General features: G+C 72.6%; 33 protein-coding genes and 2 tRNA genes. 8 read left to right on the forward strand and 27 right to left on the reverse strand.

Annotation, left to right across the window (positions count from 1 at the left end):
• Positions 1-32: 32 nt before the first annotated feature.
• From ACFWRV_RS29595 to ACFWRV_RS29610, 4 genes are all read right to left on the reverse strand, one after another.
• Positions 33-106 (reverse strand) — tRNA-Met (locus ACFWRV_RS29595).
• 86 nt (positions 107-192) lie between these two features.
• Positions 193-2,277, reverse strand: coding sequence for a tetratricopeptide repeat protein (locus ACFWRV_RS29600; RefSeq protein ID WP_384338838.1), 2,085 nt, complete (start codon positions 2,275-2,277; stop codon positions 193-195).
• Between the two features lie 227 nt (positions 2,278-2,504).
• Positions 2,505-2,578 (reverse strand) — tRNA-Met (locus tag ACFWRV_RS29605).
• Positions 2,579-2,620: 42 nt separating this feature from the next.
• Positions 2,621-5,656, reverse strand: coding sequence for a UPF0182 family protein (locus tag ACFWRV_RS29610; RefSeq protein ID WP_384338879.1), 3,036 nt, complete (start codon positions 5,654-5,656; stop codon positions 2,621-2,623).
• Between the two features lie 135 nt (positions 5,657-5,791).
• On the opposite strand from ACFWRV_RS29610, the gene ACFWRV_RS29615 reads away from it, so the two are divergent.
• On the forward strand, positions 5,792-6,352 hold the full coding sequence (locus ACFWRV_RS29615) for a PPA1309 family protein (RefSeq protein ID WP_384338840.1): 561 nt from the start codon (positions 5,792-5,794) through the stop codon (positions 6,350-6,352).
• Positions 6,353-6,399: 47 nt separating this feature from the next.
• Here ACFWRV_RS29615 and ACFWRV_RS29620 read toward each other — a convergent pair whose 3' ends face one another.
• From ACFWRV_RS29620 to ACFWRV_RS29635, 4 genes are all read right to left on the reverse strand, one after another.
• Positions 6,400-7,515 (reverse strand): PDZ domain-containing protein, encoded by a 1,116-nt coding sequence (locus ACFWRV_RS29620; RefSeq protein WP_384338841.1) that lies wholly within the window; start codon positions 7,513-7,515, stop codon positions 6,400-6,402.
• Between the two features lie 101 nt (positions 7,516-7,616).
• The gene (locus ACFWRV_RS29625; RefSeq protein WP_015611229.1) at positions 7,617-7,787 is read right to left on the reverse strand and encodes a hypothetical protein; all 171 of its coding nucleotides are present in this window, start codon (positions 7,785-7,787) and stop codon (positions 7,617-7,619) included.
• 126 nt (positions 7,788-7,913) lie between these two features.
• Positions 7,914-8,375 carry a molybdenum cofactor biosynthesis protein MoaE gene (locus tag ACFWRV_RS29630; protein WP_205086261.1) on the reverse strand — a complete coding sequence of 154 codons (462 nt, stop codon included), beginning with the start codon at positions 8,373-8,375 and terminating at the stop codon, positions 7,914-7,916.
• Between the two features lie 121 nt (positions 8,376-8,496).
• Positions 8,497-9,648, reverse strand: a complete 1,152-nt coding sequence (locus tag ACFWRV_RS29635) for an SDR family oxidoreductase (RefSeq protein ID WP_384338843.1) — start codon at positions 9,646-9,648, stop codon at positions 8,497-8,499.
• Between the two features lie 190 nt (positions 9,649-9,838).
• Between ACFWRV_RS29635 and ACFWRV_RS29640 the strand changes: the two genes are divergently transcribed.
• The gene (locus ACFWRV_RS29640; RefSeq protein WP_384338845.1) at positions 9,839-11,302 is read left to right on the forward strand and encodes a zinc-dependent metalloprotease; all 1,464 of its coding nucleotides are present in this window, start codon (positions 9,839-9,841) and stop codon (positions 11,300-11,302) included.
• Complete coding sequence (locus ACFWRV_RS29645) at positions 11,299-11,838, forward strand: NUDIX hydrolase (RefSeq protein ID WP_384338846.1); 540 nt, start codon at positions 11,299-11,301, stop codon at positions 11,836-11,838. The genes ACFWRV_RS29640 and ACFWRV_RS29645 overlap by 4 nt, the downstream gene beginning before the upstream one ends.
• An 87-nt stretch (positions 11,839-11,925) precedes the next feature.
• On the opposite strand, the gene ACFWRV_RS29650 is transcribed toward ACFWRV_RS29645, so the two are convergent.
• The 4 genes from ACFWRV_RS29650 to ACFWRV_RS29665 all read right to left on the reverse strand — a co-directional run bounded on the left by ACFWRV_RS29650 (position 11,926) and on the right by ACFWRV_RS29665 (position 15,736).
• Positions 11,926-12,681, reverse strand: coding sequence for an AIM24 family protein (locus ACFWRV_RS29650; RefSeq protein WP_384338847.1), 756 nt, complete (start codon positions 12,679-12,681; stop codon positions 11,926-11,928).
• Between the two features lie 19 nt (positions 12,682-12,700).
• Positions 12,701-13,381, reverse strand: a complete 681-nt coding sequence (locus ACFWRV_RS29655) for an AIM24 family protein (RefSeq protein WP_384338848.1) — start codon at positions 13,379-13,381, stop codon at positions 12,701-12,703.
• A gap of 11 nt (positions 13,382-13,392) precedes the next feature.
• Positions 13,393-15,000, reverse strand: coding sequence for a TerD family protein (locus ACFWRV_RS29660; protein ID WP_384338850.1), 1,608 nt, complete (start codon positions 14,998-15,000; stop codon positions 13,393-13,395).
• 121 nt (positions 15,001-15,121) lie between these two features.
• Positions 15,122-15,736: a M48 family metallopeptidase gene (locus ACFWRV_RS29665; RefSeq protein WP_384338852.1), complete on the reverse strand. Its 615-nt coding sequence runs from the start codon at positions 15,734-15,736 to the stop codon at positions 15,122-15,124.
• A 215-nt stretch (positions 15,737-15,951) separates the two neighbouring features.
• Here ACFWRV_RS29665 and ACFWRV_RS29670 point away from each other — a divergent pair, with 215 nt between their 5' ends.
• Both ACFWRV_RS29670 and ACFWRV_RS29675 read left to right on the forward strand, forming a co-directional pair.
• Positions 15,952-17,130: a ThiF family adenylyltransferase gene (locus ACFWRV_RS29670; protein WP_384338854.1), complete on the forward strand. Its 1,179-nt coding sequence runs from the start codon at positions 15,952-15,954 to the stop codon at positions 17,128-17,130.
• Between the two features lie 64 nt (positions 17,131-17,194).
• Complete coding sequence (locus ACFWRV_RS29675) at positions 17,195-18,586, forward strand: ABC1 kinase family protein (protein WP_384338855.1); 1,392 nt, start codon at positions 17,195-17,197, stop codon at positions 18,584-18,586.
• Positions 18,587-18,608: 22 nt separating this feature from the next.
• Here the strand turns inward: ACFWRV_RS29675 and ACFWRV_RS29680 are convergent, their stop codons facing one another.
• The 5 genes from ACFWRV_RS29680 to ACFWRV_RS29700 form a co-directional block, all read right to left on the reverse strand.
• On the reverse strand, positions 18,609-18,812 hold the full coding sequence (locus tag ACFWRV_RS29680; RefSeq protein WP_384338857.1) for a hypothetical protein: 204 nt from the start codon (positions 18,810-18,812) through the stop codon (positions 18,609-18,611).
• Positions 18,813-18,911: 99 nt separating this feature from the next.
• On the reverse strand, positions 18,912-19,271 hold the full coding sequence (locus tag ACFWRV_RS29685) for a hypothetical protein (RefSeq protein ID WP_384338858.1): 360 nt from the start codon (positions 19,269-19,271) through the stop codon (positions 18,912-18,914).
• The gene (locus tag ACFWRV_RS29690) at positions 19,268-19,636 is read right to left on the reverse strand and encodes a WhiB family transcriptional regulator (RefSeq protein ID WP_006127424.1); all 369 of its coding nucleotides are present in this window, start codon (positions 19,634-19,636) and stop codon (positions 19,268-19,270) included. Before ACFWRV_RS29690 ends, ACFWRV_RS29685 begins: the two co-directional genes overlap by 4 nt.
• A gap of 176 nt (positions 19,637-19,812) precedes the next feature.
• Positions 19,813-20,139, reverse strand: coding sequence for a hypothetical protein (locus ACFWRV_RS29695; protein WP_384338860.1), 327 nt, complete (start codon positions 20,137-20,139; stop codon positions 19,813-19,815).
• A 166-nt stretch (positions 20,140-20,305) separates the two neighbouring features.
• Positions 20,306-22,585 (reverse strand): ATP-dependent DNA helicase UvrD2, encoded by a 2,280-nt coding sequence (locus ACFWRV_RS29700; RefSeq protein ID WP_384338861.1) that lies wholly within the window; start codon positions 22,583-22,585, stop codon positions 20,306-20,308.
• 205 nt (positions 22,586-22,790) lie between these two features.
• Here ACFWRV_RS29700 and ACFWRV_RS29705 point away from each other — a divergent pair, with 205 nt between their 5' ends.
• Positions 22,791-23,045: a glutaredoxin domain-containing protein gene (locus ACFWRV_RS29705; protein ID WP_006127421.1), complete on the forward strand. Its 255-nt coding sequence runs from the start codon at positions 22,791-22,793 to the stop codon at positions 23,043-23,045.
• Between the two features lie 84 nt (positions 23,046-23,129).
• Here ACFWRV_RS29705 and nudC read toward each other — a convergent pair whose 3' ends face one another.
• The 5 genes from nudC to ACFWRV_RS29730 form a co-directional block, all read right to left on the reverse strand.
• Positions 23,130-24,086: an NAD(+) diphosphatase gene (nudC, locus tag ACFWRV_RS29710; protein ID WP_384338863.1), complete on the reverse strand. Its 957-nt coding sequence runs from the start codon at positions 24,084-24,086 to the stop codon at positions 23,130-23,132.
• 62 nt (positions 24,087-24,148) lie between these two features.
• Complete coding sequence (locus ACFWRV_RS29715) at positions 24,149-25,546, reverse strand: dipeptidase (RefSeq protein WP_384338865.1); 1,398 nt, start codon at positions 25,544-25,546, stop codon at positions 24,149-24,151.
• A gap of 19 nt (positions 25,547-25,565) precedes the next feature.
• Positions 25,566-29,063, reverse strand: coding sequence for a UvrD-helicase domain-containing protein (locus ACFWRV_RS29720; protein WP_384338866.1), 3,498 nt, complete (start codon positions 29,061-29,063; stop codon positions 25,566-25,568).
• Positions 29,064-29,117: 54 nt separating this feature from the next.
• Positions 29,118-32,480 (reverse strand): ATP-dependent helicase, encoded by a 3,363-nt coding sequence (locus ACFWRV_RS29725; RefSeq protein ID WP_384338868.1) that lies wholly within the window; start codon positions 32,478-32,480, stop codon positions 29,118-29,120.
• A gap of 210 nt (positions 32,481-32,690) precedes the next feature.
• Positions 32,691-33,275, reverse strand: coding sequence for an MGMT family protein (locus tag ACFWRV_RS29730; RefSeq protein WP_384338870.1), 585 nt, complete (start codon positions 33,273-33,275; stop codon positions 32,691-32,693).
• A gap of 221 nt (positions 33,276-33,496) precedes the next feature.
• Here ACFWRV_RS29730 and ACFWRV_RS29735 point away from each other — a divergent pair, with 221 nt between their 5' ends.
• Both ACFWRV_RS29735 and ACFWRV_RS29740 read left to right on the forward strand, forming a co-directional pair.
• The gene (locus ACFWRV_RS29735) at positions 33,497-36,331 is read left to right on the forward strand and encodes a YbhN family protein (protein WP_384338871.1); all 2,835 of its coding nucleotides are present in this window, start codon (positions 33,497-33,499) and stop codon (positions 36,329-36,331) included.
• A 112-nt stretch (positions 36,332-36,443) separates the two neighbouring features.
• Positions 36,444-38,036, forward strand: a complete 1,593-nt coding sequence (locus tag ACFWRV_RS29740; RefSeq protein ID WP_384338872.1) for an alpha/beta hydrolase — start codon at positions 36,444-36,446, stop codon at positions 38,034-38,036.
• Between the two features lie 147 nt (positions 38,037-38,183).
• Here ACFWRV_RS29740 and moeZ read toward each other — a convergent pair whose 3' ends face one another.
• The 5 genes from moeZ to ACFWRV_RS29765 form a co-directional block, all read right to left on the reverse strand.
• Positions 38,184-39,362 (reverse strand): adenylyltransferase/sulfurtransferase MoeZ, encoded by a 1,179-nt coding sequence (gene moeZ / locus ACFWRV_RS29745; RefSeq protein WP_010061592.1) that lies wholly within the window; start codon positions 39,360-39,362, stop codon positions 38,184-38,186.
• Positions 39,363-39,461: 99 nt separating this feature from the next.
• Complete coding sequence (locus ACFWRV_RS29750; protein WP_384338874.1) at positions 39,462-40,286, reverse strand: spherulation-specific family 4 protein; 825 nt, start codon at positions 40,284-40,286, stop codon at positions 39,462-39,464.
• Positions 40,274-41,239 (reverse strand): NAD-dependent epimerase/dehydratase family protein, encoded by a 966-nt coding sequence (locus ACFWRV_RS29755; protein WP_356723368.1) that lies wholly within the window; start codon positions 41,237-41,239, stop codon positions 40,274-40,276. Before ACFWRV_RS29755 ends, ACFWRV_RS29750 begins: the two co-directional genes overlap by 13 nt.
• A 221-nt stretch (positions 41,240-41,460) precedes the next feature.
• Positions 41,461-42,630 carry a hypothetical protein gene (locus tag ACFWRV_RS29760; RefSeq protein WP_384338876.1) on the reverse strand — a complete coding sequence of 390 codons (1,170 nt, stop codon included), beginning with the start codon at positions 42,628-42,630 and terminating at the stop codon, positions 41,461-41,463.
• A 139-nt stretch (positions 42,631-42,769) separates the two neighbouring features.
• Entirely contained in the window at positions 42,770-44,587 is a 1,818-nt protein-coding gene (locus ACFWRV_RS29765) for a DUF3492 domain-containing protein (protein WP_384338877.1), read from the reverse strand.
• Positions 44,588-44,744 lie beyond the last annotated feature (157 nt).

The following is a 44,744-nucleotide window of genomic DNA, read 5'->3' on the forward strand; positions in this document are numbered from 1 at the left end:
GATCTCGATGAGATCCGGGCCTTCGTCTTCAGTAGCGGGGACAGGATTTGAACCTGCGACCTCTGGGTTATGAGCCCAGCGAGCTACCGAGCTGCTCCACCCCGCGTCGGTGAATGCAACATTACGTCAGCGGGTCGGACGGCGCAAATTCATTCACACCGGCCCCGGGCACGCCCGCGCGGACGTGCGGCGTCACGCGGTCAGCTCCTGGTGCAGCGCCTCGCGCAGCCGCGCCGCCCGCTCGGCCACCTCGGCCGGGCCCAGCTCCACCGCCCGCGCACACCAGCGCTGCCCCTCGGTGAGCTCGCCCCGGCGCGCGGCGAGCAGCGCCAGGCGCAGCGCGGCACGGCCGTGTCCGGCGCCGGCCGCACGGGTCCACCACAGGGCGGCCTCCCGCTCGCTGCCTTCGCGGGCCAGCAGCAGCCCGAGGTTGAAGGCCCCGTTGCGGCTGCCCGCCTCGGCGGCCTCCCGGTACCAGTGGGCGGCGCTCTCCACGTCCCCGCGGGCGGCGGCGAGCATGCCGACCCGGACCTGGGCGCGGCGGTGGCCCTGCTGGGCGGCCCGCTCGTACCACTCCTCGCACTCGGTCTTCTCCGGCATCGGCTCGCCCAGCGCGGGCGGTCCCGGCGGCGGCTGGCGCGCGTCCAGCACCCCGGCCAGCCGGAACGCGGCCTCGGCGCTGCCGCCGCCCGCGGCGCAGCGCAGGTGCCGCTCGGCCTCCCGGTCGTCGCCGTCGCGCAGCAGGGCCATGGCGACCTGGAGCGCCGCGTCGGTGTGCCCGGCCGCGGCCGCGCGCTCGTACCAGCCGAGCGCCGTACGGTCCTCGTCGCGCCCGGCGTGCAGGATGCCCAGGTTGAAGGCCGCGTCGACGCTGCCCGCCTCCGCCGCCTTGGAGAACCAGGGCTCGGCCCCGGTGTGGTCGCCCGCCTGGAGGAGCAGCACCGCGAGCGCGTTGGCGGCCTCGCGGTGTCCGGCGTACGCGGCGCGGCGGTACCACTGCTCGGCCTGCGGGATGCGGTCCTGGGCGGCGCAGAGCAGCCCGAGGTTGTACGCCCCGTTGACGTCACCGGCGTCCATGGCGGCCCGGTACCAGCGCTCGGCGGTCTGCTGTTCACCGCGTGCGGCGTGCAGCGCGCCGAGCGCGTTGGCGGCGTTGCCGTCGCCGTCCTGGGCAGCCCGCAGCCACCACACGGCGGCGCTCTCCTCGTCGCCCGCGTCGCGCAGCAGGAAGCCGAGCGCGCAGGCGGCGCGCGGCTCGCCGTCCTTGGCGGAGGTCAGGTACCAGCGTCCGGCCTCCTTGAGCTCGCCGCGCTGCTCCAGGATCGCGCCGAGGTGCAGAGCGGCACGCCGGTGACCCCGGGCCGCGGCCTGGCGGTACCACTGCTCGGCCTCGCCGACCCGGCCGGCGGCGGGTCCCGCCACGGGGCTGTCGCCGTCGGCCGCGCCCTTGTCGGCCGCGCGCTTGTCGCCCGGGCCCGTCGCGCGGACGTCCTTCGTGGGCGCGGGGGTGGAGGCCGGGAGGCCGAGGCCCGTCCCGGTCCGGCCGGAAGCTTCGCCCCGGCCTAGGCCGAAGGCGTCGTGCGGGTCCTCGACGGCCTTCCGCTCCAGGGCGCGGGCCAGCCGGTAGGCGGCCTCGCGGTGCCCCTGTTCGGCGGCGGCGCGCAGCCAGCGCTCGGCGCCCACGTCACTGCGGTGCTCCAGAAGGTCGGCCAGCGCGTACGCGCCCAGCGCGTGGCCCTGCTCGGCGGACTGGCGCAGCCAGTACTCCGCGCCGGGCTCGTCGCCGCGCTCGCGGAAGTGCCGGCCCAGCGCGTGGGCGGCGGCGGCGGAGCCCGCCACGGCGGCGATGCGCCACCAGCCCGCGGCCTCGTCCGGGTAACCGCGCTGGTGCAGCAGGACGCCCAGGTTGTTCGCGGCGGCCCGGTCCCCGTCGGCGGTGGCGGCGCGCAGATACCGCTCGGCGCCGTCCAGCTCTCCCCGGCGCAGCAGCAGCGCGCCAAGGACGCTCATGGACGCGGTGTCGCCGGCGTCGGCGGCACGACGGTGGCGCGCCTCGCTCTCGGCACTGTCCGCGGCGTCGACCGCGTCCGTGGTGTCCTCGTCGGACGGGGCCGCGGCGGCGCTCGCGTCGATGGCGCCGGTCCGCTGGACCGGTGCGCCCGCCCCGGCGATGGCAGCGGCGAAAGCCGCGTCTACCGCGCTTTCCGCATCTTGGCCGCGCTGCTGCACAAACCGCCCTGTCTCCAACAGAGTTGCCCTGTCCCCCATAAATACCATCGTCGCACCACCTGTAACCCGCGTACACCTGGTATATCGCGGCCAGTGAGGTCACTACAGCGTTTTGTCGACATGCCCACAGGGAGACAAGTCAAACACGCCTGGAGGCAACTGCTGCCCAGCGAACCGCACTTCACGCCCCCAGCACGGGACCGACACGGCCTGTGGCACAACGGACACGACGAAGGCCCGGATCCCCAAGGGAATCCGGGCCTTCGTCTTTTCAGTAGCGGGGACAGGATTTGAACCTGCGACCTCTGGGTTATGAGCCCAGCGAGCTACCGAGCTGCTCCACCCCGCGTCGTTGTGTTCAAACCGTACCACGACGCGGGGTGGGGCTTTCTCAGCTGCCCTGGTCGGAGCCCTGCTCGGCTCCGTCGGCCGCATCGGGCTTCCTCGCCGGATCCGCCGTGTCCGCGTCCGCCGGCTTCTCGGCGCTCGCGGGCTCGGCCGAACTGTCCGGCTTGGCGTCGCCCTCCGGCTTCTCGGCGTTGTCGGCCTTGTCCCCCTCGGAGCCCGCCTTGGGCTCCGCGGCGGCGGCGCGCTCCAGGGCGTCCTGAAGAGCCTCCTGGGCCTTGCCGTAGGCAGGCCAGTCCTGCTCCTGCAGCGCCTTCTCGCCGTCGGAGTACGCCTTCTGGGCGTCCGCGATGGCCTTCTTGAGCGCGGCGCTCCCGGTGGCCGGAGGCTGGTCGGTCTCGTCCGGCGGATCATCGGCGTCGGGCGGTGTCGTGGTCCCGTCGTCCTCGACCCCGAAGACGGCGTTGAGCGCCTCCGCGAGACTGTTCTCGAAGACGATCTTCGAACCGTACGAGGCGGCCACCTTGCGCAGCAGCGGGTAGTTCTGGGTGCCACCGCGCGTGTAGACGGGCTCGATGTAGAGGAAGCCGCCTTCGAGCGGCACCGTCAGCAGGTTGCCGTACTCGATGTCGGAGTCCGAGCCTCTGAGGTCCCTCACGAACGTGGCGACGTCCTCGTTGCCGTTCAGCTCACTCTGTACCTGGCCCGGGCCCTTCACCGTGGAGGTGACCCGTAGCAGCCGCATGGTGCCGTAGTCCTTGCTGGCCGCGTCCGCGTTCACCGCCATGAAGGCCCCCAGGTTGGGGCGCCCTCTGGGAGTGAACGTGGTCGTCAGCGAGAACTGCTGCTCGTTCTGGCCCGGCATCTTCATGCTCAGGTAGTACGGCGGAACGGAGCCCGGCTCCTTGTTGGTCGGGTCGTCCGGCACCTGCCACGCGTCGGAGCCGCTGTAGAACTGCGCGGGGTCCTCGACGTGGTAGCGGGTGAGCAGCTCGCGCTGGACCTTGAAGAGGTCCTGCGGATAGCGCAGGTGGTCCATGAGCTCCTGCGGGATGTCACCGCGGGGCTCGACCGTACCCGGGAACGCCTTGCGCCAGGTCTTGAGGACCGGGTCCTCGGTGTCCCACTCGTAGAGCTTGACCTTGCCGTCGTACGCGTCGACGGTGGCCTTCACCGAGTTGCGGATGTAGTTGACCTGGTTCTGCTGGGCGACGACCGCGCGCTGGTTGGTGGTCAGCGAGTCGGCCGTGGTGTCGCCGAGCGTCGTCCGGGAGGCGTACGGGTAGCCGTTGGTCGTGGTGTACGCGTCGACGATCCACTTGATCCGGCCGTCGACGACCGCCGGGTAGGCGTCGCCGTCGATGGTCAGCCACGGGGCGACCGCCTCGACGCGCTCCTTGGGCGTGCGGTTGTACAGGATCCGCGAGCCCTCACCGATGGCTCCCGAGTACATGATCTGCGGCTCGCTGAACGAGACCGCGTACGCGGCACGGTTGAAGGTGTTGGAGAGACTGACCCCGCTGTCGCCCTCGTAGCTGGTGGTCCTCTCGCCGTCCTCCTCGTAGTCGAGCTCCTTCTGGGGCCCGCCGACGATGGAGTACTGCTCGGTCTTCTCGCCGTAGTAGATCCGCTGCTCGTACTTGCCGAACTCACCGGTGGAGGGCAGGCCCGACTCGGTGAAGTCCGGCGACCCCGCCGGGTTGGTGCCGGTGGTCGTGCCGCGGGCCGCGATGGCGCCGTAGCCGTGGGTGTACGTGAAGTGGTCGTTGATCCAGTTCCGCTTGGGCAGGCCCTGGATGTTCAGTTCACGCAGACCGATGACGGTGTCCTGCTCCTTGCCGTCCTCGTCCTTGTAGCGGTCGACGTCCAGCGTCCTCGGGAACTGGTAGTAGTTCCTCCGCTGCTGGAGCTGCTGGAAGGCCGGGGAGACGACGTTGGGGTCCATCACGCGGTAGCTGGCGGCGGTGTTGGCCGCGGCCCGCAGCTTGGCGTCGTCCTCCGTGGTCGCCTGACCGTCGTAGTCGTCCACCTTGGCGTCATCGATGTCGTACGCGTCGCGTGTGGCATTGATGTTCTTCTGGATGAACGGCGCTTCCTTGGCCTGCTCGTTCGGCTGGACCTGGAACTTCTGCACGATCGCCGGGTAGAGCCCGCCGATCAGGATCGCCGAGAGCACCATCAGGCCGAAGCCGATGACCGGGAGCTGCCAGGTGCGGCGCCACAGCGTCGCGAAGAACAGCGCCGCGCAGATCGCGGCGATGCAGAACAGGATGGTCTTCGCCGGGAGATAGGCGTTGGCGTCGACATACCGCAGGCCCGCCCAGTTGTCGGTGGCCTTGAAGTCACTGGACTTCACGGCCAGCCCGTACCGGTCGAGCCAGTACGCCACGGCCTTCAGGGAGACGAAGATGCCGAGCAGCACCGAGAGGTGGCCGGTGGCCGCCCCGGTGGCGCGGGCGCCGGGGCTGGTGATGCGCAGCCCGCCGTACAGATAGTGGGTCAGCGCCGCGGCGATCAGCGCGAGCACGGTCGCGGCGAAGCCGAAGCCCAGCATGAAGCGGTACCACGGCAGGTCGAAGGCGTAGAAGGACACGTCCAGCTGGAACTGGGGGTCCTTCTGCCCGAACGCCACGCCGTTGACGTACATCAGCCACGTGCGCCACTGGCCGGAGGCGGAAGCTCCGGCGATCAGCCCGACGAGCGCCGTGACGGCGAGCAGCACCCACTTCTTGTAGGGGGCGATGCTCATGCGGTAGCGGTCCAGGCTCTGCTGCTCCAGCGACATCGCGCTCAGCGGCGGCCGGAGCCGGTGCGCGAGCCAGACGTTCACGCCGATGGCCAGCGCCATCAGCAGTCCGAAGACGAGGAACAGCCCGATCTTGGTCCACAGGGTGGTGGTGAAGACGGATGAATACGCGACCGACCTGTACCAGAGCCAGTCCGTCCAGAACCCGGCGAACATGACGAAGGCCATGGCGAGAACCGCCAGGACGCCCAAAGTCATGAGCAGGGTACGGGCGCGCCGGGACGGGCGGCCGACTCTGATCCGTGGCCCGGTCGGGCCTCCGCCGCGGTCCGGCATCTGGAAAGCCAACGTGCGCACCTCGAAGTTCGCGGTCGTGTGAACAGGCCCAGCGATCCTAGAGCCCACCTATGCAACTTACTGAGGCTTTACCTAGTTCCCGTTCCCGGGGCGGAAGGAGGCAGGATATTGCCCATGTCCAACGTTTCCCCCGCAGGACCCCCGATGGCCGCGAGTCCGCTGACCGTCGCCGTCCTCGAAATCGACGCCTATGCCTCCAACCTCGGCTGGGACCAGCCCGCCCGGCTGTTCGCCCTGGTCGACACCGCCCGACTGCGGGTCCAGGAGCCCGGCCTCGCCGCTCAGCTGGGCCTGGAGGACCCCAGCTCCTCGGTCGCCGCGCTCACCCCGATCGAGCAGGACGAGCTGCCGCCGGGCACCGCGCTCGACGACTTCCTCGCCACGATCGCCTGGCCTGACGCCGTCGTCGGCTGCGCCATGACGGTGGAACGGCTGATGCTGCCGCCGTCCGCCGAGGCGTCGGTGCCGGAAGGTCTCAGCGACAAGCAGCTGACCCAGTGGGTGGCCAAGCACCCCGACCGGCAGGAGGTGCGGATGACCGTGGCCGTCTTGCGGGACGGGGCGCGCGAGTCCGCCGTGCGGCTGCGCGAGAAGGACTCCCCCACCGAGGTGCTGACCGGGGCCGGTCTGGTGCCTGGCCTCGCCGAGGCGCTCGCGGCGACGTTCGAGTCCTGATCCGACCGCTGCCCGGGGCCCTTGCACGGTCCCGGGCGGCGCGGCCGTCAGCCGGTCGAGCAGCTCGGCAGGCCGGCGGTCTTCCCCGCCCGGATCTGCTCCAGCGACTTCGTGGCGTCCTCGATGGTCTTGATCCGCACGAGGGTGAGCCCGTCCGGGGTGTCGGCGGCGGCCGAGGCGCAGTTGTCGTCGGGCGTGAGGAAGTAGCGGGCGCCGGCGTCGCGGGCGCCGACCAGCTTCATGTTGATGCCGCCGATCGGTCCGACGGTGCCCGCGTCGTCGATGGTGCCGGTGCCCGCGACGAACGTGCCGCCGGTCAGATCGCCCGGGGTGAGCTTGTCGATGATGCCGAGGGAGAACATCAGGCCGGCGCTCGGCCCGCCGACGTCCGCCAGCTTGATGTCGATCTCGAACGGGAACGTGTGGTCCGTGCCGGCCCTGATCCCGACGATCGCCCGGTCCTTGCCGCCCTCCTCGCCGTCGCCCTCGGCGGCGGGAGCCTTCGCGGTCCTGATGGTGATCTTCTCGCTGCCCTCGGGGGCGCGGCCGGCCTTCTCGGCCGCGGCGGCCTCCTTCGCCGGGACGATGGTGAAGGTGACGTCCTCGCCGGGCCGGTGCTCGGTGACGAGCTTCGCCACGTCGCCGGGTTCCTTGACCACCGTGCCGTCGACGGCCTTGATCACGTCGCCCGCGTGCAGCTTGTCCTCGGCAGGGCTGTCCTTGACCACCGTGGAGACCACGACCTGCGTGGAGACCGGGATCTTCAGCTCCTTCAGGGCCGCCACCTTGGCGCTCTCCTGGGACTGGCTGAACTCCTCGGCGTTCTCCTGGGTGGACTGCTCCTCGGTCTTGCCGTCCGGGTAGAGCGTGTCGTGCGGCACCACGACGCTGTCGTGGGCCAGCCAGCCGTAGACGGCCTCGACGATGTTCATCCGGTAGTCCGCTCCGGTGACGCGGACCGTCGTCATGTTGAGATGGCCCGACGCCGGGTACGTCTTGCGACCGGAGATCTGCAGAACGGGCTCGCCACGCGCGTCACCCAGCGTGTTGACCGTCGGTCCGGGAGACATCTCCGAATACGGCACTTTGATCAGCACGCCTGCGCAGAGCAGCGCGATGAGGACGAGAGTGGAGGCGAGCATCGTCGCGGTGCGGCGTGGCATGGAACGACAGTACGGGAAGGGCCTGTCAGTGCACCGCCGGGGCCGGTCCGTACGAGGCGACCGGAACGCGGCGGAAGGTGGTCACTCGGCGTGCGTCGGTCTCAGAGAGCCTCGGAACCGGAGTGCGATTTCTCCATCGCGTCACGGAACCTGGCGTAGCCGGCGAGTTCGGTGACATCACCGGTCGTGCGATTGCGGGCAGCCCAGCTCGCCCATATCGCACCACCGACAGCAGCGAAAAGTGGAATCAACAGCCAAGCGAGTGCCGCCATCACGACCTCCCTACCCCATGAGCGACCGGATGCCCGATCAGCAGATTAACGATCCGGAAGACCAACGCTCGTGGCGGGGGTGCGGTTACGCAAATCGGGGCTGATGCGCCCCGGTCCGGTTTGCGCTCAGCAGGCTCCGACCCACTCCTCCGTGCCGTCCGAGAAGCGCTGGTGCTTCCAGATCGGGACCTCGTGCTTGAGGTCGTCGATGAGCTTGCGGCAGGCTTCGAAGGCCTCGGCGCGGTGCGGGCAGGCGACCGCGACGACCACGGCCAGGTCGCCCACCTCCAGTTCACCCACTCGGTGGACGGCCGCCAGTGCGCGGACCGGGAAGTCGGCGACGACCTTCTCCGCCACTCGGCGCATCTCGTCCTCGGCCGAGGGGTGACAGGAATAGCCGAGCGCGCCGACGTCCTGTCCCGCGTCGTGGTTGCGCACGGTGCCGACGAAGAGCGCGATCCCGCCCGCCGCGTCGTCGCCGACGGCACGGAAGACCTCGTCGACGGAGAGCGGGGCGTCCCGGATCGCCAGCAGCCGGATGGGGTCGGCCGCCGCGTGCTCGCCGGGGTGATCGTGAGTGGGTGCCATGCTCCCATCGTGCCGCATGGCTCCGGCATCCCGGAATTGCCTGTTCTACCGGCGGCCGGCCGGCCGGTTTGGAGCCTCCTACAGGGGCCGCGCCACAGGGGCCCCCGGGCGCGGTGGGCGGTCAGATACGGCGGCGGGCCTTGCGGGCGCGGCGGACCACGGCGGCGGCGCCGAGCAGGGCGACCGTGGCTCCGGCGGCTCCGGCGGCGGTGGCGTCCTTCCGGCCGAGGCGGCGTCCGGCGAGCGTGTGGCGGCCCTCGACCTCTTCGAGGAGGGCGCCGAGCACCTCCTCGTTGGTCCACTTCGGCCGCCATCCCACATCGTGCAGCCGGCTGACGCTGACCACCCAGGGGTGCATCGTGTAGGCCAGGTCGCCCGCCGGGGACGGGGTGAGGCCGATCCGGTGCAGCCGGGCCGCGGCTCCGAGCGCCACGGCGGAGGGCAGCTCCATCCGGCGTACGCCGCTGAGCTCCTCGACCTCCTCCTGCTCCAGCCAGCCGTCGCAGCCGACCGCGAACTCGCCGTCGATCTTCTCCAGGGCGGCGTACTCCAGCGCCGTGACCAGGTCGTCCACGTGGCAGAACTGCCAGGTGGGACGGGATCCGGCGACGACCAGGAGGCGCGGGGACTCGAAGTAGCGGGTCAGGGCGGTGTCGGTGCCGCCGATCAGGACGGTGGGGCGGACGACGGTGACGTTGAGCCCGGGGTGGGCGCGCGGGGCCCGGCGGCCGAGCCGTTCGATCTCCAGGAGGTCGCCGACGCCGGTGGCCTCGGCGGTGGCGCGCAGCTCGGCGTCCTCGGAGAGCGGTACGTCGTTGTCGGCGAGCGCCCCGTAGACCATCGCCGAGGTGCACAGCACGACCCGGTGGACCCCGACCGCGGCTGCGGCGGTGAGCACGGTCTGGGTGCCGCGTACGTTGTACGCGGTACGGGCGGCGGGGTCGGTCTCCAGGTCGAGGTCGAGGGCCAGGTGCACGACGACGTCCGCGCCGCGCAGCTTCTCGGCGATGGCCGGATCCCGTACGTCCAGGATGTGCCAGGTCGCCTCGGAGACCTCTCCGCGGCGCTCGTCGATCGCGATGACCTGCTTGATCGCGTCGGAAGCGGCGAGATGGGCGGTCAGCAGTTCGCCGATGCCGGTGGCGGCGCCGGTGACCGCGACGACGGGGCCCCGGTTTCTGGGGGCCCTGGGGCGTTTCTCTTCGGGCGCGTTCTCGGGCGAGGGGTCGGTCAGGTTTCGCGCTGCGCGAACCTGCGGATCTGGGGAACTCACCGGGCGTCTCCAGCGGTTGTCTTCAGTACGTACCCGAATGACGCGTACGTACCAGGTGGCGTCCATCCTGCCGCAGGCCGGGAGTCGGCGGAGCACTGAGGCCCGAAGCGGGCGTGGTGTCTACGCTGGATGGTGATGTCGGGCAGTCGCCGTCGGTTCGAGCCGGCGGCCCTACGAGCCGAGGAAACCCGTGAGTGACACCCCATTCGGATTCGGCCTTCCGCCGGAGGAGCCGGAGAACGGCGACGAGGGCAAGAAGAAGGACCCCATCGAAGGTGGGCAGAGCGCGGGCGGGCCGGGAAACCCGCTCGGTTTCGGGCCGGGGGCGGGCGGGGACAACCCGTTCGCCGCAATGTTCGGCTCGATGAATCCGAACGATCTCGGCGCGGCCTTCCAGCAGCTCGGCCAGATGCTGAGCTACGAGGGCGGTCCCGTGAACTGGGACATGGCCAAGCAGATCGCCCGCCAGACGGTCTCGCAGGGCGCCCCGGACGGGTCCAAGGACGCCAGTGTCGGCCCGTCCGAGCGCACGGCGGTCGACGAGGCGCTGCGGCTGGCGGACCTCTGGCTGGACGGCGTGACGTCGATGCCGTCCGGTTCGGTCTCCACCGTGGCCTGGAGCCGCGCGGAGTGGGTCGAGGCCTCGCTGCCGGCCTGGCAGCAGCTGGTCGATCCGGTGGCCGAGCGGGTGGGCCTGGCGATGGGCGATGTGCTGCCCGAGGAGATGCAGGCCATGGCGGGCCCGCTGATCGGCATGATGCGCTCCATGGGCGGCGCCATGTTCGGCCAGCAGATCGGGCAGGCCGTGGGCGTGCTGGCCGGTGAGGTGGTGGGTTCCACCGACATCGGACTGCCGCTGGGACCGGCGGGCAAGGCCGCGCTGCTCCCGTTGAACGTGGAGAAGTTCGGCAAGGACCTCAGCGTCCCGCAGGACGAGGTCCGGCTGTATCTGGCCCTGCGCGAGGCCGCCCACCAGCGCCTCTTCGCCCATGTCCCCTGGCTCAGGTCGCATCTGTTCGGCGCCGTCGAGGCGTACGCGCGCGGCATCAAGGTCGACACCAGCAAGCTGGAGGACGTCGTCGGCCAGTTCGACCCCTCGCAGCCGGAGCAGCTGCAGGACGCCCTTCAGCAGGGCATGTTCCAGCCGGAGGACACGCCCGAGCAGAAGGCCTCCCTGGCCCGTCTGGAGACGGCTCTCGCGCTGGTGGAGGGCTGGGTGGACGCGGTGGTCCACGAGGCCGCGAAGTCCCGGCTGACCTCGTCCGACGCGCTGCGCGAGACGATGCGCAGGCGGCGCGCCTCCGGCGGACCGGCCGAGCAGACGTTCGCCACGCTCATCGGTCTCCAGCTGCGCCCGCGCCGGCTGCGGGACGCCTCGCGGCTGTGGGCCTCGCTCACGGACGCCCGGGGCCTGGAGGGCCGGGACGCGCTCTGGTCCCACCCGGACATGCTGCCGACCGCCCACGACCTGGACGACCCGGACGGCTTCGTCCACCACGAGCAGGCCGACTTCTCCGAGCTGGACAAGATGCTCGGCGAGGCGGCGAAGGGCTCCGGCAAGCCGAAGGCCCCCGAGACCGACGCCGACGCCGACGATCAGGGCGAGGGCAAGGGCAAGGGCGACGAGGACGGCAAGGGCGGCCCCGGTCAGTGAGCCTGCACGACGACGCCGTTCTCGTACTGAAGGGGTACGCCCCCGAGGACGCGCACGGTGACCAGACGGAGCTGCGTCAGGCCTACCTGGATCACCTGGCACTCCACGACGACGGCATGTGGAAAGCGTGCGGCGCCGGGCATGTGACGGCCAGCGCCCTGGTGATCGATCCGGAGCGGGGGCAGGTTCTGCTGACCCTGCACCGGAAGCTCCGGATGTGGCTCCAGATGGGCGGCCACTGCGAGGAGCAGGACGCCACCCTGGAGGCGGCGGCGCTCCGTGAGGCGACGGAGGAGTCCGGCATCACAGGGCTCACGCTGCTGCCCGGCGGACCGGTCCGGCTGGACCGGCACCCGATTCCGTCCCCCTGCAACTGGCACCTCGACGTGCAGTACGCCGCGTTGGCCCCGGCCGGAGCGGCGGAGCGGATCAGCGAGGAGTCCCTGGAGCTGCGCTGGTTCGGCTACGAGGACGTGCCCGAAGTGGCCGACGCGTCCGTCGTGCGGCTGCTGGAGGCGACGCGGTCCCGGCTCTAGCGGCAGGCTGAAGCGATATGCGTAAGGGGCGGCCTCTGTGGAGGCCGCCCCTTACTGCTGTCTACCGCTGTGTTCTGCGGGTGCCGGTCAGTTCCAGGCGTTGTTCTGGTTCTGACCGTGAGAGCCCTGCTGGCCCATGCCGAACTGGGCGCGGGCGCCCTGACCGATCTGGGCGTTCTGCGGAGGCATGACCTCGCTCGGCTGGACCAGGGCGAAGCCCTGCCCGAGGAAGCTCAGCTCCCAGCCCTCGCCAGTGTTGCCACGACGCCTGAAGACGCCGGAGGAGTGCGTCTGGGCCTGCATCTGCACGCGCAGGGAGCTGGACCAGGCGACGATCGCGTCCGCGTCGACGTTGACGTACTTCTCGGGCGTGACCTGCATCATCAGGGGCTGGCCCGAGGTCATGAGGGCGACCTTGCCCGAGCCGGAGATGTTGAGCTGGTACTTGCCGCTGCCGGAGATGCCGTACTGGCTGTCCACCGCGATGACCTCGGTGTGCAGCGAGGAGTCGAGCGCGAGGACGTAGGAGCTGTCCACGGTCATCCCCTCGCGGTCGACGTCCACGACGTGGATGTACTGGGCGAGATTGGCGAGGTAGACGGTGCCCTGGCCGGATACGCGCATCAGGTCGAGGCCCTCGCCGGTGCGCGCGCGTGCGCTGCGCTGGCTCCGGGACTGGTACTCCCCGTCGAAGTCCATCAGGCCCTGGTAGGCGACCATGGCGCCCTTGCGGGCGAGGACGTCGTCGTGGCCGGTCAGCGAGACCCGCAGGAGCTGCGGGTTCTGGATCGCGTACCGGTCCTGGGTCTGCTGCTCGGTGTGGCTGAAAAGCGGACTCTGCATGATGTGTTCTCCCTCCCCGTCAGTTCCGGATCCGCAGCCGGTCCGTGCTGTCCTCGCTCGGCTGGACGACGACGATGCCCTGGCCGGAGAAGGCCATCTGATAGGCCTCGCCGCTGCCGCGGCCGATCAGCGAGCCGGCCTTGAAGCTGCGCTTGCCCTTCACCTTGAGGTTCGGGGACCAGGCGACGAGCGCGTCCGGGTCGACGTACGTCTCGTCCTCGCCGCGTCCGCAGTCGACGACGATCGGGGTGCCCCGGGAGGTGATGGCGACCCATCCGGTGCCCTGGACGACGACGTTCCACAAGCCCTGTCCGGCGAACTTGGCCAGCCCCTTGACCTTCTCGACGCCCCAGGTGAGGTGGGCGTCGAAGGCGAGGAGGTTGGTGCCGTTGACGGAGAGGGAGTCGTTGTCCAGGTTGATGACCACCACGTCGGCGCCGTAGTCGGCGAGGTAGAGCAGCCCGTCGCCGGAGCACTTCATGACGGGTGCACCCTCGCCGGTGATCCACTGGGAGGCGATCTGCCGGACGGCCGGCGGGTTGGGCTCGTACTGGATGAAGCCCTCGTACGCCACCATCGAGCCGGTGCGCGCGTAGAGGTCCTGCCCGGTGGCCATGGCGACCTTGAGCATGGTCTTGCCGTGGTTCTCCATCCGGGCCGTGACGGGGGTCGGGGCGAAGCCCGCGAGTTGCTGATTCATGACGGGCTCCCTCAGACCTCGTAGGGCTGGACGACGATGAAGTTGCCGGGGGCTCCCCGGAACTGGAGGTTCACGGTCTCCCCGCTGTGTCCGGGGTACGCGTTGCGGCGCAGCCGGACCTGGCTGGAGACGATCACCTGGGAGGCGGCCGACCAGGCGACGACGGCGTTGCAGTCGGCGAACGTGGTGGGCGTGACCGGCAGGACGACCGGGGTGCCGTGGGTCTTGACGATCACGGTGCCGGTGCCCTGGAACAGCATGGTGAACAGGGCGCCGCCCGGGATGCCGTGCCCCTCGACCCGGCGGACCTCGTACTGGAGGGATTCGTCGTAGGCGAGGACGCTCTCGGCGGAGACGCAGATGCCGTCGCCCTGCAGTTCGATCGGGTGCAGGTGCGAGCCCTCCTCGGCGAGGAAGACCTGGCCGCGGCCCGTACACCGCATGAGCTGCATTTCCTGGCCGGTGGCGTTGCCCACGGCGCGGCCGACGAAACCGGCGCTCTTGTGGCCGAAGTCGACCTTGCCCTGATACATCACCATGCTGCCCTGGCGGGCCAGGACTCCGGATCCGCCCATGGTCAGGTCGACCCGCATGAGCTGCTGGTTCTGCGGGGTCCAGCGCTGCCCGGTCGCGGTCTCCTTGAACGGCTGCAGAGCCGCCTGAAGACCCGCGCCCGCGGCCGGCACGCCCTGGGGCACGCCCTGCGGGACGCCCGGAGGCATACCGCCGGGGGGCTGCTGGCCGAACGGGGACGGCGCGGGCTGACCGTAGGGAGCGGGGGCCTGCTGGCCGAAGGGCGGGGCGGGCGGGGCGCCCTGACCCGGGACCTGGCCGAACTGCGGCTGCTGGGGCTGGCCGTACGGTGACGGGGCCTGCGGAGCCTGGGGGGCTTGGGGGGCCAGCGGGGCAGCGATCGTCGGTGCGGCGTGCATCGGCTGCTGCGGCGCGGGCGGCGGAGTGGGCGCGGACGGGGCGCCGAAGGACGGTGCGGGCTGCGGGGCCTGGGGGGCGGGCGGCGCACCGAAGGCCGGGGGCGCGGTGGCCTGGGCCGGCGGGGCGAAGCCCGGGGCGGCGGCGGGCGGCGCCTCTTCTTCGGCCACCTCGCCGCCGAAGTTCTTCAGGAGCGCGTCGAGACCGCCGTCGAATCCCTGGCCCACGGCGGCGAACCGCCACACGTCCTTCAGATAGAAGTCGCCGAGCATCACCGCGCGCTCGGTGGTGAACTCCGACCCGGTGAAGGCGTACCTCACCACTTCCTCGCCGCCCGCGACGATCCGGATGTACCCGGGGCCGATCTGGGACATCTGCCCGCCGCCGTCGAGCGCCGCGGTGAAGGAGAGCTTCTGGATGGACGCCGGAATGCGGTCGAGCGTGACGCGGAAGGACTCGGTGTCACCGGACTGCTCGCCGAGGAGCTGGATGGACTCCTCGGGCGATTTCGGCTGATTGAAGAAGATGAAGTACCGGTCGTCGGAGAGCTGCTCGTTGGCGTCGAGACCGAAGCAACTGATGTCGAAAGTCAGCCCCGGTGCCGCGATCTGCACACCTACGTACAGATCCGTCCCTTGCGTGAGATCACTGATCTTGGCCTTGTGGCCGCGTTGGAATTCCCTGGCCATGCGTAACGACCGTCCCCCATCCCGAAGGTAAATCCGTCGCGTCAGGCTAACCGCAAACGACGACAACGGACCAAGCCGGTACACACCCGGTACAGAATCGGCGAACGCGGACGACTCCCCGTCACTCCTCGCGGGCGGCGGGCAGCTGATCGGCCGCCACCACGCCCTCCAGATACCCGCGGGCGCGCTCGGTGCGCGGATACGCCTCCAGCAGCCGCCAGAACCGCGGACCGTGCCCGGGAACGAGCAGATGCGCCAGCTCGTGGAGGAGCACGTAGTCGACGACGTACTCCGGCATGCCCTGCAGCCGGTGCGAGAGCCTGATGCTGCCTTCGGCGGGGGTGCACGAACCCCAGCGGGTGTTCTGGTTGGTCACCCAGCGCACCGAGACGGGCCTGGCGCGACCGTCGAAATACTGGGCGGACAGCCGTGCGGCACGCTCTTCCAGCTCCGTGTCGCCCAGGACGCGCTTGTTCTCCTGGGCGGCGAGCTTGTCCAGCATCACGCCCACCCAGCGCCGCTCCTCCGCCTCCGACATCCGGGCGGGGATGAGCACGATCGTGCGGTCGCCCTCCCGGTAGGCGGAGACCGACTTCCTGCGCCGGGTACTCCTGCGGACCTCGACCGCGCTCGTCACCGAAGCGCGGGGCGGATGGGCTGCCGCGCTGCGCTGATGGCTTCCGGCGCTGCGCGCGGGGGTCTCCCCGGCGAAGCCGGACGACGGGTCGACGGGCACGCCACGACGTTACCCGCTGTCCGTGGGGGAAGTCCCGCCCCGGGGACGGTTGACTGCGATCCGCGGATTGCACGATTAACAGCCTGTGCCTGTGGACAACTCCGCGCACGGTTCGAGGCAGGCCCGCATTCTGACGGTGGTCCTGCGGAAAGATCCGCGGATCATCCGGTCTGCGGGCGTATCCGCGCCCGCGACACCGCTCGGGGGGAGAAGTCATGTATCCGATGCTGAAGCCCGCACTGCGGCGCGCCTGGCGTGGCCGGAACACCGTGCAGTTCGGTGTGACACCCGCGCATGCCGTGACGCTCGGTCCGGTGGACCTCGCCACGGGAAGCTTTCTGGAACTGCTCGACGGCACGCGGGGGCTGCCGCTGCTGCACGAACAGGCACGCGCCCTGGACTTGTCGGAACATCATGTGGACGTCCTGCTCCGGCGGTTGACGGAGGCAGGGCTCCTCGACGACCCCAGGTCGGCGGGCCCCGAAGCCGATGCGCTGCGTCGCCGTGCCGAAGTGATGGACCGCCAGCGTCCCGACGTGGCCTCGCTGTCGGTCGTCCGGCCCGAGCCGGGCGGTGGGCTGCGCCGGATGGGGGCCCGGCGGGCGATGCGGGTCCAGGTGCGGGGCGCGGGCCGGGTCGGGGCGTCCATCGCCTCGGTGCTGTCCGGTGCGGGGGTGGGGCAGGTGGAGGTGCTCGACGGGGGCCGGGCCGAGCCCTGGGACGTAGCGCCCGGGGGCCTCCCTCCGGCGTCCGTGGGGGAACGGCGGGATGTGGCGGCCCGGCGGCTCGTCCGCCGTTCCGCACCCGGGCCCGCTCCCCGGCGGGCGAGGACGGACGGGACGGGGGCCGAGCCGGCGGGAGCCGACCTGGCGGGGAGCGCCGGACAGCCGCCCGGCCTGTCCCTGATCATCGTCGCGCCCCGGGACGGCCTCGCGGTGTACGCACCCGTCGCGGATACGGCCGGTCCCTGGATCGCGTCGGGCACTCCTCATCTCTACGCGGGGGTGATCGAGGCCACAGGGGTGGTCGGGCCGCTCGTCCTGCCCGGGGGCACCGGCTGCGCGGGCTGCCTGGAACTGCACCGTGCGGACCGGGATCCGCAGTGGCCCCGGATGCTGGCGCAGTGGCGTTCCGGACGGCGGGGTGCCGTGCCCGCCTGCGATCTGGGGCTCGCGACGGCGGTCGCCGGTCTCGCCGCGGCACATGCCCTGGCTTTTCTGGACGGGGATCTCCCCGCCTGTACCGGAACTCGCTGGGAGGCCGCTCTGCCCCTGCTGGACTGGCGTTCCGAGCAGATCGGCCCGCATGCGGACTGCTCCTGCGGGGCGGCCGGGGGCGCTGGAAGGGAACGGGCCTCCGGTGCGCTTCCGGCGCAGGACACAATGGCGGGGTGACCGCCGCCGCCGGAACGACCACCGGAGACCGAGCGGCACGGCAGTCTGGGAACTGGAGGGGCACATGTCTGATCTTCCCCGGAAGGCGGTTACGCGTACGGCCAAGCTGGCCGCGCTTCCGCTCGGCTTCGCCGGCCGAGCCACCTGGGGTCTGGGCAAGCGGATCGGCGGAAAGTCGGCCGAGCTGGTCGCCCGTGAGGTGCAGCAGCGTACGGCGGACCAGTTGTTCAAGACGCTGGGTGAGCTGAAGGGCGGGGCCATGAAGCTGGGCCAGGCCCTCTCCGTCTTCGAGTCGGCCCTGCCCGAGGAGATCGCCGGGCCCTACCGGGCCGCGCTGACCAAGCTCCAGGAGGCCGCGCCGCCGCTGCCCGCGCGCACGGTTCACGAGGTGCTGGCGACACGGATCGGGGAGGACTGGCGGGAGTATTTCCTGGAGTTCGATGACACGCCGGCGGCTGCCGCCTCGATCGGGCAGGTGCACCGGGCGGTGTGGCACGACGGCCGTGAGGTCGCGGTGAAGGTGCAGTATCCCGGCGCGGGCGAGGCGCTGCTCTCCGACCTCACGCAACTCAGCCGGTTCGCCCGGCTGCTCGGCCCGCTGGTCCCGGGGATGGACATCAAGCCGCTGATCAAGGAGCTGCGCGACCGGGTGTCGGAAGAGCTGGACTACGAGCTGGAGGCGCAGGCGCAGCGGGAGCACGCGGCGGTGTTCGCGGACGACCCGGACGTGGTGGTCCCCCAGGTGGTGCACCAGTCCGACCAGGTGCTGGTGACGGAGTGGATCGACGGGATCCCGCTGTCCGAGGTCATCGTGGAGGGTACGGCGGATCAGCGGGACCGGGCGGGGCAGCTGCTGGCCCGCTTCCTCTTCTCCGGTCCGGCACGCACCGGCCTGCTGCACGCCGACCCGCATCCGGGCAACTTCCGGCTGCTGCCCCCGGTGGCGGAGGACGCGGAGCATGCGGAGGAGGAAGGCGGCGCGGTCGGCTCCTGGCGGCTGGGGGTGCTGGACTTCGGCACCGTCGACCGGCTTCCGGGCGGCCTGCCGCGGACCATCGGCGACTCGTTGCGGCTGACGCTGGAGGGCGACGCAGCGGGCGTTTACGGGCTGCTGCGCGAAGAGAACTTCGTGAAGGAGTCGATCGACCTGGATCCGGACGAGGTCCTCGACTACCTGCTCCCGATCATCGAGCCCACGCAGGTGGAGGAGTTCACCTTCACCCGTGGCTGGATCCGTGACCAGGCGGCCCGGATAGCCGATCCGCGCTCCCCCGCCCATCAGCTCGGCAGGCAGCTGAACCTCCCCCCGTCCTACGTCCTGATACACCGGGTGACGCTCAGCACGATCGGGGTGCTGTGCCAGCTCGGCGCGACGGTGCGGCTGCGCGACGAGCTCGAAGCGTGGCTGCCGGGGTTCCTCGCCGAGACACCGGAGGGGGAGGCAGTCGAGGCGTAGGGAGGGCCGCGGGCTTCCGCGGTCACCACCAGAGGGAGTCGAGGCGGCTCTCGATCGCGCGGATGTGGAGGCGGGCGCAGCTCTCGCAGAAGTGGAGACGGCGCCCGTCCTCCACGGCGCTGAGCCAGGTCACGGGGACGGTGTCGCCGTCGGCGGCGGTACCGCACCGGGCGCACACCATGCTTCCCTCGGCGGGCTGTTCGGGGGGATGGGTCGCCTCGTCCACCTCCTGACGATATCCCCGCGACCGGATCGCCGAGGGCACAACGCACCGCGGGGCCGCCCGTGTCCGGACGGCCCCGCGGTGGGGTGATGGCTGCACAGGTCAGTGCATGACCGCCATGGCCAGCGCGCGGCGGGCGCGCAGCGAGGCGCGCTCCGCCCGGCGCTGCATCCGGCGGGCGGCCACCAGGCGGGCCGACTGGCGGTCCTCCTGGGCCTCCCGCAGGCGGTCGTGCATATGCGCACGCGCCAGGGCTTCTGGGATGAGTTGCATTTCGCGGGTCCTGTTCTGACGCGAGTCGTTCGCGCCGATGATGGTGACGTCGGGGGTGGCGGAGCCGACGGGCTCCTTCGTGGGGGTGATCATTGGTGCCTGATTCCGAGGGTCATGTGTATGGGGGCGGTCGATCGTTCCGATGCGCAGACTGTGTGTGGGGGCGGGGACCCCACAGGTCGCGGTCACGCGGCGACCGGGTTCTTGCGCGGACGGCCACGCGGACGCTTGCGGGCCACGACGACACCCTGGACGAAGAGCTCGCCGCCCCAGACACCCCACGGCTCGCGGCGGTCCTTCGCGCCGGCGAGGCAGGCCTCGACGAGCGGGCAGGTGCGGCAGAGGGACTTGGCGTACTCGACGTCGGCGGGCGACTCGGCGAAGAAGACCTCGGGGTCGTAGGAGCGGCACGGGACGGGCACGCCGAGGTTCTCGATGGCGTCGTCGAGCGCGGTGAGCGTGGTGAGCGGGGTCAAGGTGGAGTCCTCCGTGGAGCCGGGCGGCGAGATCGGGGTGGAAAGCGGTACTGACGGGGCGTGCGTTTCGATGTGCACGGCGGGTGGTGTCCTCGTCTGGTCGTGCCGGCCTGTTGGCCGGTTGGCGGCTGCTGGTACCAGGTCCTGCTTGTCCCGAGGCTCCTTCGTTCCGTCCCGTCCGTTCGGACAAAACAAAAGGGCCGCGGATCCCGAGTGGGGTTCCGCGGCCCTGAAGGCGCCGGCCTGATGCTGGATCAGGCTGGATCACTCCAGGGTTCAGGCCCACGGAAGGCCCACATCGTGTGGTGCTGCGTCTGCGTCTTGATTCCGGCACCGGCTGCCGCAAAGGCATAGGCCTGAGCCTGTGCCGCCTTCGCTACTGCTGCCGCCGGTGCCTCGATCGGTCGCTCATTGCGCTCCCGCATCACGGGGAGGCTCGCCAGGGCCAGCGGACGGGCGGCAGAGATGCCGGACAGACCGGTGGCGTGAAGCGAGGCAACCGAGGAGCGGGTGAGGCCGAGCGAGCAGGCGGAGACGACCGAGAGATCGGTCATTTTCTGGGTTTCGATGATGCTGATCACTTCAATCGCCTCCTCTCGGCGTCTCATGGGACCGGCCGGGGCCGGTCCTGCGTATTCGGATAAGTACAGCACGGATTCAGGGCTTCAGAGAAGTCGCTGTTCCCGTGGTTAAGAACCTATGGTGACGACTGGTGCGCGCGCAAACTATTTTCTGGACGAGTTTTTCTCATGTCTCGTCGTCGCTCTCCTCGGGCTCGCCATCAAGCCCCTCACCTGCACAGATGGCCAGAACGTCGGGGCCGAAGCGGCTCAGCTTCCGGTTGCCGACGCCGGCGATGACGACGAGCTCGCCCTCGGTGGACGGCACGGCCTCGGCGATCGCCATGAGGGTCTTCTCGGTGAACACGCAGTAGTCCGGCTGACCGAGCAGGGCCGCCTGGCCCGCGCGCCAGTCGTGCAGCCGCTCGTACAGCGCCTCGTCCATGTCCGAGGGGCACTCCTCGCAGCGCATCAGCTTCATCGCGCCCGCGTCGGTGAGCGTCCGTCCGCAGACCCGGCAGCGGACGTGGCTCCTGGGCTTGCGCTCGACGGCCGGCGCCCGCTCGGCGGCCGCTGCCCGGCCGGTGCCCCGGTCGATCCCGCCGCCCCCGCCGACGCCGCCCCGCGCGCCGGATCCCGTCGAGCCGGGCCGCAGCCCGTTCAGGAACCGGGTCGGCCGCCGGCTCGCCCGGCCGCCCGGCGACCGGGACAGCGCCCAGGAGAGCGAGAGGTGGACGCGGGCGCGGGTGATCCCCACGTACAGCAGGCGGCGCTCCTCCTCGACCTGCTCGTCGGTCTTGGCGTAGGCGATCGGCATCATGCCCTCGGTCAGGCCGACCAGGAACACCGCGTCCCACTCCAGGCCCTTCGCCGCGTGCAGCGACGCGAGGGTCACCCCCTGGACCGTCGGGGCGTGCTGGGCGGCCGCCCGCTCGTCCAGCTCGCGGACCAGGTCGGTCAGGGTCGCCCCGGGCTTCGCCGTCTCGAAGTCCTCCGCCAGGCGCACCAGCGCCGCCAGCGACTCCCAGCGGTCGCGCACGGCCCCGGATCCGGCGGGCGGGCGGGTGGTCCAGCCCTTGGTGGAGAGCACCGCCCGCACCTGGGAGGCCAGGTCCTGTGCCCCGTCGAGGAGGGAGTCGTTGCGGCCGGCGCGGGCCGCGCCGCGCAGGGCGGTGCCCGCCTCGCGGACCTCGGCCCGCTCGAAGAACCGCTCGGCGCCGCGCAGCTGGTAGGGCACCCCGGCGTCCGCGAGGGCCTGCTCGTAGATCTCGGACTGGGAGTTGACGCGGTAGAGCACGGCGATCTCGCCGGCCGGCACGCCCGCGGCGATGAGGTCGCGGATGCGCCGGGCGGTGGACTCGGCCTCGGTGGGCTCGTCCCCGTACTCCGTGTAGGCCGGCTCGGGGCCCTTGTCGCGCTGCGAGACCAGCTCCAGGCGGTGGTCGGCTGCCTTGCCGTGGGCCTGGCTCAGCAGGCCGTTGGCGAGGTGGACGACCTGGGGGGTGGAGCGGTAGTCGCGGACCAGCTTGACCAGGGTCGCCCCGGGGTGGCGGGTGCGGAAGTTCAGCAGGTGGTCGGGGGTGGCCCCGGTGAAGGAATAGATCGTCTGGCTGGCGTCGCCGACCACGCAGAGATCCTCCCGGTCGCCGACCCAGAGGTCGAGCAGCCGCTGCTGGAGCGGGCTCACGTCCTGGTACTCGTCGACGACGAAGTGCTGGTACTGGCCGCGCACGTGCTCGGCGATGTCGGTCCGGTCCTGGAGGATGCCGACGGTGAGCAGCAGCACGTCCTCGAAGTCGATCACCGAGCGGTCGCGCTTGAGCTGTTCGTACGTGGAGTAGATCTGGGAGAGGACCGCCGGATCGCGGGGGGCGTCGCGCTGGGTCTTGGCGACCGCCGCCGGATAGTCGGCGGGGACGGTCTGGGTGACCTTGGCCCACTCGATCTCGCCGGTGACGTCCCGCAGCTCGTTGCGGTCGAGCCGGAGCTCGCAGCGGGCGGCGGCCTCGGCGACCAGCTGCACCTTCCGCTCCAGCAGCCGGGGCAGCTCGCCACCGACTGCTTTCGGCCAGAAGTACTGGAGTTGGCGGAGGGCGGCGGAGTGGAAGGTCCGCGCCTGGACGCCGGTCGCGCCGAGCTGGCGGAGGCGGCCGCGCATCTCTCCCGCTGCCCGGTTGGTGAAGGTGACGGCGAGCACGGTGGCCGGCTGGAGGATGCCCGCCCGCACCCCGTACGCGATGCGGTGGGTGATCGCGCGGGTCTTGCCCGTACCGGCTCCGGCCAGCACGCACACCGGTCCGTGCAGGGCGAGCGCCACCTCGCGCTGCTCGGGGTCGAGCCCGTCGAGCACGGCGTCCGGGGTCTCGGGAACCTGTGGGAAGAGGGTGGAGTGCGTTGCTGCTGTCACCCCGCCATGCTGCCAGGTCCCCGGGGGCGGATGCGGCGGTTGTCCACAGGGGTGAGGCATTCGTCGTACCGGGGCGGGCTGTGCGGGGCCGGTCCCGGAGCGGGCTGTGCGGGGCCGGTCCCGGGGACCGTACCGGGACGGTGGGAATGGTGGCCGCCTCCCGTACGTTCCTTAACCGTGCGGGAGCGCTGCGGTGAGCGGCCGGACCGCATGTGACGCTGCCGGCCGCGCAGCGGTACGGACGAGACGAAGGAGCGCCAGCGACATGGCGGGCACTGTGACGATGTACAGCACCACCTGGTGCGGCTACTGCCGTCGGCTGAAGAGCCAGATGGACCGCGAGGGCATCGCGTACAACGAGGTCAACATCGAGCACGACCCGGAGTCGGCCGCGTTCGTCGAGAAGGCGAATGGCGGAAACCAGACGGTCCCGACGCTGCTGATCGTGGCCCCCTCGGGCACCGAGTCGGTCATGACGAACCCGTCGCTCGCCCAGGTGAAGCAGGCGCTCGCCGCCTGATCCAGCGGATGGAACGACCGCCCGTCGCGCGTACGACTGCCCCCGGCACCGCCGGGGGCAGTCGTGTGTCCGGGGGTGCTGACCTCAGGCGGTCCGGTTCACGGCGCCCGGCCTCGGGAGCGGCTTGCCGTACCAGAGCTCGATCAGGCGGGCCGCGATGGAGATGCCGAAGGGGGGCATGACCTCGCCGGACTCGAAGGCGGCGGTGAGGTCCTCGCGGGAGAACCAGCGGGCCTCCTCGATCTCCTCGCCGTCGACCTGGATGTCGAAGGAAGTGGCCCGTGCCATGAAGCCGAGCATCAGGCTGGAGGGGAACGGCCACGGCTGGCTGGCGATGTACTCGACCTCGCCGACGGTGATCCCGGCCTCCTCGTAGACCTCGCGGGCCACGGACTGCTCGATCGACTCCCCCGGCTCGACGAATCCGGCGAGCGTGGAGAAGCGGCCCTCCGGCCAGTGCACCTGGCGGCCCAGCAGGGCCCGGTCCTGGTCGTCGGTGACCAGCATGATGACCGCCGGGTCGGTGCGCGGGTAGTGCTCGGCCCCGCAGGCCTGGCAGCGGCGGATGTGACCGGCCGCCGCGATGACGGTCCGCTCGCCGCAGCGGGAGCAGAAGCGGTGGAGGCGCTGCCAGTTCTCCAGGGCGACGGCGTGGACCATCAGCCCCGCGTCGCGGGGGCCGAGGAGAAGACCCGCTTCGCGGAGTCCGGCCGGGCGGGCCGACTGGTCCATGCGGCCGGGCAGCGAGTCCTTCTGGAGCGCGAAGTAGCTGACGCCCATCTCGTCGGTGCCGAGGAAGTACCGGTGGGTCTCGGTGACCGGGGCCTCGAAGGCCGGGGTCATGACGATCTCCGTGCCGCCGTCGGGGGTGTCGTCGATCAGCACCTGCCCGCCGGAGACGACGAAGACACGGGTCGTCGGGTGGCTCCACGCCACGGCCAGCCACGCCTCGTCGAGACGGTGGTATGCCGCGCGGTCGATGCCGCTCGGCGCGGTGAGGCCGATCGGGCGGTCTGCGGTGGCGTTGTCGAAGGTGCTCACAGGTGCTTCCTACTCCCCCTGGGTGGATCGGGTGTGCACGGTTGCGTGGAGGTGCGGCGGATTCATCGGCCCAGCGCCGAGGCCAGCTCGCCCCACAGGTGGGCGGCCGTCTCCACGCCCTTGAAGAGAAGGTCCAGCTCGACCTTCTCGTCGGGGGCGTGCCAGCCGTCGGAGGGTACGGAGATGCCGAGGAAGAGGACGGGGGCGCCGAGCACGTCCCTCAGGTCGGCGGCGGGGCCCGAGCCCCCTTCGCGGGTGAAGAGGATCTTGCTTCCGAAGGCCCGGCCCATCGCGCGGGCCACCGCCTTGAGGGCGGGGTGGTCCAGCGGGGTCAGGCAGGGGCGGGTGGCGGGCTGGAAGGCGATCGTGTGCCGGATGCCCGCGGGGACGCGGGACTCCACCCAGGCGCGGACGGTCTCCTGTACGCGGTCGGGGTCCTGGCCGTCGACCAGCCGGAAGCTGATCTTCACCAGGGCGGAGGAGGGGATGATCGTCTTGCTTCCGGCGCCCTGGTAGCCGCCGCCGATGCCGTTGACCTCGGCGGTGGGGCGGGCCCAGACGCGCTCCAGCGTGGAGTACCCGGCCTCGCCGACCGCGGCCCCCGACTTGGCGGTGCGCAGCCAGGTGGCCTCGTCGAAGGGCAGCTCGGCGAAGAGGGCCCGTTCGGTATCGGTGAGGTCGGTGACCCCGTCGTAGAAGCCGGGGATCGCGACCCTGCCGTCCTCGTCGTGGAGGGCCGCGACCAGGCGGGCGATCGCGGTGGCGGGGTTGGGGACGGCTCCGCCGAACGATCCGGAGTGGATGTCCTGGGCGGGGCCGGACAGCTCGATCTCGCACTCCGCGAGGCCGCGCATGCCGGTGCAGACGGTGGGGGTGTCCTCGTCCCACATGCCGGTGTCCGAGACGATCACCGCGTCGGCGGCGAGCCGGTCCGCCTGCTGCTCGGCCAGGGCGCGGAAGTTCGGGGAGCCGGACTCCTCCTCGCCCTCGATCAGCAGCTTGAGGTGCACGGCGGGGGTGGTGCGGCCGGTCGCGGCGAGGTGGGCGCGGACCCCGAGGGTGTGGAAGAACACCTGGCCCTTGTCGTCGGCCGCGCCGCGTGCGTACATCCGGCCGTCCCGGATCACCGGCTCGAACGGGTCGGTCGCCCAGCCGTCCTCGCGGGCCGCGGGCTGGACGTCGTGGTGGCCGTAGACCAGGACGGTCGGGGCGTCCGGGTCCTCGCTCGGCCACTCGGCGAAGACCGCCGGGGCGCCGGGGGTCTCCCAGATCTCGCTGACCGGGAAGCCGGTCTCCTTGAGCTTGGCGCTCAGCCACTCGGCACTGCGCCGTACGTCCCCGTCGTGCTCCGGCTGCGCGGATACGGACGGGATGCGCAGCCACTCCGCGAGGTCGTCGAGGAAGGCTGCGCGGTGCTGCTCGGTGTACGTACGGACGGCGCTGTCCGGGGTCTCGCTCATGCTCTTGAGCCTATCCGTCCTAGGGGTCCGGCTCGTCCAGCAGGATCCGCTCCAGCTCGCTCCGGCCGGGCAGCCCTTGCGGACGGACGGTCTCGCCGGTGCGTACGTAGAGGAAGGTGGCGGTGACGGCGTCGAGCGGCAGATCGTGCAATTCGGCCCAGGCGAGCCGGTAGACGGCGAGCTGGAGCGGGTCGGCGGTGCGGTGGCGGGTGGTCTTCCAGTCGACGATCTCGTAGGTGTCGCCCGTGCGGTAGACGGCGTCGATCCGGCCCCGGATCACCCGGCCCGCGAGCGTGATCTGGAACGGGCTCTCCACGCGGTACGGCGTGCGCCGGGCGTACGCGGTGCGCTCGAACGCCTCCTTCAGCTCGGCGAGGTCCCGCTCGTCGGCGATCTCGGCGTCGCTCTCGTCGCCGCCGGGCAGTTCGTCGGGGCCGAGCATCGGCAGCGGCAGCTCCTCGTACCGGGACTCCACCCAGGCGTGGAACCGGGTGCCCCGGCGGGCGGCGGGCTGCGGGGGGCGGGGCATGGGTCGGGCCAGCTCCCGGGCGAAGGCGTCGGGGTCCTCGGCCAGCCGCAGCAGCTGGGTGGCGGAGAGCGAGGCGGGGACGACGACCTCGCGCACGGTGGCGCGGGCGCGGCGCAGCTCCCCGGCGAGGGAGTCGAGGTCCCGGTCCCAGGAAGCGAGGGTGCGGGCCTCCTCGGGGGTGAGCCGGTCCGCCGGCTCCTCCTGCGGGTGCCGGGCGGCCGGTTCCTCCTGCGGGTGCCGGGCGGCCGGGATGTGCGGGGCGGGCTCGTGAGCCGTCTCCGGTTCGGCCCGCGGCGCGTCCTTTGGGCGCTCGGTCGGGAGCGCGTCCCAGTCCCAGTCCTCGTCGAAGGGAGCCTCGTCGAGAGGTACGCCATCGGGAGGTACGTCGTCCTCGTCGAACGGTACGTCGTCGGGCTCGGGCCCGTACGCCGGCGGCTGTTCGTCCCCCTGAACGGCCATGCGCTCCAGGTGGGCCAGCACCGTGTCCCGGGCTGCGCGGCGGCGGGCGAGGGCGTCGGCGTCGAGCGGGAGCGGCCAGGCCAGGTCGGCGTCCGGTGCCGCGAGGGCCGGGTTCTCCTCGTCCTCGGCGGGCTCGTCCGCCCAGGCCTCGATCTCGCCGTGGCCCGCGGCGCAGTGCTCGTACAGCGCCTCCAGGAAGGCGGACGGGCCGCGCGTCCTCTTCTGGGAGGGGCCCCACCAGTGGCCGGAGCCGAGGAGCAGGGAGCGGGGCCGGGTGAAGGTGACGTAGCCGAGGCGCAGCTCCTCCGTGTGCTGATGCTCCTTCATCTCCTCCTTGAACGCCTTGACGCCCTTGGCGTCGAAGCTGTCGACGGCCGGGAGCGTCGCCGCGTCGCCGCGCAGGGCGTGCGGGAGCACCTTGGCCTGGGCGGTCCAGGCGTCGCGGGACTGGCCGCTGGGGAACTGGCCCGTGACCAGCCCGGGCACGGCGACGACGTCCCACTCCAGGCCTTTGGACTTGTGGGCGGTGAGGACCTTGACGGTGTTCTCGCCGCCGGGCAGCGCGTTGTCGAGGCCCTTCTCGTACTGCGCGGCGGTGCGCAGGAAGCCGAGAAAGGCGAGGAGGGTGGCCTCGCCGTCGAGGGAGGCGAACCGGGCCGCTGTGTCGAGGAAGTTGGCGAGGGTCTCACGGCGGCGGGCGGCCAGCGCCTGCGGGGACGCCGACAGCTCGACCTCCAGGCCGGTGGTGGCCAGGACCCGGTGCAGGACGTCCATCAGGGGGTCGGCCAGGGAGCGGCGCAGGTCGCGCAGCTCGCGGGCGAGGCGGGCGAAGCGGACGCGGGCCTCGGCGGAGAACGGCAGCCCGTCGTCGGCCGCGTCCCCCGCGACCAGGAAGGTGTCCAGCGCGTCGGCGAGCGATATCACCTCGGCCGGGTCCGTGCCCTCGACGGCGTCCGCGAGCCGCTGGTCCGCGTCGGCGTCGTCCCCGAGGCCGGCCCGGTGCACGAGGAGGCGGGCGCGGCGGCCCAGGAGCGCGAGGTCGCGGGGGCCGATGCGCCAGCGCGGTCCGGTGAGAAGACGGACCAGGGAGGCGTTGGCCCCCGGGTCCTGGAGGACCTCGCAGACGGCGACCAGGTCGGCCACCTCGGGCAGGTGCAGCAGCCCGGCGAGGCCGACGACCTCGACCGGGATGTCGCGGGCGACCAGGGCCGCCTGGATCTCGGGGAAGTCCCCGGCGGTGCGGCACAGGACGGCGATCTCGCCGGGCGGGGTGCCGGTGCGCACGAGGTGGGCGAGGGAGTCGGCGAGCCAGTCGATCTCCTCGGTGTGCGTGTTCAGCAGGGCGCAGCGGACCTGGCCGTCCCGCTCGGCGCCCGGCGCGGGGCGCAGCGCCTCGACGCCCTCGTGCATCGCGCGCAGCGGCTCGGCGAGGCCGTTGGCGAGCTGGAGGAGGCGGCCGCCGCTGCGCCGGTTCTCGCTGAGGCTGTAGCGGGTGGCGGGGGCGCCGTCGGCGTGCGGGAAGTGCTCGGGGAAGTCGTCGAGGTTGGCGACGGACGCGCCGCGCCAGCCGTAGATCGCCTGGCAGGGGTCGCCGACGGCGGTCACCGCGTGGCCGGTGGGCGCGGGGTCGGCCGCGCCCGCCTCCGTACCGCCGCTGCCGCCCCCGAACAGTGCGGAGAGCAGCAGCCGCTGGGCCACCGATGTGTCCTGGTACTCGTCGAGGAGGACGACCCGGAACTCCTCGCGCAGGATCCTCCCCACCTCGGGCCGGGTGAGGGCCAGCTCGGCGGAGAGGGCGATCTGGTCGCCGAAATCCAGGAGGTCCCGGCTGCGCTTGGCGGTCCGGTAGCGCTCGGTGAGGCCGAGGAGGGAGCGGCGGGCCTCGGCGGTCTCGGGGATCTTGCGCAGGTCGGCGTTGCTGAGCTTGGCGGTGGCCAGCTCCCGCAGCAGCTCGGTGTCGTACGTCTCCAGTGCCCCGGGGCGTACGAGGTGTTCGGACAGCTCCCCGTCGAGCGCCAGGAGGTCGCTGACCAGCGTCGGAAAGGACCGGGTGAGCGCCGGATAGGGGCCGGGGGCCTCGCGCAGCACCTTCGCCGCCAGCTGGTAGCGGGTGGCGTCGGCGAGGAGGCGGGTGGTCGGCTCCAGGCCGATGCGCAGGCCGTGCTCGGTGAGGAGGCGGCCGGCGAAGGCGTGGTACGTGGAGATGGTGGGTTCGCCCGGGGGGTTGTCCGGGTCGATGACGTCGGGGTCGGTGACCCCGGCGGCGATGAGGGCCTTGCGGACGCGCTCGGCCAGCTCGCCCGCCGCCTTGTTGGTGAAGGTGAGGCCGAGGACCTGCTCGGGCGCGACCTGTCCGGTGCCGACCAGCCAGACCACGCGGGCGGCCATCACCGTGGTCTTGCCCGACCCGGCTCCGGCCACGATCACCTGCGGGGCGGGCGGCGCGGTGATGCAGGCCGTCTGCTCCGGGGTGAACGGGATCCCGAGGAGCTCCTTGAGCTGCTCGGGATCGGTGATGCGTGAGGACACCCGGACAACGGTAACCGGGCCCGCCGACAACCCGGTACGAACCGGAAGCCTTGGCTACTCCACCACCTGGCGTCCCTCCGGCTGCGCGCTGCACGAGGCCCGGAAGGCGCAGTGGGCGCAGTGGGTTCCGGTGGTGGGCGTGAAGCGTTCGTCCAGGACCTTTCCGGCCGCCGTGGCGAGCAGGTCGGAGACCCACTCCCCCGCCGGCGGTTCCTGCGCCTGGATCTTGGGGAAGGCGTCGCCGCCCTCCTTCTTGGGGGCGGGCTGGCGGAGCTGGACCAGTTCGGCGCCGCCCGGCTCGGGGCGCTTCCCGTCGAAGACCTCGTCCACCGCGCCCTCGCGGACGGCGAGCTGGTAGACGGCGAGCTGGGGGTGGGCGGCGACCTCGTCCTTGGTGGGCGTGCCCTTGCCGGTCTTGAAGTCGACGACGTACGCCCGGCCCTCGGCGTCCTGTTCGACCCGGTCCATGGAGCCCCGGATGCGCACCGCGTACTCCCCCGCCTCCAGGGTCACGTCGAAGTCGTGCTCGCTCGCGGTGGGCGTGCGGCCGCCCCGGTCCAGGACGTGCCAGTGCAGGAAGCGTTCCAGGGCGGCGCGGGCCTGGTCCTTCTCCTGCTCGGACTTCCAGGGGGCGTCGAAGGCGAGGCCGTTCCACACGGAGTCCAGGCGTTCCATGAGGACGTCCAGATCGGCGGGGGTCCGGCTGGAGGCGACCTCGTCGGCGAGTACGTGGACGACGTTGCCGAACCCCTGGGCGGCGGTGGCCGGGGCGTCGGCCTTCACCTCGCGGCCCAGGAACCACTGGAGGGCGCAGGTGTTGGCGAGCTGGTCGAGCGCGCTGCCGGAGAGGGTGACGGGCTGGTCGCGGTCGCGCAGCGGGACGGCGGAGCGGGTCGGCTCGTCCAGGCCCCACCAGCGGTAGGGGTGGGCCGCGGGCACCAGCAGCTGCCCCTCGTCGTCGGTGAGCGCGGCGAGCCGGGCGAGGCGGTGGGCGGCGGCCTCGCGCAGGGCGTCGGAGGCGGCCGGGTCGACGGTGGTGGCGCGCAGTTCGGCGACGAGCGCGGCGACGGCCAGGGGGCGGCGCGGGCGGCCGGTGACGTCCCGCGGCTCGACGCCCAGCTCGGTCAGGAAGCGGGAGGGCTGGTCGCCGTCGTCGGCGGGGGCCTTCACGGCGGTGACGACGAGGCGCTCGCGGGCGCGGGTGGCGGCGACGTAGAAGAGGCGGCGCTCCTCGGCGAGGAGGGCGCCGGGCGTGAGGGGTTCGGCGAGCCCGTCGCGGCCGATCCGGTCCGCCTCCAGGAGGGAGCCCCGGCGGCGCAGATCGGGCCAGAGGCCCTCCTGGACCCCGGCGACGACGACGAGCCGCCACTGAAGGCCCTTGGAGCGGTGGGCGGTCATCAGGCGTACGGCGTCGGGGCGGGCGGTCCGCCGGGAGAGGGTGTCGGCGGCGATGTCCTGGGCGTCGACCTCCTCCAGGAAGTTGAGGGCCCCGCGCCCGCCGGTGCGCTCCTCGGCGCGGGCGGCCGTGTCGAACAGGGCGCACACCGCGTCGAGGTCGCGGTCGGCGTTGCGCCCGCCGGCCCCGCCGCGCAGCGCGGCCCGCTCCAGCCGGCCGGGCCAGGGGGTGCCGTTCCACAGGGTCCACAGGGCCTCCTCGGCGGTGCCGCCGCCTTCGAGGAGTTCACGGGCCTTGCGCAGGAGCGCGCCGAGGCGCTGCGCTCCGTGGGCGTACGCCGGGTCGTGCGTGACGAGCCGTTCGGGCTCGGCCAGCGCACGGGCCAGCAGTTCGTCGGAGGGGGCGGGGACCCGGATCCCGGCGGCGCGCTCCTCGTCGCGCAGGGCCCGGCCGAGCCGGCGCAGGTCGGCGGCGTCCATGGAACCGAGGGGCGAGGTGAGGAGGGTGAGAGCGGTCTCGGTGTCGAGCCGGGGAGGCGCTTCGGCCTCGTCCTGCGCCGCGTCGGCGCGGGCGGTGCGGAGCGCCGCCGTGGCCACGGCCCGCAGGGCCGTCAGGAGCGGGGCGACGGCCGGTTCGTGGCGCAGCGGGAGGTCGTCGCCGTCGACCTCCAGGGGGACGCCGGCGGAGGTGAGGGCGCGGCGGACGGCAGGCAGCGAGCGGCCCCCGGCCCGTACCAGCACGGCCATCTCCTGCCACGGCACCCCGTCCTCCAGATGGGCGCGGCGCAGCAGGTCCGCGATGTTCTCCAGCTCCGTGGACGCGGTCGGGTAGGTGTACGTCTCGACGTTGCCGCCGTCCCGGACGGCGTGCAGCTCGCGGTGGGCGCGGACGGTGTCGGCGGGCAGCCGGGTCAGCGGCATCCGGCGGGTGAGCAGCCGGGTCGCCGCGAGCAGCCCGGCCCCGGAGCGGCGCGAGGTGGTCAGGACGCCCACCGGCGCGGGGCCGCCGTCGGCCCGGCGGAAGGTGTCCGGGAAGTCGAGGATGCCGTTCACGTCGGCGCCCCGGAACGTGTAGATCGACTGGTCGGGGTCGCCGAAGGCGATCAGCGTCCGCCCGCCGCGCGCGTCCTCGCCGCGCCCCCGGGCGTACTCCGGCGCGCGCCCCCGGTTGCCGGCCAGCGCGTGCAGCAGGCGCACCTGCGCGGGGTCGGTGTCCTGGTACTCGTCGACGTACACCGCGTCGTACGCCCCCGCGAGCCGCTCCGCCACCTCGGGGCGCTCGGCGAGCAGGACCGCGCGGTGCACCAGCTCCGCGTAGTCCAGGACGCCCTGGGCGTCGAGGACGTCGAGGTACTCGGCGAGGAACCGGGCCGCCGCCGTCCAGTCCGGGCGGCCGGTGCGGCGGGCGAAGTCGGCCAGCGCGTCGGGGCCGAGGCCCAGCTCGCGGCTGCGGGCCAGCACGGCGCGCACCTCGTCGGCGAAGCCGCGGGTGGTCAGGCAGGACCGCAGCTCGTCCGGCCAGCGGACATGGGCCAGGCCCTCCTTCTCCAGGTCGAGCTGGCCCGCGAGGAGTTCGCGGACGGTGACGTCCTGCTCGGGCCCGGACAGCAGGCGCAGCGGATCGGCGAACAGGTCGGCGTCCTGGTGGGCCCGGACCAGCGCGTAGCAGTACGAGTGGAAGGTGGTGGCCTGCGGTCCGCGCGCCGCGCCGAGCCGGGCCGCCATCCGGTCGCGCAGTTCGGTCGCGGCCTTGCGGCTGAAGGTGAGGACGAGGATGCGGGCGGGGTCCGCCCCCCGGTTCACCCGGGCGGCGACGGATTCGACGAGGGTGGTGGTCTTGCCGGTGCCGGGCCCGGCCAGGACCAGCAGCGGGCCGCTGAGGTGGTCAACCACCGCGCGCTGGCCTGCGTCCAGGAGGGGGGGATCCACGGAGCCCGGCGGAGTGCGCACCAGCCGGTACGCACCCGTGGTCCGCGGCCGTGACTCACGGTGCGGACTGTGCCGGGTGGAGGAGGAACTCACGTGGATCGCCGGTCCTGGGGGTGTGCGCGGGTGTACTGGTGATGAGGAACAGGTTCGGTGCAGCCGAGGCAGTGGAGGAGGGGGGCGGACGTGCCGCGCGATGACGACGCTACGCCAGCGGCGGCGCGGGAGGCGGCGCGTGCGCTGCGTCTCTCGTCACGTCCTGGGCCGGGTCGGGCAGGCGCTGCCGGGGGCGTACGACGGAGACTGTCAGGTGTGAACCTCGTCGCCCGGCCCGTCCTGACCTCCCGGACCGCTCTGCCCCCCGGGCCGGTCGTGACCTCCCGGACCGCTCCGTCCCCCGGGCCGGTCCTGACCCCCGGAAGCGTCCCGGCCGCCTGGGCTTCCCGGACCGCCCCGCTCTCCCCGCGCGGTGTCAGCGGTCTCGTCGGCCCGCCCGCCGCTTCCGCCGCCGTCCCAGCGGGCGCGCCGCATGTCGATGCGCGGAATGTGCCCCTGCGCGTGACGCGAGGCCTCGCGCAGCGGGGTGCCCTCGGCGCGGTAGTGGTCCAGGGCGCGCAGCTCGTGGGCGGGGAGCAGCGTCCCGTCGGCGCGGACGACCCGCCACCACGGCACGGCCGATCCGTACAGCGCCATGGCCCGGCCGACCTGGCGGGGCCCTCCCTCGCCCAGCCACTCCGCGATGTCGCCGTAGCTCATCACCCGGCCGGGCGGGATCAGATCGGCCACATCGAGGACGCGCTCCGCGTACTCCGGCAGCTCCGCGTAGTCCGGCGGTTCGGCGCCGGAAGGGGCGGTGCCGGAACCGCCCCCGTCCGTCTGGTGCTGGCTCATCCGCCCCATCCTGCCGTACGCCACCGACAGAGCGCCCGAATCGGTATCCGTCCCGGCACACAGCGTGCACGCAGGTGCAAAGGAGCGTATGTTGCGCTTCCCGCGCCCGTGCAATCCACCCTGATGCCCCCCTCTGTCTGCGGGCCGTGCCACCATCATGCGGGCGGTGACCGGTGATACCAGAACACGAAGACGAACCAGAGGCGACGAAGGAGCAGGGCGTGCAGCCACCGAAGGCGGCGGACGCCTCCGATGCCGGGGAGCGCCCGCAGGGTGATCCCGAGTCCTCCGGATCGCCCCGCGCCGACGCCGGTTCACCCCGCGCCGACGGCCCCACGACGTCCACCACCGGACATCTGGCCGGCTCGACGCTGGCCTCCGCCGAGGCCGCGCTGACCGACCGCGTCTCGGGGGACGAGCCGCTGCTCCCCGCCCGGGTGCACCGCCCCTCCGACCTGATGCGGCTGCTCATCGGGGTGCTCGCGATCGCGGTGCTGTTCTCGATCGCCGCGTTCGCCCAGGGCACCACCACTGGCCTTGAGGACGACATCTCCAAGGGCACCGAGCAGGCGCCCGACCTGCTGATCAAGATCGCCGGTCTGGTGTCCAGCATCGCCGTGCTGTTGGTGCCGGTCGCCTTCGCCATCGAACGCCTCATCAAACGTGACGGGCTGCGCATCGCGGACGGGGTGCTCGCCGCCGTGCTCGCCCACGGGGTGACGCTCGCCACCGACCTCTGGGTCTCGCGGACCGCGCCCGGCACCATCCAGGACGCGCTGACCCAGCCGCAGACGGCCGGCGGTCTCACCGACCCGGTGCACGGCTATCTCGCACCGGTCATCGCGTACATGACGGCGGTCGGCATGGCCCGGCGGCCGCGCTGGCGTGTGGTGCTGTGGGTGGTGCTGCTGCTCGACGCGTTCGCGATGCTGGTGGGCGGGTACACCACCCCGTTCTCGATCATCCTCACCGTGCTGATCGGCTGGACGGTGGCGTACGGGACGCTGTACGCGGTCGGCTCGCCGAACGTCCGCCCCACCGGCCAGCACCTGATGGCGGGGCTGCGGCACGTGGGCTTCCGCCCGGTCGCGGCGATGCGCACCGAAGACGCCCCGGACCACGCCGACCACAACGACCGGGGGCGGCGCTATCTGGTCACCCTGGAGGACGGCCCGCCGCTGGACGTCACCGTCGTCGACCGGGAACAGCAAGCCCAGGGGTTCTTCTACCGGGCCTGGCGGCGGCTCACGCTGCGCACGCTCACCCAGCGTCGCTCGATCCAGTCGTTGCGCCAGGCCCTGGAGCAGGAGGCGCTGCTCGCGTACGCGGCGATCGCCGCCGGGGCGAACGCGCCCAAGCTGATCGCCACCTCGGAGCTGGGCCCCGACGCGGTGATGCTGGTCTACGAGCACATCGGCGGCCGGTCGCTGGACTCGATGGAGGACGAGGAGATCACCGACGAGCTGGTGCGCAGCGCCTGGCGTCAGGTGAAGGCCCTCCAGTCGCGGCGGATCGCGCACCGCAGGCTGACCGGTGACGCGCTCCTGGTGGATCGTTCCGGCAGGGCGTTCGTGACGGACCTGCGCGGCGGCGAGATCGCCGCGGGCGATCTGGTGCTGCGGATGGACGTGGCCCAACTGCTGACCACGCTGGGCCTGCGGGTGGGGGCCGAGCGGTCGGTGGCCGGGGCGCTGGCCGTGCTCGGCCCGGACGCGGTGGCGGACTGTCTGCCGCTGCTCCAGCCGATCGCGCTGAGCCGCTCCACCCGGGCGACGCTGCGCCGGATCGCCCGCGAGCGTTCGCAGCGCGAGCGGGAGGCGGTGGTGGAGGCCTCGCAGGCGGCCAGGCAGGCGAAGGCGCGGGACGCGGAGGAGGCCGCCGAGGAGGCTGCCCCGGAGCACGGCGAGGAGTCCGGGAGTGTCCTGGCGACGGACTCCAAAGCGGGCGCCAAGGCGGGAGCCAAGGCGGAGCGCAAGTCGCTGCGCACCGAGAAGCAGGCCGAGAAGCGCGCCATCGACGATGCGCTGGAAGAGGCCCGTGAGGAGGATCTGCTCGCCCAGATCCGCCGTGAGGTGCTGCTGATCCGCCCGCAGGCCCCGGTCGAACCGGTCCGGCTGGAGCGGATCAAGCCGCGCACCCTGTTCAGCTTCATCGCCGGGGCCATCGCCGCGTACTTCCTGATCTCGCAGGTCACCCAGGCCGACTTCGGGACGGTCGTGGAACAGGCGGAGTGGGGCTGGGTGACGGCCGCCCTCGGCTTCTCGGCGCTGAGCTACGTGGCGGCGGCGATGAGCCTGCTGGGCTTCGTGCCCGAGCGCGTGTCGTTCCCGAAGACCGTGCAGGCGCAGGTGGCCGGCTCCTTCGTGAAGATCGTCGCGCCGGCCGCCATCGGGGGCGTGGCCCTGAACACCCGCTTCCTCCAGCGGGCCGGGGTGCGCCCCGGTCTGGCGGTGGCGAGCGTCGGCGCCTCGCAGCTCTTCGGGCTCGGCGCCCACATCATGCTGCTGGCGCTGTTCGGCTATCTCACGGGGACGGAGAAGACGCCGGACTCGCTGACCCCGTCCCGGACGGTGATCGCCGGTCTGCTCACGGTCGCGGTGCTGGTGCTGGTGGTGACGGCGATCCCGTTCCTGCGGAAGTTCGTGGTGACCCGGGTGCGCTCGCTGTTCGCGGGGGTCGTGCCGCGCATGCTGGACGTGGTGCAGCGGCCGCAGAAGCTGCTCACCGGTATCAGCGGGATGCTGCTGCTGACCGGTCTGTTCGTGCTCTGCCTGGACGCCTCGATCCGGGCGTTCAGCGGCCCGGGCGTACACCAGTTGAGCTACGCGAGCATCGCGGTGGTCTTCCTCGCCGGGAACGCGATCGGCTCGGCGGCCCCGACGCCGGGCGGGATGGGCGCCGTCGAAGGCGCGCTGACACTGGGCCTGATCGCGGTCGGCCTGCCGGCGGAGGTCGCGGCGCCGGCGGTGCTGCTGTACCGCGTGATGACGCTGTGGTTGCCGGTGCTGCCGGGGTGGATCGCCTTCAACCAGCTGACCCGCAAGGGCGAGCTGTAGCCGGAGGCCCGGGCGCGGCGGGCGGACCCGCCGCACGGGGCCACCCGCGCGCCGCCACCCGCATGGACCGCGCCCGGCCGCGCTCCCCGGCGGCCCGCCGCACGATGGGGTCATGAGGACTTCCCCCGCTCTGCGTGCCGCCGCCCTCGCCGCCACCGCCACCGTGCTGCTGCCGCTGGCCGCCTGTTCGGACGACGGCGACGGGGAGGGGTCCTCGACGCCCACCGGGGCCTCGACCGCCTCGCCGACGTCCACCGCCGAGGACCTGGCGTCGCAGCAGCTCGAATGGTCCCCGTGTCCGCCCCCGAACACGGCCCAGGGCGGCGGCGAGTCGCCGTCCCCGCTGCCCGGCGGTGTGGTGTGGGAGTGCTCCTTCATGGACGTCCCCCTCGACTACGCGAAGCCGGACGGCCGCACGATCGAGCTGGCGCTGGTACGGGGCAAGGCCAGGGACCAGCAGCGGCGGATCGGCTCGCTGGTGTTCAACTTCGGCGGGCCCGGCGCGTCCGGCGTCGCGACGCTGCCCGCGTTCGGCACCGAGTACGACAAGCTCCGCACCCGGTACGACCTGGTGAGCTTCGACCCGCGCGGGGTCGGCCGCAGCGAGGGCGTCGAGTGCGCGGACGACGCCCAGTTGGACGCCTTCTACCAGGAGGACTCCACCCCGGACGACCCGGCCGAGGAGAAGCAGTTCGTCCAGGGCCAGAAGGACTTCATCGCGGACTGCGAGGAGAACTCCGGCTCCGAACTCCCCTTCGTGGGCACGACGAACGCCGCCCGGGACATGGACCTGATGCGCACGGTGCTGGGCGACGACAAGCTGCACTACTTCGGCATCTCGTACGGCACCGAGCTGGGCGGCGTGTACGCCCACCTCTTCCCGGACAAGGTCGGCCGGGCGGTCTTCGACGCGGTGGTCGACCCCACGAAGAACGCCGAGCAGTCCTCCCTCGGCCAGGCCGAGGGGTTCCAGCTGGCCCTGGACAACTTCACGAAGGACTGCGCGGAGCGCGACGACTGCGCGCTGCCCGGGGCCACCCAGCAGGAGGTCGAGCAGGTCATCGCCGATCTGCTGGCCGAGTTGGAGGAGGAGCCCATCGACGGGCTCGGCGACCGGACGCTGACCCAGACGCTGGCCACCACCGGCATCGCGTCCGCCCTCTACTCCAAGGAGACCTGGCCGCTGCTGGAACAGGGCCTGGACGAGGCGGACGGCGGGAACGGCGGGCTGCTGCTCGCCCTGGCCGACTCGCTCAACGGCCGCTCGGAGGACGGGCGGTACGACAACTCCAACGCCGCCAACATCGCCATCAACTGCGCCGACAGCAAGCAGCGGTTCTCCCTGGAGCAGACGAAGGCGGCCCTGCCCGCCTTCCGCGAGGCGTCCCCGCTGTTCGGCGACTACCTGGGCTGGGGGCTGATGAGCTGCACCGGCTGGCCGGTGTCGGGAGCCTGGGAGACCCCGGACGTCAGCGCCCCCGGGGCCGCCCCGATCCTCGTCGTCGGCACCACCGGTGACCCGGCCACCCCGTACGCGGGCGCCAAGGCGATGGCGTCGAGGCTGGGCAAGGGCGTCGGCGTCGAGCTCACGTACGACGGCGAGGGGCACGGGGCGTACAACAGCAAGGACGCGTGTGTGCAACGGGCGGTGGACGGCTATCTGCTGAACGGTACGGTGCCGAGGTCCGGCACGGTCTGCGACTGACCGCCTGCCCCGACTCCCGTACCGCACAGGGCGGTCGGCACCGCCGCTCACCATGGTCGCCCGACGCGCGAAGGGCCCGGTCCGCGAACGTCGGACCGGGCCCCTCCCGTCAGGGGTACTGCTCAGGGGTACTGCTTGCGCCGGCTTCTAGTAGACCGGCTTCTCGGGCTCGATCTGGTTGACCCAGCCGATCACGCCGCCGCCCACGTGCACCGCGTCGGCGAAGCCCGCGGACTTGAGGACCGCGAGGACCTCGGCGCTGCGGACGCCCGTCTTGCAGTGCAGGACGATGCGCTTGTCCTGCGGGAGGTCCTGGAGGGCGGTGCCCATGAGGAACTCGTTCTTCGGGATCAGCTTCGCACCGGGGATCGAGACGATCTCGTACTCGTTCGGCTCGCGGACGTCGATGATCTCGATCTTCTCGTCGCCGTCGATCCACTCCTTGAGCTGCTTGGGAGTGATCGTCGCGCCGAGCGCCGCCTCCTGCGCCTCCTCGGACACGACGCCGCAGAAGGCCTCGTAGTCGATGAGCTCGGTGACGGTGGGGTTCTCGCCGCAGACCGCGCAGTCGGGGTCCTTGCGGACCTTCACCTGGCGGTACTGCATCTCCAGGGCGTCGTAGATCATCAGCCGGCCGACCAGCGGGTCGCCCACGCCGGCGAGCAGCTTGATGGCCTCGGTGACCTGGATGGAGCCGACGGACGCGCAGAGCACGCCCAGCACGCCGCCCTCGGCGCAGGAGGGGACCATGCCCGGCGGCGGGGGCTCCGGGTAGAGGCAGCGGTAGCAGGGCCCGTGCTCGGACCAGAACACGGAGGCCTGGCCGTCGAAGCGGTAGATCGAGCCCCACACGTACGGCTTGTTCAGCAGCACCGCGGCGTCGTTGACGAGATAGCGGGTGGCGAAGTTGTCCGTGCCGTCCACGATCAGGTCGTACTGCGCGAAGATCTCCATCACGTTCTCGGCTTCGAGCCGCTCTTCGTGAAGGACCACGTTGACGTACGGGTTGATGCCCAGCACCGAGTCCTTGGCGGACTCCGCCTTGGACCGGCCGATGTCGGACTGGCTGTGGATGATCTGGCGCTGCAGGTTCGACTCGTCGACCTCGTCGAACTCCACGATGCCGAGCGTGCCGACACCGGCCGCGGCCAGGTACATCAGGGCCGGCGAGCCGAGGCCGCCGGCGCCGACACACAGCACCTTGGCGTTCTTCAGGCGCTTCTGTCCGTCCATCCCGACATCCGGGATGATCAGGTGGCGGGAGTACCTGCGGACCTCGTCGACGGTGAGCTCAGCAGCTGGCTCGACCAGGGGTGGCAGCGACACAGGAACCTCAACAATGCAGGTGGTCGGATTCTACGGAGACCGACTTCTTACGGTCGGCTACGTACGGTTGTTCTCCCCGTAACACTGCCACGCCCCACCTCATTCCGAGATACCGGGTCCGACCCGCGAGACAATTTCGTCCCAGTACCTGGGCAGTGTCGCGAATGGATCGGTTTGTCCGCTGCGATCGTCCCGGTCCGTGAAGAAGATCGTCCCGGCGCCCTGCCAACGGGCGATGCGCATGGCCTCCTCCAGGTGGGTGCGCGGAACCCCGTGGACGAAGTGGGCGAACCGCTCCGGCGGATAGTCGGCCGTCCACTCGGCCACCTGGGACCAGCGGTAGTCGGTCCAGTGGCCCCGGAAGGTGACCAGCTGGTCGGCCGCCTCCGCGTACCCGGGGTGCGGGTGGCTGCCCTGGCCCAGCACCAGGCGGCCCCCGCCGTCCGCGCTGTCGCTCTCCGCCAGCAGGGCGTGCAGGGTGCCGGTGAGCCGCCGGACAGCGGGCAGGCCGGAGCGGTCGGTGGGGCACCGGGCGAGGTAGAAGCCGCCGATCCGGTACCAGTCGACGAAGGACCGGGCGTCCGCGATCAGCTCCTCGAAGGGCCGCTCGCCGTGGGCCAGGTCGAGATGGCCGAGCAGCCTGCCGCCGGAGGCCCGGACGGTGTCGTCCGGGGCCTCGCCGTGCAGGGCGCGTTCGCGGGCGTTGCGCAGCCGGCCCGCCGCCTCCAGGCAGTGTGGGTCGGGCCGGGAGCCGGGGCCGTCCGCGATGTTGAGGACGGCCCAGTGCAGCGGGGTGCCGGGGCGGGCCAGCTCGGCCCACTCGGCGGGGGCGAGCAGCGGGTGGGCGTACCCCGGGACGCCGAAGCCGAGCTGTTCGCCGCCCGCGGTCCTGCGGGCGTCGGCGGGAGCGGTCAGATGCGGCACGCCGCCTCCATCCAGATGTCCGCGAGGGACTCCTCCAGGTTGATCCGGGGCCGCCAGCCGAGCCGGTCGCGGGCGGTGCGGACGTCGGCCTGCTGCCAGGCCCCGCAGCCGTCCGGATACGGGGACGGGGTGGCGGAGAGGTGCTCCATGACCGACTCCGCGGAGGTGCGCGGGGCCCCGATGGGCAGGCGCGCGGGGGGCGTGTCCAGCTCGTGGAGTGCGCCCGCGTACCCGGCGACTCTCGCCAGGACCGCGGCGGCGTCGCGGAGCCGGACGGCGCGCCCGGTGCCGATGTTGACGACGCCCTGGGCCGCGGAGAGCGAGGCGGCGTGGACGGCCCGCGCCACATCCCGTACGTCGACGAAGTCCCGCTGCACGCCGAGGCCGCTGAGCTTGAGCTCGCCGTCGCCCGCCTGCATGGCCCGGCGCATGGCCTCGGCGAGCCGGCCGAGCGGGGAGCCCGCCGGGGTGCCGGGGCCGACCGGCGAGAAGACCCGCAGCACGACCGCGTCGAGGCCGGAGCCGAGGACCAGCTCGGTGGCGGCGAGCTTGCTGACGCCGTACGGGCCGCCGGGACGGGGGACGGCGTCCTCGGCGGTGGAGGAGCCGGGCTGCGAGGGTCCGTACTCCGAGGCGCAGCCGACCTGGACGAGCCGGGCCCCGCAGCCGCTGCGGCGCAGCGCCTCGCAGACCGTGGCGACGGCGACGGTGTTGTGGCGGGTGAGGTCCCGGGCGCCGCCGCGGGTGGCGCCCGCGCAGTTGACGACGACTCCGGGGTGGACGGCGTCCAGGAAGCGGGTGAGCGCCCCGGGGCTGCCGCCCGCGAGATCGAAGCGGACGTCGGCGTCGTCGCCGCGCCCGAGGGCCGTGAGGTGGACGGCGGGGTCGGCGAGCAGCCGGTCGGCGACGAAGCGGCCGAGGAATCCGTTGGCTCCGAGCAGCAGCACCCTCATCGCGCACCGCCTCGGTGCCGACGGCTCACTGCCGGTGCGGGGGATTGGGGGGTCATGGCGGGTTTCTCCTAGGTCAGTCAGGTCGTGCGGTACGGGGCCGGCCCGCGGCGTCGGCTCCGCGGGAGTGGGTCGGTGAGGCGGTGGAGCGGTTCGTGGGGGGGGCGGTGCGGTGGTGCTGGTGCTGCTCGTGGGGAGCGGGGTGGTACGTCGGTGGGGCCGGGTCAGGGCCGGGTGTGGGCGGAGGCCCGGGAGAGCGCGAGGGCGGCGTGCAGCAGCAGTCCGAGGGCGGCCCCGCCGCAGGCGAGGGCGGAGACGGCTCCTGTCCCGCCCGCTGAGACGAGAGCGTTCACGGGCTGGGCAAGGGGTTCGAGGCCGGGGAGCCGGGCGGCGAGGACGAGGGCTGGGGCTCCGGCCTCGACGGCGCAGGCGGCGGCGAGCGCGACGGTGCCCGGCTCGGGCAGCCCGTGCGCGGCGAGCAGCCGGGCCACGAAGAACAGGACCCCGAGGGCGACGGCCGCTACGGGCGTACCGCCTCCGCCGAGACCGAGATCGGCCAGGTACAGCAGGGGCAGCAGCGCGCCGAGGAAGAGGGTGACGGCCGCGAGGAGCAGGGGGCGCACACCCGCGCCGAACTCCTCCAGGGCGCGGCTGCCGGACAGTTTGCGGTGGGCGTGGACGGTGAAGAGGTGGGCGCACCAGGCGGCCGGGGCGACGGCGGCGGCGAGGCCGAGCAGCGGGGCGGGGCTGCCGTTCCACGGGCCGTCCGGGCCACCGGTCATGACCTGGGCGAGCAGTTCCTCGCCGTACACCGCGTAGCTCAGCAGCCAGCAGGCGTACATGCCGGCGCGGCCCGCTCCTTCGGGGGCGCGCAGGGGGCCGCGGCCCAGGCACGCCCGGAGCGCCAGGCAGGCCAGGAGGGCGCCGACGACGGTGACGAGGGCCCGCGCGCCGTCGCCGAGGACGCCCTCGGTGACCCGGAGCACCCCGGCGGTCGCCAGGCAGGCGGCTCCGGGCAGCAGGGCGAGGAGCGTCCAAGCGGCCCGCGCCTCGGTGTCGGGACCGGGGCCGGGGGGTCCGCCGGTGGCGGCTTCCCGCGCACGGGGCGGCATGCGGGCGTACAGCTCCTCGGCGAGGGCGAAGACGTCCCGGTGGCGGTAGCGGGCGGCGGTGCGGTCGGTGAGGCCGTGCGCCTCCAGGCCGGCGGCGATCTCCAGCGGGTCAACGGCCCGTTCGCACAGGTCGCGGTGGTGGTGCAGCAGTGATTTCACCGGGTCCGCCGGGCCCCGGCGGGCGGTGGCGACCGGCGCCCGGCGGGCGGTGGTGCGGGGCGGGATCTCCGCGGGGCGCTCCGGGGCGGCAGCGGGCGTCGCCGGGTCGTCCGGACGGGTCATCGGGAGGTCTCCGTGGTCGTGAAACGCAGGGGCGTGAGGCGTCGCGGCGTGGCGGGTCGGGGCGTGGGGTGTCGGGGCCTGACGGGTCTGGGCGTGGGGCGTCGGGGCGTGGCGGGTCGGGTGGCGGAGGGCCGGGCGGTCAGGCATCGCCGTCCCCCGCCGGTCCTGCCGCGACCACGCAGACGCCCTCGGGCGCCGGCTCCGGATCCGGCGTGCGCGCCGGCTCCGGGTGGGGCCGGAGGTACGTCCCGGGCTGGGTCCAGTGGCCGAGGAGATGGGCCTCCGGCGGGGTGGCGAAGGGCAGCGGGGCGCCGTCGGCGTCCACCGTGTCGGCCTCCCGGCGCACCGGGGTGTGCGACATCAGCTCCAGGTAAATGCCGCGAAATGCCGCGAGGTTCTGTTCGACGGTGAAGAGTTCGAGCGCGCGGGCCCTCGCGGCGGCCCCCAGCCGGGCCCGGCGCCCGGGGTCGCGCAGCAGCGCGACACAGGCGTCCGCGAGCGCCTTGGGGTTGCGCGGGGGCACCACCAGGCCCGTGCCGCCGATGACTTCGACGACCGCGCCCACGTCGGTGGAGACGGTGGCCCGGCCGCAGAACATGGCTTCGACGAGGCTGACCGGGAAGCCCTCGACGGTGCTGGAGAGGACGATCACGCCGCCCGCTCCGTAGGCCTCGGCGAGATCGGGCACCTCGGGCCCGCCGATCTCCTCGAAGGTGACCGGGCTGCTGCCCTCGGTGTGGGCGCCGGTGGCCTCGTCCGGGAAGAGCTGGGCGGCCAGGGCCGTGCAGTGCGCGAGGTAGGCGGTGGCCTCGTCGCCCTCCGCCGGGGCGCCGAAGATCCGCAGCCGGGCGCCGGGCCGGGCGCGGCGGACCTCGGCGAAGGCGTGGAGGAGGGCGATCAGGTCCTTGGCGGGCTCGATCCGGCCGACCCAGACCAGCGTGTCCGGCCCGCCCGCCGCATCGCCCTCGTCCGCCGCACCGCGGCGTTCGGCGTCCTCGCCGACGGGGCCGAAGCGCTCGGCGGCCATGCCCGGGTAGACGGTGCGCTGTTTGGCGGGGTCGGCCCCGCAGCGCTGCTGCCAGCGGCGGACGTGGGTGTTGCCGGGGGTGACGATCGCGGCCTGGCGGTAGACCTCGGTGGCGAGGCGGCCGTGGAACCCGGCGAGGAGGGCGCGCACGGGGGCTCCGTACCGGGTGCCGGATGCGGCGGCCAGGTAGTGCGCGCGCAGCGGGACGCCGTGCTCGGTGACCAGTAGCGGCACCCCGAAGAAGCGTTTGGCCAGGAGTCCCGGGAGGGCGGCCGCCCCGCCGGAGGCCGCATGGCAGAGGTCGACCGCGCCGAGGCTCTCCTGGTCGTACCAGTCCAGCGAGAGCGGGCGCAGGGCGCGTTCCAGCTCGGCGGCGAAGGCGAGGTGGTCGGTGACGGTGGCGCTCTGCACGGTCCGGCCGGTGCCGCGGGCGCGGCAGGCGGCCTCCAGGATCCGTACGGTGACCTCGGAGCGCAGGGCGAGGTGGAGCCCGCCGCGTTCGCGGGCGAGCTCGGCCAGCCCGTAGAGCCCGTCGGCGAAGAGCTCCGCGCCGGGGCCCTCGCCCGCTTCCGTGCCGGCCCCGTCGGGGATGCAGACCGCGGTGGCGAGCGCGGTGAGGTGCTCGGTGAAGCGCCTCCGGTCGCGCCTCCGGTAGGACCGCTCGCCGCCGGTCACCAGCCGGGCCAGCAGGCCGCGTTCGCCGCTGCCGCGCAGGGTGCCGTCGTCGGGGGTCCACAGCGGCGCGGTGCGCACCCGGCTGACCTGGTGCGGCAGGCGGACCCAGCCCTGGTCCTCCTGGTGGGCGGAGCGGCTCAGTGCGAACAGGTCGAACTCGTGCTGGGGCAGTCCGCGCACCAGTCGGTCGCACCAGAGTCTGGACTCACCGGTCGCATACGGATAACCACCGTCGGTGAGCAGTCCGATCCGCACGAGTACACCCCCGATCTCCCTTGTGGGCGGCCGCCGTTGAAACGGCGACTCGCAGCGGGACGACCGTAAGCGGATACGCCGGTGGTTGGGGGGGGAGGTGTTGGGGCGCGCGCAACAAAACGAGTGTAAAAGAGAAAATTAAAAGCACCAAGGAGGG

The organism is Streptomyces sp. NPDC058576 (genome assembly GCF_042718715.1).
In the GTDB taxonomy this organism is placed as follows: domain Bacteria; phylum Actinomycetota; class Actinomycetes; order Streptomycetales; family Streptomycetaceae; genus Streptomyces.

Coding starts and splice junctions, on each gene's coding strand:
- ACFWRV_RS29715 (WP_384338865.1), bottom strand. CDS start 25,546: ATGAGCGAGACCCCGGACAGCGCCGTCCGTACGTACACCGAGCAGCAC.
- ACFWRV_RS29620 (WP_384338841.1), bottom strand. CDS start 7,515: ATGCCACGCCGCACCGCGACGATGCTCGCCTCCACTCTCGTCCTCATC.
- ACFWRV_RS29610 (WP_384338879.1), bottom strand. CDS start 5,656: ATGCCGGACCGCGGCGGAGGCCCGACCGGGCCACGGATCAGAGTCGGC.
- ACFWRV_RS29675 (WP_384338855.1), top strand. CDS start 17,195: ATGTCTGATCTTCCCCGGAAGGCGGTTACGCGTACGGCCAAGCTGGCC.
- ACFWRV_RS29760 (WP_384338876.1), bottom strand. CDS start 42,630: ATGACCCGTCCGGACGACCCGGCGACGCCCGCTGCCGCCCCGGAGCGC.
- ACFWRV_RS29615 (WP_384338840.1), top strand. CDS start 5,792: ATGTCCAACGTTTCCCCCGCAGGACCCCCGATGGCCGCGAGTCCGCTG.
- ACFWRV_RS29650 (WP_384338847.1), bottom strand. CDS start 12,681: ATGCAGAGTCCGCTTTTCAGCCACACCGAGCAGCAGACCCAGGACCGG.
- ACFWRV_RS29755 (WP_356723368.1), bottom strand. CDS start 41,239: ATGAGGGTGCTGCTGCTCGGAGCCAACGGATTCCTCGGCCGCTTCGTC.
- ACFWRV_RS29700 (WP_384338861.1), bottom strand. CDS start 22,585: ATGCCTCACCCCTGTGGACAACCGCCGCATCCGCCCCCGGGGACCTGG.
- ACFWRV_RS29600 (WP_384338838.1), bottom strand. CDS start 2,277: ATGGTATTTATGGGGGACAGGGCAACTCTGTTGGAGACAGGGCGGTTT.
- ACFWRV_RS29655 (WP_384338848.1), bottom strand. CDS start 13,381: ATGAATCAGCAACTCGCGGGCTTCGCCCCGACCCCCGTCACGGCCCGG.
- ACFWRV_RS29660 (WP_384338850.1), bottom strand. CDS start 15,000: ATGGCCAGGGAATTCCAACGCGGCCACAAGGCCAAGATCAGTGATCTC.
- ACFWRV_RS29740 (WP_384338872.1), top strand. CDS start 36,444: ATGAGGACTTCCCCCGCTCTGCGTGCCGCCGCCCTCGCCGCCACCGCC.
- ACFWRV_RS29630 (WP_205086261.1), bottom strand. CDS start 8,375: ATGGCACCCACTCACGATCACCCCGGCGAGCACGCGGCGGCCGACCCC.
- ACFWRV_RS29670 (WP_384338854.1), top strand. CDS start 15,952: ATGTATCCGATGCTGAAGCCCGCACTGCGGCGCGCCTGGCGTGGCCGG.
- ACFWRV_RS29705 (WP_006127421.1), top strand. CDS start 22,791: ATGGCGGGCACTGTGACGATGTACAGCACCACCTGGTGCGGCTACTGC.
- ACFWRV_RS29625 (WP_015611229.1), bottom strand. CDS start 7,787: ATGGCGGCACTCGCTTGGCTGTTGATTCCACTTTTCGCTGCTGTCGGT.
- ACFWRV_RS29730 (WP_384338870.1), bottom strand. CDS start 33,275: ATGAGCCAGCACCAGACGGACGGGGGCGGTTCCGGCACCGCCCCTTCC.